Source organism: Geomonas paludis, from assembly GCF_014193585.1.
Classification (GTDB): Bacteria; Desulfobacterota; Desulfuromonadia; order Geobacterales; family Geobacteraceae; genus Geomonas; species Geomonas paludis.
Genome location: NZ_BLXY01000005.1, coordinates 57,672 through 115,342, shown reverse-complemented (window position 1 = coordinate 115,342; position 57,671 = coordinate 57,672). Strand labels below are relative to the sequence as shown.

Annotated in this window: 35 protein-coding genes (2 of these 35 cut by a window edge); 7 read left to right on the top strand and 28 right to left on the bottom strand. The window is 59.6% G+C overall.

Annotation, left to right across the window (positions count from 1 at the left end):
- From H7687_RS13705 to H7687_RS13695, 3 genes are all read left to right on the top strand, one after another.
- Positions 1-138, top strand: partial view of a cytochrome c3 family protein gene (locus H7687_RS13705; RefSeq protein ID WP_183348309.1) — the end only. Its footprint begins 1,695 nt before the window's first position; the window shows 138 of its 1,833 coding nt (coding positions 1,696-1,833); its start codon lies off the left edge, out of view; its stop codon occupies positions 136-138.
- Positions 139-680: 542 nt separating this feature from the next.
- Complete coding sequence (locus H7687_RS13700; RefSeq protein ID WP_183348307.1) at positions 681-1,559, top strand: cytochrome C; 879 nt, start codon at positions 681-683, stop codon at positions 1,557-1,559.
- 94 nt (positions 1,560-1,653) lie between these two features.
- A complete protein-coding gene (locus H7687_RS13695; protein ID WP_183348305.1) occupies positions 1,654-6,108 on the top strand; it encodes a hypothetical protein in 4,455 nt (1,484 codons plus the stop codon).
- Positions 6,109-6,500: 392 nt separating this feature from the next.
- Here the strand turns inward: H7687_RS13695 and H7687_RS13690 are convergent, their stop codons facing one another.
- The 3 genes from H7687_RS13690 to H7687_RS13680 form a co-directional block, all read right to left on the bottom strand.
- Positions 6,501-7,202 carry a hypothetical protein gene (locus H7687_RS13690; protein ID WP_183348303.1) on the bottom strand — a complete coding sequence of 234 codons (702 nt, stop codon included), beginning with the start codon at positions 7,200-7,202 and terminating at the stop codon, positions 6,501-6,503.
- Positions 7,203-7,395: 193 nt separating this feature from the next.
- Positions 7,396-9,180 carry a tetratricopeptide repeat protein gene (locus tag H7687_RS13685; RefSeq protein WP_183348301.1) on the bottom strand — a complete coding sequence of 595 codons (1,785 nt, stop codon included), beginning with the start codon at positions 9,178-9,180 and terminating at the stop codon, positions 7,396-7,398.
- Positions 9,181-9,298: 118 nt separating this feature from the next.
- Positions 9,299-10,108: a DUF3108 domain-containing protein gene (locus H7687_RS13680; protein WP_183348299.1), complete on the bottom strand. Its 810-nt coding sequence runs from the start codon at positions 10,106-10,108 to the stop codon at positions 9,299-9,301.
- 646 nt (positions 10,109-10,754) lie between these two features.
- Between H7687_RS13680 and H7687_RS13675 the strand changes: the two genes are divergently transcribed.
- Positions 10,755-13,085: a protease pro-enzyme activation domain-containing protein gene (locus H7687_RS13675; protein WP_183348297.1), complete on the top strand. Its 2,331-nt coding sequence runs from the start codon at positions 10,755-10,757 to the stop codon at positions 13,083-13,085.
- Positions 13,086-13,117: 32 nt separating this feature from the next.
- On the top strand, positions 13,118-14,227 hold the full coding sequence (locus tag H7687_RS13670) for a hypothetical protein (protein WP_183348295.1): 1,110 nt from the start codon (positions 13,118-13,120) through the stop codon (positions 14,225-14,227).
- A 124-nt stretch (positions 14,228-14,351) separates the two neighbouring features.
- Here the strand turns inward: H7687_RS13670 and H7687_RS13665 are convergent, their stop codons facing one another.
- The 24 genes from H7687_RS13665 to H7687_RS13550 form a co-directional block, all read right to left on the bottom strand.
- Positions 14,352-17,720, bottom strand: a complete 3,369-nt coding sequence (locus H7687_RS13665) for a glycosyltransferase (RefSeq protein ID WP_183348293.1) — start codon at positions 17,718-17,720, stop codon at positions 14,352-14,354.
- Between the two features lie 99 nt (positions 17,721-17,819).
- Positions 17,820-20,561, bottom strand: coding sequence for an alginate O-acetyltransferase AlgX-related protein (locus H7687_RS13660; RefSeq protein WP_183348291.1), 2,742 nt, complete (start codon positions 20,559-20,561; stop codon positions 17,820-17,822).
- A gap of 19 nt (positions 20,562-20,580) precedes the next feature.
- Positions 20,581-22,080 carry an MBOAT family O-acyltransferase gene (locus H7687_RS13655; protein ID WP_183348289.1) on the bottom strand — a complete coding sequence of 500 codons (1,500 nt, stop codon included), beginning with the start codon at positions 22,078-22,080 and terminating at the stop codon, positions 20,581-20,583.
- 8 nt (positions 22,081-22,088) lie between these two features.
- The gene (locus H7687_RS13650; RefSeq protein ID WP_183348287.1) at positions 22,089-22,331 is read right to left on the bottom strand and encodes an acyl carrier protein; all 243 of its coding nucleotides are present in this window, start codon (positions 22,329-22,331) and stop codon (positions 22,089-22,091) included.
- A gap of 2 nt (positions 22,332-22,333) precedes the next feature.
- A complete protein-coding gene (locus H7687_RS13645; RefSeq protein ID WP_183348285.1) occupies positions 22,334-23,950 on the bottom strand; it encodes an AMP-binding protein in 1,617 nt (538 codons plus the stop codon).
- 113 nt (positions 23,951-24,063) lie between these two features.
- The gene (locus H7687_RS13640; RefSeq protein WP_183348283.1) at positions 24,064-26,010 is read right to left on the bottom strand and encodes a hypothetical protein; all 1,947 of its coding nucleotides are present in this window, start codon (positions 26,008-26,010) and stop codon (positions 24,064-24,066) included.
- Complete coding sequence (locus tag H7687_RS13635; RefSeq protein WP_183348281.1) at positions 26,010-27,935, bottom strand: alginate O-acetyltransferase AlgX-related protein; 1,926 nt, start codon at positions 27,933-27,935, stop codon at positions 26,010-26,012. The genes H7687_RS13640 and H7687_RS13635 overlap by 1 nt, the downstream gene beginning before the upstream one ends.
- Positions 27,932-29,848, bottom strand: a complete 1,917-nt coding sequence (locus H7687_RS13630; protein WP_183348279.1) for an alginate O-acetyltransferase AlgX-related protein — start codon at positions 29,846-29,848, stop codon at positions 27,932-27,934. Before H7687_RS13630 ends, H7687_RS13635 begins: the two co-directional genes overlap by 4 nt.
- The gene (locus tag H7687_RS22215; RefSeq protein ID WP_183348277.1) at positions 29,845-36,636 is read right to left on the bottom strand and encodes a glycoside hydrolase family 99-like domain-containing protein; all 6,792 of its coding nucleotides are present in this window, start codon (positions 36,634-36,636) and stop codon (positions 29,845-29,847) included. The genes H7687_RS13630 and H7687_RS22215 overlap by 4 nt, the downstream gene beginning before the upstream one ends.
- Before the next feature lie 26 nt (positions 36,637-36,662).
- Positions 36,663-38,798 carry a glycoside hydrolase family 99-like domain-containing protein gene (locus tag H7687_RS13620; RefSeq protein ID WP_183348268.1) on the bottom strand — a complete coding sequence of 712 codons (2,136 nt, stop codon included), beginning with the start codon at positions 38,796-38,798 and terminating at the stop codon, positions 36,663-36,665.
- A gap of 36 nt (positions 38,799-38,834) precedes the next feature.
- The gene (locus H7687_RS13615) at positions 38,835-39,878 is read right to left on the bottom strand and encodes a radical SAM protein (RefSeq protein WP_183348259.1); all 1,044 of its coding nucleotides are present in this window, start codon (positions 39,876-39,878) and stop codon (positions 38,835-38,837) included.
- A 108-nt stretch (positions 39,879-39,986) separates the two neighbouring features.
- On the bottom strand, positions 39,987-40,598 hold the full coding sequence (locus H7687_RS13610) for a carbohydrate binding domain-containing protein (protein WP_183348250.1): 612 nt from the start codon (positions 40,596-40,598) through the stop codon (positions 39,987-39,989).
- Between the two features lie 266 nt (positions 40,599-40,864).
- Positions 40,865-43,339, bottom strand: coding sequence for a glycosyltransferase family 4 protein (locus H7687_RS13605; RefSeq protein WP_183348248.1), 2,475 nt, complete (start codon positions 43,337-43,339; stop codon positions 40,865-40,867).
- Positions 43,332-44,282: a glycosyltransferase family 2 protein gene (locus tag H7687_RS13600; protein WP_183348246.1), complete on the bottom strand. Its 951-nt coding sequence runs from the start codon at positions 44,280-44,282 to the stop codon at positions 43,332-43,334. Before H7687_RS13600 ends, H7687_RS13605 begins: the two co-directional genes overlap by 8 nt.
- 54 nt (positions 44,283-44,336) lie before the next feature.
- Entirely contained in the window at positions 44,337-46,112 is a 1,776-nt protein-coding gene (locus H7687_RS13595; RefSeq protein WP_183348245.1) for a GTP-binding protein, read from the bottom strand.
- Positions 46,112-46,909, bottom strand: a complete 798-nt coding sequence (gene cysD / locus H7687_RS13590; RefSeq protein WP_183348244.1) for a sulfate adenylyltransferase subunit CysD — start codon at positions 46,907-46,909, stop codon at positions 46,112-46,114. The genes H7687_RS13595 and cysD overlap by 1 nt, the downstream gene beginning before the upstream one ends.
- Positions 46,906-47,553: an adenylyl-sulfate kinase gene (gene cysC / locus H7687_RS13585; RefSeq protein ID WP_183348243.1), complete on the bottom strand. Its 648-nt coding sequence runs from the start codon at positions 47,551-47,553 to the stop codon at positions 46,906-46,908. Before cysC ends, cysD begins: the two co-directional genes overlap by 4 nt.
- A 47-nt stretch (positions 47,554-47,600) precedes the next feature.
- On the bottom strand, positions 47,601-48,437 hold the full coding sequence (locus tag H7687_RS13580) for a sulfotransferase domain-containing protein (protein WP_183348242.1): 837 nt from the start codon (positions 48,435-48,437) through the stop codon (positions 47,601-47,603).
- On the bottom strand, positions 48,434-49,324 hold the full coding sequence (locus H7687_RS13575; RefSeq protein WP_183348241.1) for a Stf0 family sulfotransferase: 891 nt from the start codon (positions 49,322-49,324) through the stop codon (positions 48,434-48,436). The genes H7687_RS13580 and H7687_RS13575 overlap by 4 nt, the downstream gene beginning before the upstream one ends.
- A gap of 30 nt (positions 49,325-49,354) precedes the next feature.
- Positions 49,355-50,191 (bottom strand): alpha-1,2-fucosyltransferase, encoded by an 837-nt coding sequence (locus tag H7687_RS13570; RefSeq protein ID WP_183348240.1) that lies wholly within the window; start codon positions 50,189-50,191, stop codon positions 49,355-49,357.
- Between the two features lie 4 nt (positions 50,192-50,195).
- Positions 50,196-50,870 carry an FkbM family methyltransferase gene (locus tag H7687_RS13565; RefSeq protein ID WP_183348238.1) on the bottom strand — a complete coding sequence of 225 codons (675 nt, stop codon included), beginning with the start codon at positions 50,868-50,870 and terminating at the stop codon, positions 50,196-50,198.
- A complete protein-coding gene (locus H7687_RS13560) occupies positions 50,854-52,131 on the bottom strand; it encodes an ABC transporter ATP-binding protein (protein WP_183348237.1) in 1,278 nt (425 codons plus the stop codon). Before H7687_RS13560 ends, H7687_RS13565 begins: the two co-directional genes overlap by 17 nt.
- 55 nt (positions 52,132-52,186) lie before the next feature.
- Complete coding sequence (locus H7687_RS13555) at positions 52,187-52,996, bottom strand: ABC transporter permease (protein WP_183348236.1); 810 nt, start codon at positions 52,994-52,996, stop codon at positions 52,187-52,189.
- A gap of 159 nt (positions 52,997-53,155) precedes the next feature.
- Positions 53,156-54,175, bottom strand: coding sequence for a glycosyltransferase family 2 protein (locus tag H7687_RS13550; RefSeq protein WP_183348235.1), 1,020 nt, complete (start codon positions 54,173-54,175; stop codon positions 53,156-53,158).
- A gap of 276 nt (positions 54,176-54,451) precedes the next feature.
- Between H7687_RS13550 and H7687_RS13545 the strand changes: the two genes are divergently transcribed.
- Together H7687_RS13545 and H7687_RS13540 are read left to right on the top strand one after the other, a co-directional pair.
- Complete coding sequence (locus H7687_RS13545; protein WP_183348234.1) at positions 54,452-55,153, top strand: glycosyltransferase family 2 protein; 702 nt, start codon at positions 54,452-54,454, stop codon at positions 55,151-55,153.
- Between the two features lie 3 nt (positions 55,154-55,156).
- On the top strand, positions 55,157-55,516 hold the full coding sequence (locus tag H7687_RS13540; protein ID WP_183348233.1) for a DUF2304 domain-containing protein: 360 nt from the start codon (positions 55,157-55,159) through the stop codon (positions 55,514-55,516).
- A gap of 202 nt (positions 55,517-55,718) precedes the next feature.
- Here the strand turns inward: H7687_RS13540 and H7687_RS13535 are convergent, their stop codons facing one another.
- Positions 55,719-57,671, bottom strand: the 3' end of a protein-coding gene (locus tag H7687_RS13535) for a cytochrome c3 family protein (protein WP_183348232.1). It continues 2,253 nt past the right edge of the window; the window shows 1,953 of its 4,206 coding nt (coding positions 2,254-4,206); the start codon falls outside the window, past its right edge — the gene reads right to left on this strand; it ends in the stop codon at positions 55,719-55,721.

Genomic DNA, 57,671 nt, shown 5'->3' with positions numbered 1-57,671 from the left:
CCAGTATATGTTTCCGCTGGCGTGGGCCAGGGCAACTGCACCGTGAACTGCCACACCGTGGCCGGCAACCTGCACAACTATTCCCCCAGCGGGAGTGTGACTCCCAAGCTGCTCCGCCCCAAGCTGCTCTCCCGTTAGTCTCCCCGCCGCATCTGAAACGGCCGGACCCCAGGTCCGGCCGTTTGCCGTTCGATCCCCAGCCACTTCGCGTTTTTTAACGTCATATAGCGGGCCGGTACTCCGCAATGCTGCGCAATGTCGTGAAAATCGTGAAAAATCACCAAGGTATGGCCAGCCGCGCGCGCTGCTCCCGCCGTCACCGCGGCAGATAGGCCGTTACCTCGGCGGACAGGGGGGCGTGCGCAGTGGGGACAACTAACCGCAATCGGGGGGGAGTTGCGGAGCAGCCAGCCGGGGGCGGTGCGGTTAAATGGCAACGAGTACGTCCGTGATATAGCCGGAAGACGGAGTGGCTGGCACCGGCTTCGATGCGGGAAGGCAGTTTTGGCCGTTCGAGAGGGGGAGGTAAAAGCGGTGTGATTTCGATCACTTTTTGTAGCCGGCCGAGTGGTCCGAGAAAAAAAATCGTCATATTGGCAAAGCGGGTACGCATGTTGCTCTAGTGAGATCATCGCTGTCCTAAATTTCTATGGTAGTAAAACCAAAAAAGGAGAGAAGAAATGAAAAAAGTAATCGCTAGTGTAGTTGCTGTTGGGTGTCTGGCTGCAGCAGGTGCAGCATTTGCAGGCTACCAGGCCGGTACCGGTGTCAACGGCTCCCTGCACGACATGAACGGGATCGCCTCTGCTAACCAGGACAAAGCAGGCCGCGTGTGCGTATTCTGCCATGCTCCTCACCATGCTATCAAAGACGACCTGGGCGCAACCAACTACCCGCTGTGGAACCACACCCTCGTTGACCCGACCAAGTACACCGGCTACACCTGGGCTACCCCGGCTAACGCCACCTTCGGCGTTGCTGACATCAACGTTGCTACCGTCATCACCGACCCGCTCATCGGACCTTCCCGTCTGTGCATGAGCTGCCACGACGGCGCTATCGCCATCGACCAGCACGGCGGCCTCGACGGCACCATGGCTCAGGCTGGCGGCACCACCGTTGCCAACCGCGCCAAGCTGACCAACGACCTGAGCAACACCCACCCGATCGGCTTCGACTACAACGCTGCTGCTACCGCACGTAACGCCGCGGCTGGCAACGGCTCCGCTACCGCTGGCGGCGCTGCTGAGATCGTTCCCTCCGACTACGGCTTCGCAACCGGCATCAACGTGGTGTCCACCGTCGCCAACCAGCCGATCGCCGGCCAGGGCGTCTACAACGAAGTTCTCCGCGGCCAGCCGACCGACACCGGCTTCAAGCCGATCAAAGACACCCTGTTCCAGGGTACCTACATGACCTGCGCTACCTGCCACGAGGTACACAACAAAGAGAACGCTATTCAGGACGCTTACACCGACGACGCTACCAAGGCTCCGAACTACTTCCTCTATGCTAAAGAGAACAAGTCTCTGATCTGCCTCTCCTGCCACATTAAGTAATTTTGCAAACAGGGGGGGAGGGGCGTGCGCTCCTTCCCCCCTATTTAGTTACTTACGGAAACAGTGAGTCTTTTAATCTAAAAAGGGGACCCCCATGTTCAAAAAGACAATGGCTGCTGCAGGCTGTCTGGCAGTAGTCGCCGCAGGCTGGGCTTACGCGGCGACCAACTGGCAGCTGCAGGCTAAGCTGAACACTACGGGTGGTGAGCTCACAGTACGCGACAAGGCGACCCAGACCGTCGCCGGTAAGGTCGGCTACTACAACTTCACCACCTCTGCACTTATCCCGGTACATATCACCGCCAACACCGGCTACGAAATCAGCTCCGTCAAAAAGGGTACCGTAGCCCAGACCATCACCGATACGCAGGTCTTCGACACCACCATGGATAAATCCGGTGGCCTGCTGCAGAGCGTAACGGCTAGCTTCACCATCAAGCAGAGCGTCGTAACCGGTGCAGTTTCCGGTTCGGGCACCATCACCCCGACTTCCGCCAAGGTGCCCTACGGCGGGAAGATCATCTTCTCGTCCAACCCGTCCACCGCGACCTCCGTGCTGAGCAGCGTTACCGCCGGCGCCGTGGTTACCGACGCGGCCACTGGCACCCCGGTAGACTTGCCGTATGCCAAGCCGGTCAAGATTACCCTGTCCAACGTCGTGGCTCCGCAGACCGTCACCGCCACCTACGGCTCTGTTGCCGTATCCGCTGGTGCCGACAAGGTTGTCGCGCTGGGTGCAGCTACCACCATCCGCGGCAGCATCTCCGCCGGCGATACCATCTCCTGGAGCGTGGTAAGCGCTCCGGAAGGCGCAGTCGTTGACACCAGCAGCTGGACCACCGCAATGCCGAGCTTCACCCCGACCGTTGCCGGTACCTACGTGTTCAAGGCTACTGAAGGTCTGGTTGGCCTGAGCGACACCGTCGAGGTTGTTGCCACCGCCGACACCGTTGCCTACATGAAGAATGTCTGCGACGGCTGCCACAACATGACCAACGGCGTCCTGCCGAGCACCGCGTTCACTAAATGGTCCTCCTCGAAGCATGAGACTGCAGGCATCACCTGCATCTCCTGCCACACCGACGGCGCTATGCCGACCCCGGTGAACACCACTACCGTCGAGGCTGACACCTTCAAGGTGCTCAACTCCTCCGCTGGTACCGTTGGTAAAAACTACTGCGCGAAGTGCCACTCCACCGTGAGCCACATCACCGCGGTAGCACCCAACAACACCTGCACCCGTTGCCACACCGGCGGCCAGCACAACCCGGCCACCTTCTTCGGCTACTTCGATCCGGCTATCGCCACCGCACACGTATTCGGTATTGCTACCCCGTCTGCCGGCGCTTCCGCTGACGGCCAGGCGCAGACCCAGTACGTAACCCAGGGCGCTACCTGCGACGACTGCCACGCTACCCACGGCGAGACCCCGCAGAACGTCTCCTTCGCCGAGTCCGGCCACGGCAAGACCTCCAACGCTGCTCTCAACGCCTTCGTTCACTACGACTGGTCCGGCCGCACCAACAACGGCACCCGTCAGAACGGCAACTGCGACCGCTGCCACACCGCTGGCGGCTTCGTGAAGCTGCTCGGCGACGACCCGGCTCTGGCAGCTCGTCTGACTCCGGTTACCGGCCAGGCCAACAACGTGCTCGTCTGCGTTGCTTGCCACAACGACCTCGCTACCGGCGGCCTGCGTCTCAACGCAACCCCGGCTGGCAACGGCCAGACCCTTGCACAGGGCTACTTCGCGCTGTTCAGCTCCGCTGGCTCCGCAGTACCGGTCGGCAAAACCAAGATCCAGGTTGCCTTCCCGGGCATGAAGAACTCCTCGATCTGCATCCCGTGCCACTCCGGCCGGTCCACCGACGACGTGTTCGTAGCAGTCATCGACCGTGCTAAGGCTGATCTGAAGAACTACACCACAATTCAGACCGGCTACTACCAGCACGCCGCCAACATGGGCCAGAGCTTCATCGGCAAAGGCGCATTCAACTTCAACAGCGGCGAGTATGCTGGTACTAACGGCCACGCTGCTGTGAAGAACGGCGCTTCCGACACCCAGGGCCCCTGCGTCGGCTGCCACTACAGCAAAGACGGCGCTGACCACTCCCTCGAGCCGGTTGGCTACACCGCAGTGTGCCAGTCCTGCCACGCTGCTCCGTTCGGCGCAACCGACGTGGAAGAGAAGAAGGCTGAGTACGAGGCAGGCCTTGCCGTCCTCGACGCCCTCATCCGCTCCAAGATGGACGGGCTGCGCACCACCTCCAGCCCGCTGGAGACCGAGCGCGCCAACGTCCGCTTCGGCCGCTTCAACAAGGCAGCCGGTGTTGCCGCTGACGATGCAACCGCCAAGAAAGCTTACGGCGCATGGTACAACTGGCAGCTCCTCTCCGTATGGGATCGCGCTGCATTCGCTCACAACCCGACCTTCGCCAAGACGGTCCTGAACGACACCATTGACTACCTCGATGACGGCTCCCTCAACGGTTCCGCAGCTGCTACCCTCGCTGCTTCCACCGCTGTTTCCGCCGCCGACGCAGCCAAAGCTGCCGAGTACGTCGAGACCCCGGCTTGCGCTTCCTGCCACGCTACCAAGGCTACCCTGGTACAGAGCGGCAAGCACGCCATGGAAACCTCCACCCACTCCGGCACCTGCGGTCGTTGCCACACTTCTGAAGGCTACGCTGCCTTCCTGGCAACCAACCAGAACCCGGCCGGCGTGTACAGCGCCTCTTACAACGGTTCCCAGAACGTCTCCTGCGCGGCTTGCCACGATCAGCACGGCACCGTTCGCGACGTAGCTTGGGCTCCGCAGCCGAAAGACACCGTGGCAGCTGCTTCCAAAGAGTACAAACTCTGCACCTCCTGCCACAACCTGACCAACGCTAACGGCGACATCATGGCTTCCGGCCTCACCGTTAACGGCCAGGCGACCGTTGCAATGCAGCAGCACAACAAAGACTGGTACCGCAACATCGCCTCCACCCACTATGACCTCCCGGCGACCGGCACCACCGCAGCAGGTACCACCATCGAGGGCTATAACGTCCGGTTCAACAGCCCGACCGCTTGCACCGACTGCCACGGCCACGAGTTCTACACCAACTCCGCTAATGCTCTTGAAACCCCGGATGGCGTCAGCACCACCAAAGGCGTGGGCACTGTTCAGACCGAATGGGCAGCTTCCGGCCATGCTGGCAAGATCCTTAAGGCGAAGTTCACCGCCTGGACCACTGCTAACGCAACTCGTTCCAGGACCACCACCACCAACGCAGCAGTTATGGGCGCAGGCGTCACCTCCGCAACCGGCATGGCTTGGGAGCACTACAACTGGGATGATTCCACCGGCACCGCTTCTGACCGCAAGTCCTGCCAGAAGTGCCACACCGCAACCGGTTCGGCTAACTACCTGACCAACCCGGCCACCTACAACGCGGCCAACAACGACTTCTCGCACCTGTCCGGTTGGACCTCCGCGAAAGTCTCCCCGCAGAACGAAGTACTGTACTGCTGGGGCTGCCACACCTCTGCTGAAACCGGTGCGCTCCGCAACCCGGGTGCCGTTACCACCGCAGACTACAACTTCAAGGGCGCTCCTGCCGTTTACCCGAACGTCGGCGCATCCAACGTCTGCATCACCTGCCACGGTGGCCAGAAGTCCGGTGAGTCCATCACCGCCCTCACCACCGCTGGCAACACCTTCACCAACGTCAGCTTCGTCAACTCCCATTACATGGCAGCTGCCGGCCTGATGTACGCGAAGAGCGGTTACACCAACTTCATCGATCCGAACACCGTGATCGGCACCAGCACCTACGGTAAGTCCCTGACCTCCAACGAGGACGGCGGTCTCCTTACCTCCACCCACCGCAAACTGGGTACCCCGGCGATCAACGGCGACAGCCACAACGTTGCCAAGTTCGTCCCGGGCTTCCTGGATTCCGATGGTCCGTGCGCAACCTGCCACTATGCTAAAGGCAACCACGAGCTCGAGATCGGCGCTGTCGCCTTCACCGAGGTCTGCGTGAACTGCCACAGCGCAGAAGGCACCACCACCCTCACCGTCGACAACTTCAAAGAAGTCTTCATTGAGGAGCAGGCTGTACCGTTCAAAGAGGCCATTGCCCTGGCACTGGCAAAACTGTCCGCTAACTACGGCATCACCTACAACGCTTCCGCTTACCCCTACTTCTACGACGCTCGCAATGGTAACAGCGCCGTGAAGGACTGGACCCGCGGTGGCCAGCTGAATGCTGCAGAGGCAGAGAAGCTGATGGGTGCTTGCTTCAACATCAACCTGCTGAACCGTGATCCGGCTGCTTACGTCCACGCCAGAACCTACGCTCGCAGGCTGCTGTACGACACCATCGACTTCCTCGACGACAAGACCATCAACATGTCGACCGGCGCAACCGCGATCGCATACGACTCGGTCAAGTACGTCAAGGGTGCTCTGGCTACTTCTGCAGAGACCACGGAAGACTTCAAGTACCTGGCTGGCTACAGCCGCACCACCGGTGCTTGGAACACCCTCGAGCGTCCGTAGTAACAGTTAGCAGTTCGATTGAATGAAATACCTTGCCCCGCCTCGAAAGAGGCGGGGTTTTTTTATTGTTGAATAGGGACCTACGCTGCAGGTGGTCGTACGGGTGAAAATCTGAAACAGCCCCAGCTAACACTCTTTCTGCCGATGCGTTGATTGTTTGAAATTGCCCCAGGTTCCCTCTCCCTTTGGGAGAGGGTGCCCGAAGGTCGGGTGAGGGCGTTGACGCTGAAGGCGAGCGTGCCACGACAGCCCCCTCACCCCAACCCTCTCCCGGAGGGAGAGGGGGCTAGGCAGTCAGGTTAAGCTGGGACCAAGTATGAGAAGGGAAATAAAGAAGAGGAAAAAAGAAAAGCCCCCGCCCGTGCTAGGGAGGGGGCTTTGAGTTGGAAGAACTATTTGCCTTGCTTGTCGACGCCGCCGGAGAAGATGACCTTGTCGAAGTTGCGGTTCAGCGCCGCGCTGCCGAAGTTCTTGACCAGGGAGCCGGAAAGGAACTTCACGACCTGTCCCTGCTCGACCTTGTCGCCGGCAGGGACGGCGACCCAGATATCGGTCTCGCCCTGGTCCACGCGCGCATAGCTGTAATCCCCACCATTGATGACCTCGAGGACCTTGCCTGACACGCTCACGCTGCCAGTGGTCTTGGCTGTGGGGGTGAGCGGCGAATGCCATGAAGGAAGCTTCTTGGCCGGAGTCGCCGGCTTGACCACTTCCTTGATCACCAGCTCATCACTGAAGTAAATGGTGTCGAAGGTGCGGTTCAGGCTTTTGGCGAGGTAGTTGGTCACCGGCATGCCCGGTTTCACCTCGACCTGCTGCCCGACTTTCAGGTCCGCGGTCGGGACGGCGAACCAGGTCTTGGCGCTGCCGCTATCGACGTTGACATAGCTGTATCTGCCCGCCTGGATCACCTCGGTGACGGTCCCGTTGTTGATGTTGACGGAGGGGGCGGCCGGGGCTTCCTTGACCGCGGGGGCCGGTTCGGCGGGCGTTACCGGGGCGGCTTCAGGTGCCTTGCCGGTGGTGTGGGCGCATCCTGCGGCGAGAGTGAGGGTTGCTGCACAAAGTGCCAACGGTTTCAGATGATGCCACATAGTCTTTTGCTCCTTTTCAGGTGTTGCTGCTTTCCCGGGAAGGAAGTTCCCGTCTAAAGGAAAAAATCTAAAATCGTTTAACAGGGATAAAGGGGATACAAGGGATAACGGCAAAAAGTCTTTGAGTACAACAAAAGCCTAATGCCGCTTCATTCATCCCTTTTATCCCTTTTATCCCTGTGAATCAGGTTTTTTATTTAGCCTGGGCACCTGCCTGCGCACGCATCAGGTCCAGGCGGTACTGCGGAGTCGACGGGTCCAGGCTTGCCGCACATTGAAAGAACACGGCGGCCTTGGGGAGATTCTGTTGCAGTGCGAACGTGATCCCTATCTTGTGGTAGATGCTGGCGTCGGTGGGCCGCTGCTTCATGGCGGCCTGGTACTGTTCCATCGCTTGCGGCAGCATCCTTTTCAGGCGGTAGGCATCTCCCAGGTTCACCTGCGCCTCGGCAAGGGCGGGGTCAAGCTTTACCGCCTGTGACAGCGCGGCGATGGCCCGGTCGTAGTCCCCTTTCTTCCCGAAAATGGTGCCGATCAGGTTGTACGGATTGGCCTCCTTGGGAGAAAGGCGGGTTGCGATGAGCGCCTGCTGCAGAGACTCGTCCAGGCGGCCGGCTTTTTCCAGGGCAAGCGCCAGGTTGTAGTGCGGCCGGGCCTTCTGCGGCGATTTCCGTACCGCGTCCCCCCACAGGCTCAGCTCGCTGCCCCACACCTGGTTGCGCGCAAAGGAGGTTGCCGTCAATGCGAGGACCACGATCCCTGCCGTCGCAACAGCGGTACGTGAGACTGCGCCTTTGAAGCAGATGGAGAATACCGCCGCCAGCGCGATGAAGGCTCCCACCGATGGTAGATAAACGCGGTGCTCGAAGATGACGTCGGCGATCGGAATGACACTCGATTCAACCGAAATGGTGATGAAGAACCAGAGTATGCCGAAGGCGATGAGTCTGAATTCGGGTGCGGTCCGGGTGTCGCGGGAGCGGTACCAGAGCAGCAGGGCGGCACCAAAGAGCGCCATCAGCAGCAAAAGCGAGCCGAGGACCGGCACGCTGGCCAGCGAATGGTACACCGGGAAATCGTAATCGAGGTTCTGACCTACCGGCAAAACGAGCAGGCGCAGGTAGGTGGCGATGACAGGGAACTGCGTGAAAAGGTAGTCCAGACGTGACAGTTCGCTGTCGACGCGGGTCACTGCAGTCACGTCGGAGATCAACTGGCCGATCGGCTTGTTGGTGCCTAGCAGGCTCAGCGGGACGATCAGCACGGTGAGGGCTACCGGCAGCAGGAAAAGGATCTTCTTGGCGGCCGTCATCCGGAAGAACAGAAACTCGTAGAGTACCACGACGAAGGGGAGGGTGAAGGCGATTTCCTTGGTCTTCATGGCGCAGCCTGCGGTTGCAAGTGCCAGCACATAGAAACAGATCGGTTTGACGGCGAAGGGCCTGCTGCTCTCATCCTGAAGCAGGCGGGCCTTGGCATAACTGGCAATGGAAGCGACGAAGAACAGGGTAGCCAGCGATGCCAGACGTTGGATCACGTAGGTGACCGCCTGGGTCTGCACCGGGTGCGCCACAAAGAGCAGTGCTGCAAAGAGCGGAATGAACCATGATGTACCGGTGTCGTCACCGTCCCGGCGCAGGGTCGGCGTGGAGAGGGTAAGCCGCGCCAGCAGGTAGGTGAGGACACCCGTGCCGATGTGGATGGCGAGGTTCACCACATGGTAGCCCGTTACGTCAAGGGCGCCGAAGCGGTAGTTGAGAGCCACGGTGAGGTAGCCCAGGAAGCGGCGGGGGTTGTGAAGGTAGCCATCGTCATACAAGAAACGGTGCAGATCCTTGATGACGTTGTTGCTCGTGATGGAGCCCTCATCATCGAAGATGAAAGGGACATGAAACGAATTGCTGTAGGCGATCACTCCGACGGCTGCGATAAGAAACAGGTGCAGGGGAAGGCGGGACCAGACAGATTTGTTCGACATCGGGTTACCTTTCGTGGACGGCAGAATGGCCCGTAATCTATCACAAAAAAGTAAATCCTAGAACGATAAAAAGGCGGCGCAGGCTCGGTGGCCGCGCCGCCCGGTATGCGGTGCCATTTCAGTAATTGCCGCCGACCAGCACGGCCCGGATCGTTTCCATCTTGGGGATGTTGTTTCTTACGCTTTCCGGCGTGAACTGCTGCAGGTAGCCGGGGATGCCCTCGCGGAAGAGATCGCTGATCCTTTTCTCGATGATGACCGGGACCTTCCTGGCGTCGTCGGTGAGCCAGATGGTCAAGGGACCGCGTGCGTAGAAAAGGCCTTCACTCTCGATGTCCATGTTGGGCGAGATCACTATGGTCTTGAAGGTCCCTGCCGGCGTCTGGACCGTTTCGCGCCGCAGCACGCTCACCTTGACCCGGTTCAGTTTTCCCTTGTCGAGGACGTTGACTTCGACGCTCCTGCCCACGGTGAGCGGCAGCTGGCGCAGGTAGAACAGTGAAGAGACCGGGTCCCAGGCCGGCTCCACCAGTTTTGCCGAGGACTTTTCAAACGACCTCAGGTTGACGAATTCGAACCTCTTGCTTTTCCGGTTCACGCTGGCGGCACGGTACCAGTCGTTGCGCCCCTCCCGAAGCTTCATCTTGTAGCTGTGCAGTGCAAACCCCTTCCCCACCCTCTCGAGCTTGCTCGTCTCCAGGTCGTCGACCTTGTAGAATGGCGCCGACCATGCCTCGGATTTTACCCTGGAGGTGATTTCAACGCTGCTGCCTGCGCTGGACGTAGAAAGAGTAGAGGTGCCGATTTTGACCCCGGTCCAGGTCAACTGGTAGTTCAGGGTCTCCGGGATAGACGTGGCGTGAGCACCCGGGCTGGCGGCACACAGAATGAAGAGGAGCAATAACAGTGTATAGGCTGACTTTTTCATAGCGGCTAATCTAACACATAAGGAGGAGACATTTAAAGAGTGAAAAGCATTTAGAAGCAGTTACGCAAAGCACGGAAAGTAGGCGCGAAGGGCGCCAAGAAATTCCTTGCTTGAGGTTTACCCCCTAATCTTTCTTCCCGTACTTTGCGGATACTCGGCGTTCTTTGCGCAACAGCTTTAGGAACGGTTTTTTGGAAGCAGTTACGCAAAGCACGGAAAGTAGGCGCGATGGGCGCCAAGAAATTCCCGCTTGAGGTTTAACCCCAAAATCTTTCTTCCCGTGCCTCGCGGATACTCAGCGTTCTTTGCGTAACAGCTTCTAATAACAGTTACACAAAGCAGCGAAATCAGGCGCAAAGGGAGGCAAGGAATGCCCAGCTTATGTATGACGCTCTTTAACGGGTACGGTTCTGGCAGATGAATACTCATAGATGTTCACGGTACCCAAAATCCCTGAATTTTGTGCGGTCACTGCCTTGGGATTTACGCCATATTGCGAATTTGCCGTGTTTTGATCCAGTGATTTCGCGAGGCGTTTGGTATCGATATGGCATCGAAACTGTGAGAATTGTCGACCGTCTGTTCGCAGCAATATTTTAATGCAATAAAATATGTGCCCGTGCTGTTCGCGGGCGAAGGTGACCCGATGCGCAAAAAACAATGTCTTGCCACGGCTGTGGCCGTAACACTCCTGCTGGCTGCCGTCCCTGCGTTCGCTCGTTCGCCGCGTGTCATCGACGACAACGACAGGGTCTCCCTGCGGGGCAACGTTCACCCCAACGCCCGTGCCGAATTCGACGACGGGCCGGCAGATCCGAACCTCCCCATGGAGCGGATGATCTTCACCCTGAAGCTCTCCCCGGAGAAGCACCAGGAACTGAACAAGCTGCTGGCGGAACAGCAGGATCCCAGTTCCCCGAACTACCAGCGCTGGCTGACTCCCGATGAGTTCGCCGACCGTTTCGCCCCTCCCGCGGAGGACGTCGCCGCCATCAAGGGGTGGCTCACCTCGCAGGGCTTCACCGTGGACGAGGTTTCCCGCGGCCGCACCGCCATCAACTTCTCCGGCAACGTCGACAAGGTGGAGAAGGCCTTCCGCACCAAGATCCGGAAGTACAAGGTTGACGGCAAGGTGCGCCACGCCAACTCGCGCGATCCCGAGATCCCGCGCGGCCTGGCCGATGTCGTCGCCGGTGTGGTCACGATGCACGACTTCGGCCACACGCCGATGAACAGCGGAGCGCAGCTGCTGGGCGAAATCGATCCCCTGTACACCTACAGCTCCAGCATCCACTGGATGTCCCCCGGCGACTTCGCCGCCATCTACAACGTCAACGCCCTTTACAGCGCTGGTTACGACGGCACCGGGCAGAGCATCGCCGTCGTCGGGCGCACCCATCCCACCGGGAACAACTGGAGCGATTTCCGCAGCATCATGGGTCTTCCGGCCAAGCCGGTGACGGTCATCGTCAACGGGACCGACCCGGGCTCGGTCAGCACGGCCGAGGACAACGAGGCGGACCTGGACGTGGAATGGGCCGGCGCGGCCGCCAAGAACGCCGACGTCAAGTTCGTCATCTCCAAGACGACCGCCACCACCGACGGCGTCGACCTCTCCGCGCAGTACATCGTCAACAACAACCTCGCCCCGATCATGACCACCAGCTTCGGCCTTTGCGAAGCCTCCATGGGGACGGCGCAGAACGAATTCTACAACAACCTGTGGCAGCAGGCCGCGGCCCAGGGTATCACCTCCTTCGTTGCCGCCGGTGACTCCGGTGCCGCGGGCTGCAGCGCCGCGACTGCCACCAGCGGCACCGTCCAGGCGGTCAACGGCATCGCTTCCACCCCCTACAACGTCGCGGTCGGCGGGACCACCTTCAACGACCAGGGGGGCGGGTACTGGAGGAGCACCAACAACTCGTACTACACCTCGGCCAACGGCTACATCCCGGAGAGTGCCTGGAACGAGAGTGGGACCGTCTCGGGTGGAAAGCAGATGTGGGCTACCGGCAGCGGTATTTCCGGCGTCTACGCGAAACCGAGCTGGCAGGTCGCCCCGGGCGTAACGAGCAACATGCGCGGCATCCCCGACGTCTCGCTCAACGCCGCAGGGCACGTCCCCTACCTGGTCCGGAGCAAGAACGCGCTCTACACCATGTACGGCACCTCCGCTTCCTCGCCGGCCATGGCCAGCATCATGGCGCTCGTCCTCCAGAAGACCGGGCAGCGCCAGGGTAACGCCAACGTGCGTTTCTACCAGATGGGCAACGCGCAGTACACCTCCGCCGGGCCGACCGTTTTCCACGACTCGACCAGCGGCAACAGCTCGGTCCCGGGCGTCACCGGCTACTCCTGCACCACCGCCTACGACCTCGTTACCGGTCTGGGCTCGGTTGACGCCTATGCGCTGGTGATGAACTGGCCCGTCGCCGTCACTCCGCTGGACATCTCCAGCACCAACTCCCTTGCCAACGGCACCCAGGGCGTCGCCTACAGCGCCACGCTCGCCGCGACCGGCGGCAGCGCGCCGTACACCTGGTCCGTCGTCGGCGGCAGCCTTCCGGCGGGGATCACCCTTTCCAGCGGCGGCGTGCTGAGCGGCACCCCGTCGGCTACCGGCGTCTTCAGTTTCACCGCGCAGGTCAAGGATGCCGCCAACACCACGGTGACCAAGGTGTTCTCCCAGGCGATCAGCGCCACTGCCTGCAGCAACCAGCCGGTGCGCATCGACGGCACCACCCCGGTGCTCTTCCCCGATTTCAGCAGCGCATACCTGACCGCCGCCAACGGTGCGGATCTGCAGCTGCAGGCTCTGGATTTCAGCGCCGACTTCCTCTTCGACCGCGACATCACCCTGTCGCTCTCGGGCGGAAACAACTGTGCCTACACCGATAACTCGACCAGTACCGGCCTGCTCGGAAAGATCCGGGTCAGCAGGGGGACGGTCTCCGTTGATAAATTGAAATTCAAGTAACCGTGTAATTACATGCCCAAAAGGAGTAAATCATGAAGAGCAGGAAGATGATGATGGTAGCGCTGTGCGCTGTACCCCTGAGCGTGCTCCCCGTTGTGGCTGGAGCCGAAACCGACCGGATCACCGTAGAGGATCCCGCAACCGGAACCGTGAAGTTCAAGGTAACCTCCGACGGCAACGTGACCGCCGGCCAGTACACCGGCGACGGCGCGCTGCTCACCAACGTCGCCCACTTCAAGGGTGCCTGGAACTCCGCGTTGAGCTACGCCAAAGACGACTGCGTCTCCTACGGCGGCAGCACCTATATCGCCCTCCAGGCCAGCACCAACGCCCAGCCCGACGTCTCCGCCACCAGCTGGACCGTGATGGCGCAGAAAGGCGCCGCAGGCGCCGACGGCGCGACCGGCGCCCCCGGTGCAACCGGCCCGCAGGGGCCGCAGGGTGTTCAGGGGCCGCAGGGCCCGGCCGGGTCGCCGGACACCCAGACCGACATCCTGAACAAGATCAAGACCCAGGCGGCCGGCGCCGTGCTCATCATGCAGCAGGCCGCTGGTGAGGCAACCACCACCTCGAAGTTCATCCTCAGGGACTCCGCCAACCTCGACCGGTTCACCTTCAGCCCCGGTGACGGCGCGGTCAACATCATCGGCGGCACCAACCAGAAGATGTTCTCGGAAGGCCCCAACACCCGCTCCGTCTTCGCAGCCTTCAGGGCAAGAGGGACCGCCTCGCTGCCGGCCGTGGTGCAGCTGAACGACAAGCTGGGTACCTTCCAGTTCAGCGGTTATGACGGCGCTGCTTACCAGACCCCTGCGCTTCTCGAGAGCTTTGTCGACGGAACAGTGGCTGCTGGCTCGGTTCCCGCGCGTCTGTCCATCGTTACCGGCGCCAGCCAAAGCACCAGGGCCGAGCGTCTGGTTGTTAAGTACACCGGAGAGATCGGTGTGGGAACCAACGCGCCTGCCCAGAAGCTGGAAGTAAACGGCGGCGTAAGGCTCAACACGGCCACCGCCAAACCGACCTGCAGCAGCACCATCAGGGGGACCTTCTGGGTAGCCCAGGGGGCTGCCGGCGTAGCTGATACCGTTGAAGTGTGCGTGAAGGATTCTGCCGACGCCTACTCCTGGAAGACCCTCTACTAAGCTTCAAAAGCCCTAAGGCAATAAAAAGGGGTGGCACGTCAGTGTCACCCCTTTTTTATTTGCTATTTGAATCTTCGCACGGTGCGGAACTACCGGGGATTTACCCTCGCTCCTGTTAGGTGCTTTATTGTTTGCCCGTTCTGAGCAGTTTGCCAAGCACGTCATCAACTTTGGCTTGCAAGGCACGCTGTGAGAAGTTGCTTTCGACGTAATTCCTGCCTTCGTATCGAATCAACTCCCACAGTTCTTGGTTTCTATGCAGGGCCAACACGGCTACGCTGAACGCCTGGGCGTTGTCCGCTATGGCAACGCTCTTACCATCGATCAACCCTATTCCCTCGGCACCGACCGAAGTCGTTACCACAGGCAACCCAAAATTGGCGGCCTCCAGCACTTTGCCCTTTATGCCTGCTCCAAAGCGCAGCGGGGCGACGTAGACGAGCGCCTTTTCAAAGAGCGGCCGCAGGTCGTCGACGAAACCCGTGAAGGTAACGTGACTGAGGTCGAGGCCCTTCAGTTCGTGGTGAGAGACGGCACCTGCCACGGTCAGGGTCAGGTCCGGGATCTCGACCAGCAGGAGGGGAAGTATATCCTGGATGAAGTACCGCAGTGCATCGACGTTGGGGGGATGGGTCCCGCCGACAAAGAGGAGGCCGCTTCTTTGGGAGAACGGTGCTGCCGACGGCATCGTATCCTGGATCGGAAGCGGTATCACCTCGACGTCCGCGCCGGGCAGTTCCGCGAGGATGATGTCGCGTTCCACGGGGCTGTGGATGCCGATGATGTCGCAGTTGCGGAAGAGGTAGAACTCCCGGTCCTTGATCTTTTTCAGTTCCGCTGGCGAGCCTCCCTCCTGCTCGAAGCGCCGCTGCTCGCGCAGGAACTCCAGGTCCGGGTCGTGGTAGATGACCCTGGGGATGTGCTTGCGAACCATGTCGATGAACTTGATGGAGATGTGGTTACGGGTCAGGATGGCACCGTCGAAGTAGCTGCCGAACTCGGAGAGGTAGGCGCCGAAATCGTGGTAGCCGAGAATGACCTCCACCCCCATCTGCTGCAGTACGTCCGTGTACGGCTGGTGCGCGTAGAGGTTCTCCGGCCAGAACACCACCTTGTAGTCGAGTGCGACCAGCGCCCGCAGCAGGCTGTACATGAAGTACGACCCGGCGTCCCGATCATACATGGGCACGTAATGGTCTATCACCAAAAGCGTCTTGCGATACCTGCTCCGGTCCCGGGCCTGGAAGACGTGCTGGCCGTTTGCGAAGTGGTCCCGTTGCAGCACCTCCCGCCAGCGCTCGACAAACTTCTGTTTGTTGGTTTCCTGGTAGGCCTTTACGCCCGTTGAGACGTCCTTGCCGTGGGAGACCCCTTCGAAATGGACCACCACCGACTTGGGCTGGTACACCACGCGATAGCCAAGGCTACGCGCCTGGAAGGCGAGGTCGGTGTCCTCGAAGTAGGCGGGTACGTAGCGTCCGTCGAAGCCACCTGTCTTCTCCCAAAGCTCCCGGCGTACCATGAGGCTTGCGCCCGAGACGTAATCGGCGTCCTTGACGTAATTGTAGGAGGACTTCTCGGGATCGTCGCGCCAGCCGAAGTTCCAACCTGAGGCGTCCTGCCAGATGATGCCGCCGGCTTCCTGGAGCATCCCGTCCGGGTACACGAGCTTCGAGCCCGCCATACCGACCGCGGCATCTCTTTCCATTACTTCCACCAACGGCGCCAACCAGCCCGGTTGAACGTTGGTGTCGTTGTTGAGAAAAAGGAGGTAGGCTCCCTTCGCTAGCCGGGCCGCCTCGTTGCAGTTGCGCAGGAACCCGAGGTTGGTCTGATGCCTCACCACGCGCACGTTGTGCACGATCTCTCCGATGCGGCAGGTGTCGTCGCTGGAGAGATCGTCGGCAACGATGACCTCGTAGGGGATGGTCCCGGAGTGCTCGATGATGGAGGCCAGGCACGAGTGGGTGAACGCCCACTGGTTGTGCACCGGGATGATGATGGACACCAGCGGCTGTGGGCAGGCGGGCAGCATCAAGGGTGTCGCCGGATCGATGGTCCCGTGCAGTATCTGTGGGCGGTACCCGGTCGAGGGGGAAGTCCTGCCGACGAAGTAGGAGACGCCGCCGGCGAGCCCCTTGACGTCGCCATTTTTGAGATAGCCCCAGGCAAGCTTGAGCGTGTCCCGGTTGATGGCCCCGATGACCGTCCTCGGGTGGCGCAGGATGTTCACGGCAAGCTTCAGGAAAACGACAAGAGAGCCTGCTCCCACAAGATCGTAGACGAACCGCAAGGGGCGCGTCACCCGCCAGCTCAGAGAGTTGAGGAGTGCTGCAACCTGGTCTCCCTTGGCCTGCGCCTCATTTTCTTTCTCCAGCACCAGGTCCTTCTGCCGGGCCAGTTCGGCTTGCAGTTCCCCGATCCGGCCCATGAGGACATCCTGCTCGCAACGGAGCTGGCCGATCTGGTTCATGACTGCTTGCTGCTCCGCCCGGCCCTGCTGCAGCGCGCAGCGGGCGGAACTGGCAACGACGGTCTCCAGCGAGCCAGCGAGCCATCTGAGGTGCCTGAAGCCGGAAACGGGTGCGGGTGCCGGGGATCCGGATTGCTGCTGCACGAGTTGCTGGACGTACCCTATGGCCTCGCGCTTGATACACCGCCGGTCGAAGGCGGAGAAGGATTGGCCGAGCCGGTACACCGCCAGCAGGTCGAGATAGCGCCGCAGCCCCCTGTACAGCTCGGCCGGGTTCTCTGCATTCATGACGGCGTTTGAGCGGCCCTGCCAGTAGGTCCTGTGGTAGTACCACTGCCTGGTCAGCCGCTCCGCAGGGATCTTGTGGAGGATGACTGCATCGGCAGCGAAGGCGATCTTCAATCCGGCCGCCTGGATCTTCCTGCACAGTCCCACCTCTTCGTTGGACATGAGGCAGTTGCCGACCCTGCCCAGGTCGGTGGGGAAGGTCCCGATGCGGTCGAAAATCCCCCTCCTGAAGGCGATGTTGGCCCCCCAGGGATATTCGCAGGGGCCCTGGAAGAACCCGGTTTCGGCAGCCGCCGCGAAGTCATTGATGGTGAGAAAGCCATGCCAGTCGGCGGTGAGCCATTCAGGCACCGGGCCCGGCCAGATCGGACGGATCGGCCCTCCAGCCGCAGCCACGGTGGGGTCGGTGAAGACCCTGTCGATCTCGTTCAGGTAGTTGGCAGGGGCGGCTATGTCATCGTCGGTGAAGACGACGACGTCGCCTGCGGCGTTGCGGATGCCGGTATTCCTGGCGAAGGAAAGGCCCTGCCTCGCCTCGAAAAGGTAGCGCACCGCGACTTTTGAAGATGCTGCCAGCGCCCCGGTCACCGTGCGGGTGTCGTCGGAGGAGTTGTTGTCCACCACGAGGATCTCGTACTGAGATGCGGGAAAATCCTGAGCTTGCAGGTCGGCGACGGAGTCCCGGAGCAGGGCGGAGCGGTTGTAGGTACAGATGACGACAGATATCTTCATTTGAGGACCACGTGTTGTCCCGATTATCGGGTGGTATCCGGCACTTGCCGATGGCTAACATACATGAATCGGTTCCTTCGCTGCAAGCGGTTTGCCCCGTCAGGGGCGGATCACCGGCACCTTGCGCCAGCCTGTCTGCGACTCCGTGTATTCCCGCACGGTGAAGCACCATATGGCCAGCTTTTTCCCCGCCATGTTGTCCTTTCTGCGCGCCAATTCGACGCGTGCAGGTGTCGCCCCGGAGCCGCGCACGCCGATCAGGTCGAGCCTCAACCCCAGTTCGAAGGCGAGGTTCTCGAGCAGGCCGGCATCCTTGGCGTGCATGTCGCCGCCGGAATGGAATATGAGTGTGTGGCTGTCGCCCAAAAGAATGATGGGGCTGCTGCGGTCCGGCTGCGGCGGAGGAGCGATGCGGGACACGACCACGGTCTCGGCAGCGGCGCCCGGCTCGGCGAGGTCGCCCGTCACCTGGATGTTCTCCTTGTTCCTGGTGAACTGCTGTTTCTCCAGCACCTGGTACCACGTCCGGGGGGCGATCTTCTCTTTCAAGGCACGGGCCACCGCCGCTATGCCGGCCGGGGACCAGTGGGTGTCCTTTTGCAGGAACAGACTCGAGGACCCGCTTTTGCGCGCGTCGAGGAAGAGCCTGGTGAGGTCCAGGTAATCGATTCCGGCATCGCCGAGCAGTTGCAGGAACTGCTGGTGTGCCGTGTCCAGGCGCCCCATCTGCGGCGTGACACCGGGGACGAGCTTGTCCGGGTAGACGTGGGCCTTCGCCGGCACCGGTACCACGATCAGCTCGACGCCGGCGCGGTCCAACTGCTGCTTGAAGTCGAGAATTGCGGCGAGCGGGTCACGGCTGTCCGGCTTTCCGGCGAGGCTGGTGGCCTGGGCGGCTTCACCCCAGAACTGCCCTTTGGCGATGTGGTTCAGCTCCTGGCGCGAGAAGAGCCAGCCGTCCACCCCTGCGACCGACCGCCCTTCGTCTTTCGCTGCATATATCTCCGCTACCCGTTTCTGGAACAGGGCTCTCGCCTCGGCGGGGGGCAACTGCGGGGTGGTCGCAGGTTCCTGGTAGTGCCCCTCCTTATCAGGCGCGGGCGGTGCGGGAGGCGCGGCCTGGGGCACAGCCGCTGCAGCAGGTTTCGCTGCCGTCGAGGCCGGCACCACGGCATCGTCCGGTTGGGCCAGCCAGAAGATGTCGAGCAGCATGGTGGCTTCGTTTTGCAATTCGATGCGCTGGTAGCCGCCGTACTTCTTCTCGACCTGGGCCCAGGGGCGCAGTTTCAGGCTGACCCGTTCTCCGCGGCGATAGCGGGTGGCGGGGGTGACGGTATCGTTGCGCATGCCCCACGCGAACACCACGATCTGAGAGGCAGCAAAGGGCTTTCCTTCCGAGGTCACCTGCTTCAGGTGCATGGCTATGACGGCATCCTTGTACGCGGTGCTGCCCGGGCGCGGCGGGCGCGTGATTTCTTCGATGATACCTTCGAGTTGCAGCCCGTCCGGGGCTGCCTTGGCCGCTTCGACCGCCTGCTGCACTGCCGCGGTCACGGGAGCCCGGGAACGCTTCCCCACCTCCAGGTCGATCATCCTCCAGTCGCCCAGCGCCAGCTCGCGGGCTGCGAATTCGTAGACCACCACCTTTTTCCCCGCCAGGCGGTCCTCGCCGCGCTTGAGTTCCTTGCCCAGTTGCTGCCGTGTGGAGAAGGAGCCTTTGTCGTTGATGAGGATGGCGTCGACCGGGCGCTTGAGCTGAAAGCTCAACTGTTCCACGAGCCCGCTGCCGGTGCCCCATCCCATGCCGTCGAGCGAGAAGATGTTGGCGTAGCTGTCGCCAAGGACCAGGATGTCGGCGTTGCGCGAAGGCGACCACGGCGTGCCATCGGGCTGCCGGACCTGGTGCAGCGTGACGTGCTGCTTTTCATAATCGGAGGCCGTCTTCAGCATCGCCGCCAGGTCGCCCCTGTTCTCGGCTGAACTCGGCACCCTGGTGTAGCCGACTGGCGCCACCTGCGTCAGGAGCTTGTTTTCTCGCAGGTAGGCCGCCAGCTTCTGCGCCACCAGTTCGCTGCCCGCGGGAGTCCAGTGGGTGTCCCTTTTCAGGAACAGATTTTCTTTTTCCTTCGCCTGGAGCAGTAGCGAAGCCGGATCGAAAACATGCACTCCCTGAGCTTGGAGACGGCGCACGAATTCAGCAAACGAAGGGTTCTGCAGGGGCAGGCTTCGCCTGCCATAGCGGCTGGTGAAATACTCGGGGTAGATGCTCGCCTTGGCGGGGGCGGGGAGGACCACCAGTTCAATGCCGCGGCTGGAGAGCTGCTTCTTGAGGTCGAGGATTGCCTTGACCGGGTCGGGCTGCACCTCCCTTTTCGCCTTCATGACGGCGGGATCGAGGAACGGGGCGCCGGTCAGGTACTCAAGGGTCGGACGGAAATAGAGCCAGCCCTCCCTCCCGCAATACACGTCACGGCTCCCCGCGCCGAGTGTGCCGATCAGGACCTTCTCCACTGAGGGCCCGACGGTCGAGAGGATCCAGGAGCTCTCCTCCATGCTGCTCTCGAACTTCCGCGTGTTCTCCATGGTCTTTTCGTTGATGAGCCGGCCGGCCTCGAAGGCGTAGCCCATCCCGCTTTGCCGGGCGCGCAGCCGGTCCAGATCTGAGGTCTGTTCATCGTAGGAGAAGGCTGCCAGCGACTTGGGGAACAGGGAGTCTTCCAGGGCGCACTGCACCACCGGGACGGCGGCGATGGTGCAGATAAAGGCTATCAGCAGGAACCATTTGACCGCAGCGCTTACCTCGGTGCCTTCTATGCCGGTTCCTGCGTTCTTGTTGGACATGGTAGGAGCTCCCAAAGCTTTAGAAGGCCGAGTAGATGAAGGGACTGTGGGCCTTGGTGACCAGGGTCGCGATCGACAACAGGAGCAAGCCGTAGCACCAGGCGGCTTTCTTCCAACTCAGACTGCGGGTGAAGTCCCAGACCTGAGGCGCGCTCCAGACAAGGACCGCCGCCACGGCCATGCTCAGCAGGTAGTACGGCTGATAGATCACGCCTGCGACCAGGTCGTCGCCTGCGTTTCTGCCTCCAACACCGAACATGCTGCCGAAATAGCCGAAAGCGGAGCGGAGGTCGGCGGCGCGGAAAAAGACCCACGCCAGCGATACCGGGATGAAGGTGCAGCAGACCCGGAGCGCCCTGGGCCATTTCCAGTAGGAGCTTTTCTTGGTTCTCAGTTGCTCCAGCCCAAGCAGCACGCCGTGCATCGCCCCCCAGGCAACGAAGGGCCAGCCTGCGCCATGCCAGATGCCGCAGATGGTGAACACCACGACGCTGCTTGCGATGGCGGGATAGTTGTAGCGGAATTTCTCGCGCACCATGCGCTCCCGCACCCTCTCCGTCAGCAGCATGTAGTTGAGCGGCGTGAAGAGGTAGTCGCGCAGCCAGGTGGAGAGGGAGATGTGCCAGCGGCGCCAGAAATCGGCGAAGGAATCGGCCAGATACGGGGAGTCGAAGTTCTTGGCGATGACGAACCCGAACATGAGGCAGACCCCGGTGGCCATGTCGGAATAGGCGCTGAAGTCGAAGTAGATCTGCATGGTGTAGGCGAAGAGACCGTACCAGGCGTCGAGCGCGTTGAGCGTCGCCGCGTTGAAGCAGGTATCGGCAACCTTGCCCAAGGGATCGGCAACCAGGATCTTTTTGGCCAGCCCGAGGCACATGAAGGAGGTGCCGCGCGCAAATTTTTCGGATGTGTGCATGCGGGAGGCAAGCTGGGCCGCCATCTCCCGGTAGCGCACGATGGGGCCGGCGATGAGCTGCGGGAACATGGAGACATAGCAGGCGAAGTCGATGAAGTTGCGGGTGGCGCGCACGCTCCCCTGCCAGACGTCGATGCTGTAGCTCACCATCTTGAACACGTAGAAGCTGATGCCCAGCGGGAGGGCGATGCGGAGCAGTCCCTCGAACTGCAGGTGCTCCAGGCCGAGCGTGGCAAGGAGCGAGTTCAGGTTCTCGATGCCGAAGTTGAAGTACTTGAAGAAAAAGAGCAGCGACAGGTTCGCCGCTATGGAGAGCCAGAAGGCCCCCTTCTGGCGCAGGCTCGCCGGGGCGTCCTCGTCCCGCAGTGGGATCTCTCCCGTCGCCGGAGCACCCGCCGGGCGCGCCATGGCGAGGGCGCAGTAGTAGGTAACCGTGGTGGAACCGAACAGGAGCAGCGTGCAGTACGGATTGGCCCAGCCGTAAAAGAAGTAGCTGAGCCCCGCAAGTGTGAGGTTGCGCCCGCGCGCCGGCGCCAGGTAGTAAAGCAGGAGTGCCGCAGGCAGGAACATGAACAGGAAGATGTAAGAGCTGAACAACATCCGACTGCCTAGCCTTTCTCCGCCAGTTTCCTGTCGATCAGGTCGATCAGTTCGCCTACGTCCTTGAGGGCCCTGGTGTCCTTCAGGTTGAACCTGACGTTGTACGCCATTTCCACCGCTACGATCAGGTTGGTGTGGGAGAGCGAGTCCCATCCATCGACGTCGTCGGCGGTAGTGGCCCTGGTGATCTCGATGGTGTCGTCATCGAAGACCTCGCGGAAAATGTCGTTCAAAGAGGTCATGGTATCCATTGTTATTCCTCCATCGTTGAAAGATCGCCGGCATCGGTCCCCAGGTAGCGAGCCTTGAGGACCCGGCGCATAATCTTGCCGCTCTTGTTCTTAGGGATCTTGTCTACCACGAAGATCTCCTGCGGTGTCGCTATCGTGGATGCCTTGTTGGAAACGTGCAGCCTTATTTTCAGTTCCAGTTGGGGCGAGTATTCGCAGTTGTCGTGCAGCGCGATGTAGGCCACCACCTTCTCGAACAGCAGTTCGTCCGGAGCGCCGATCACGCCCGACTCGGCGATCTCGGGGATTTCCAGCAGGGCGCTTTCCACCTCGAAGGGGCTCACCAGGTGCCCGGCCGTGTTGATCACGTCGTCGCTGCGCCCCATGAACCAGAAATAGCCTTCGGTGTCGCGGTAGGCGGTGTCCCCGGAATAGTAGTAGCCGCCGCGGAACTTCTGCCGGTACACCTCGTCGTTGTTCAGGTAGGTGACGAACATCGAGGGCCACCCTGGCCTGACGCAGAGGTTTCCCTGTTCGCCGTCCGGCACCGGGGAGCCGTCGTCGGCGATGATGGCCGCCTCGATGCCCGGGGCGGGTTTCCCCATGGAGCCGGGGCGCACTTCGATGCCGGGGCGGTTGGCGATCATGATGGCGCCGGTTTCGGTCTGGAACCAGGTGTCGTAGATGTCGCGGTTAAGGGTGCGGCGCGCCCAGTGGATCACTTCCGGGTTGAGCGGTTCGCCGACGCTGAAGATGTGCCTGAGGCTGGAGAGGTCGCACCTGGCGAAGAGTTCCGGCTCCTCCTTCAGGAGCATACGGAGCGCAGTGGGCGCCGAGTACCACACGGTAATCTTTTCCCGCTGCAGGATGTCGAACCAGTGCTCGGCGTTGTAGCCGCCGCCGAAGTGCACCTGAGTCGCGCCGATGCTCCAGGGGCCGATGATGCCGTAGGAGGTTCCGGTGACCCAGCCCTGGTCGGCCGTGCACCAGTAGACGTCGTCCTCGCTGAGCTGCAGGATCTCGCGCGCAGTCATGTTCTGGGACAGGATGCTGCCATGCACGTGCTGCACCCCCTTGGGCTTTCCGGTGGAACCCGAGGTGTAGTGCAGTACCGAGGGGGTGTCGGCGCTGGTGGACGCAACGGTAAAGTGGTCGGATGCCTCTGCCATCAGCCGGTCGTAGCTCAGGATGTCGTCCGACTGGTGCTGATCTATGTCCACCACGATCACGTAGCGAAGGTTTGGCAACTGGTCGCGGATGCGCCCGATCTTTTTCAGGAAGCTCTTCTTGGTGATGATCCCCTTGGCCTTGGAGTCGCCCAGCCGGTCCAGAAGGGCCTCCTCGCCGAAGTTGGAGAACAGGGTGCCCGCGATGGCCTGGAGCTTCAGCGTGCCGAGGAACGCGAAAAACTGCTCCGGCATCTTGGGCAGGAAGGTAAAGAAAATGTCGCCGGGAGCAAAGCCCAGGTGGGCCAGGACGTTGGCAAACCGGTTGGTCTGCCGGTCGAGCTCGGCGAAGGTGTAATCCGTCTGCTCCATGTGCTGCGAGATCCAGCGCATGGCGACCTTTTCGCTCCTGCCGAGCTCGCATTGCTTGCGTGTGCAGATGTGCCCTATGTTGAATTGACCGTTAATGATCATCTTGAGGCTCTCCATGTATCTGTAGCGACAGTCTCAGAGAAACTACATGCATATTGATCCAAAAGCTACTTCAAAATAGTGGGAGAACTGCCAGCCAGTGAGACAGCAACTTCTTACTGACCTGTCTTGTAGTACACCGGCTGTTCTACGCCATAAACTCTTACTCCTGTGATTTCGGCAGGGACCTTCTTGAATTTATCGGCGACGACGTCGAAAGATAGTGTGGCTTCAGGCGTGGTGTTGAAACCGAAGAGTTCCTCGGCAGCCAGGCCGGACCGCTTGATACTGTCCATTTGCTTGCCGTAGGTCACTTTGACCCCGGTGAAGTCCTTGCTCGCGAAGGTGATGCCCACCGCGAAATGAGAGTACTTCCTCAGAGCCTCCGGCAGCTTCAGGCGGAAGGTAACCGATGTGACGCCTTTCTCGTCATACGGCTGGACCTGAAGGCTACCCCCTTGTGAGTATGAGACCTTCGGCATCTCCTGCACAGATCCCGCATCCAGCGCCGTCTGCAGGCCCGGGCCGGTAAAGGTGGCCAGCAAGGCCTTGGCGGAGTTCTGGGTGTCGAACACGGGGAGTTGGGCCAGAGACTTGTGGGCAACCCAGGGCACGAACGGAAACACGCAGACGACCCTGTTCCGCAGAAAAGCGTCTCCTTCCTGTGCGATCAGGCGCGGCATCATGAAGTCGCCGTCGCGCCTTTGCAGCATGTCCGGCACGACTCCGGTGAGATAGGCGAGGTAGCTCGGGATGCTGGCGCCCTTTGCAATTGAAGGTGCCGTGATGAAGGACGAGCCAAGTACCACTATGGGAGAGCTGTTGCCCTTTTGGATCACCACCGGATTCCCTTTGTCATCGACCACCGTCGTGAACCTGACGTAGTCGTCGCTGTTGAATTTAGCGTTGCCGGCCGGCCATTTGAAATGGATCCAGTCTTCAGCCGTCGATGCGGTACCGGTCCGGAAGGTGGCGCGGGGGAGCGCATTGATACGGCTGTATCTTTGCAGGCGCTGGGCCAGTTCTTCTGCAATGACCCACGTGACACCCTCAGCGGGGTGGTTCTGCTCGAAGTCCTGGTACCAGTACATCAGGGGGTATTTGAGGCGATCACGCCTGGCTTTGGGGACAATGCCGGTGACGATCTCGACGTCGGCCTCCAGCAACTCCTTGTACAGTTTCAGCAGGTACGGGTTCGACACCTGGTCTTTGGGGGGAGGCGCGAAAAGGTCGTAATCGACCTCGCCTTTGTTTGGCACTCGCACCAGGATCAGATCGACGTTGCGGGCGGCGAGGTAGTTCTTGAGGCCGACGATAGATTTGACAAAGTCGTCGCTGTAAATTTTGCTGTTGTCCAGGTAGCCCGCGCTGAAAAAGCTGTCACCCACCCACTGCTGGGCCTTGGCCTCGTATTGCTTTTTATAGGCGATCCTGAAGGGTTCCAGGGAGCCGTACCATTTGTCCCAGTCGCCACCATTTTTTTCCAGCAACAGCCTGATATCTTCCAGGTCCCGCTGCATCTGAGCTCGTCTCGCCTTTTGTGCTTCAGAATCAACAACGGCAACAACTGGCGCTGACTTGGCCGGTAGGGCACTGTTAGCGAAAGGAACCGGAGTATCTCCCGGGGTGAAGCTCTTGATGACCTTTATGTCTTTGGCGAAGTAAGAAGAGAGGTCAACATCCTCCACCTCATCCGCCTGCTGCGTCTGTTGTACCGTCTCCGGCATCGAGGCAAAGGGGACCAGGCTGGCGCTTATCTTATCGCCTGCCTTCAGTTCTGCTTCCGGTGTGTACTTCCTTCCGGCAAAACCGGGCAGGACCAGGATAACCTTTTTTGAAATACTTCCCCCCAGATTTATTCGATGGACTTCAAGGGTGGCGGTGAAGTTACAATCTGGGTAAGGATTCCTGTCAGCCAGTGGGAGCTTTGAAACTTGTATCAAGGTTCCTTCAACAAAAGAACCCTCATTCCTTTCATTCACAAAAGCATGCGCAACTGAGATGACGGTGAGGCTGATTATGAAGAACCCTAAGATGCCTTTGAAGCCCAAAGTTTTTAGCATTATTTCAATCCGTAGATTTGTATCGACCTGATAGTCATAGGGGTGTCCGGTCGGATATTTCCTATGCTGAACACTGCATTGCCAGAAGCGACCTCACTCCGAAAGACAAAGAACTCCTCCAGGTTGGTCTGTGTATAGCTCTTATGTACGTGATCGTTCTGCTTGGCGTAAGTAACCTTGATTGCTGCCGCATCTTTGGTGGTAGTTTCAATGGAGATCATGAAATAAGGGAACCTTGTGATAGCTTCGGGCAACTCCACGGTGAAGTCACCGGCAGCTCTAGTGTCTTTGCTTCGAGAGTGGACCGTCAGGCTGCCGTCGGAGGTATATCTGAAAACGTTTGCCGCCGTTCCCTCCGCAAAACGGATGATTTTCCTCAAGTCGTTGCCGGAATGACTGGACAGCAGCACTTTTCCTTTTGTAGCGGGGTTAACCAGCGGGGGCAGGTCAAGCGGTAAGTGAATGGCCCACGGAACCAGAGGGAACACACACACGCTGCGGTGTTTTAGAAAGGCATCACCTTCACGTGCTATGGTCCGCGGGATGGTAGCGTTGGACCCTTCGCGGTACAGAACGTCTGGAATGACCCCCGTTTGGTAGGCCATGTAAGCGGGGATATTACCGCCGCGCTCGAATGACGGGCTCCCGATGAACGAAGAGCCGACGACCAGGACAGGGGAGTTGTTGCCCTGCTTCAACAAGGGCAACTGATCACTTGAGATGGAGTAGAAGGTCACCGGCTCGGTCGGTTTAAATTTGGAGTTGCCCGCAGGCCACTTGAAGCCGCCAGTTTGCAGTGACACTTTCTCCCGTTTCAGGGGCACCTTAGGGCTCTTCCTGATGGAGTCATACCTTTGCAGTCGCTCTGAAATCATCTCGGCTATAACCCAGGCGGCTCCCTCTGCGGGATGTTCCTCCGTAAAATCTTGATAGTAATACATCAACGGGAAGCTCATCCGTGCCTTCTTCAGTCGAGGTACTTCGTCTACGACGACTTCGACGTCTGCATCCAACAACTCCTTGTACAGGCGGAGCAAATATGGGTTGCTTATTTGATCTGTTGGAGCGTCAGTGAAAAGATCGTCGACGATTTCACCTTTCTGAGGAACCCGCACTACGATAAGGTCAACGTTTCTGTCCTTCAGGTACTTGTTGAAGGCAACCAAAGAAGACACGAAATCCCGGCTGTAGCCTTTTCCATACTCATTTTGCCCGGCGCTAAAGTAGCTGTCTCCAACCCATAGCTGTGCTTTTTCGTCGTACTTCTTTTTGTACTGCGCCCTAAAGCGATTAAGGGACTCATACCAGTAGTCCCAGTCTCCGCCGTGCTTGGTCAGTTCCTCATTGATATGCCGGAGGTCCTCACGCATCTGCCGCAGTCTTTCCGTGGCCGCCGCAGGATCCTTTATCTCGCTGACGATTTGGTCTGAGCTGTCGCGTCTATCGGTAAAGGAGAGCTTCTCTTTAACGGGCTGGAAAGCGCTGATCTTAACAATGGGCCTTGCGAAAAAGAATTCCAGATCAACGTCCTCTACCTCGTCGGCCTGCTGCGTCTGCTTGATCCTATCCGGCATCGACGCAAAGGGCACGATAGTCGCCCTTACCAGATCGCCCGTCTTAAATCCAGCTTCGGAGGTGTACTGTCTGGCAACGAAGCCCGGTAGCACCAGGATCACCTTTTTCGGAATGCTCTTGCCGGCGGTGATGCGTTGAATTTCGAGGACTGCCGTGAAGTTACAGTCGGGGTAGGGATTCCTGTCAGCCTGGGGGAGCTTTGAGACCTGGATCAATGTCCCTTCGACGACCGAAACTTCAGTCCCGTCAGGTTTTGGCGTATTAGCTGCCAGAGCGCATGTCGACACACAAATGAAGATTGCCAATACAAGCTTCATAGCCGCGGTTTTGAGGACAGGGAGTTCTTTCATTTTACAGAGGTAACCCCGTAGAATCTGATTGCCTTAATAGAAACCGCTCTCACAAAATTGCGGTTACCCTCTATGCCGATCTCTACCGGCGTCTGGCCTTCAAAGAAGAACCCGAAAAGATCATTATTCGCCAGTTGTGTATCGCTTCTTATTGTGGAATCCGTCTGTCCGGCATACTTCGCTGTTACTGTCGTAAGATCCTTACTGGAAAACTCCAATTCCATCGTGAACCTTGAGAACTTCGCAACCTCCGCGGGTATATCTACCGTAAAAGTTCCAGATGTTCCTTTACCTTTGATGACCGGGGCTATTCGCAGAGTTCCGTCAGATAAAAAGGAAAAGGTTCCTTCCGCAGCCTTCGGATCGAGCTTCACTGCCTCGCGTAGGCCAGGCCCCGTAAAAGCGGCAAGAAGAGTTTTGGGGCTGCCGTGGGGGTCGAAGACGGGCAGCGGAGCGAGAGCCTCATAGGCGGTTCCGGGAGTAAATGGGAACAGGCATACCTTCCTTTTCTCCAAAAAGCCCTTTCCTTCGCGAGCGACACTGCGGAGCATCATACGGTCGCCTCCGCTTCGGTGCAGTATGTCCGGGACAATTCCGGTGAGATAAGCGAAGTAATGGGGGATGCTTCCTCCTTTTGTGAGAGACGGAAACGCGATAAAGGAGGAGCCGAGTATGAGGACTGGTGACTCATTCCCCTGTGTCAGGCTCAGCGGCTTTCCAAGCGTGTCGGTTACTGTCGAGAAAAGTACATTTTCAGCGGGATCAAAGCCGGGGTGCCCCTCAGGCCACTTGAACTTGTCTGGTGCTTTGCCGAGGAGGAAGTTCTTCTTTTGATGAGCCGGTTCACCATACCTTTCCACACGTTCGCTAAAAGCCTCAGCTACAACCCATGCCATTCCTTCAGCAGGATGGATCTCGGCAAAGTCCTGGTAGTAGTACATGAGTGGGAATTTCATCCGGGTGCTTTTGGCGCGTGGAACCACGTCGGTGATTATTTCAACATCAGCCTCTAGAAGCTCCTTATACATTTTCAGCAGGTATGGGTTGCTTGTCTGCTTTGTTGGCAATGGTACAAAAAGATCTTCTACAATCTCCCCTTTGGCAGGAATCCTGACGACGATAAGGTCAACATTCCGTGCGGCCAAGTAATTTTTGAGGTCGATGATGGATGCAACGAATTCCTTGCTGTAGATTTTGTCCCGCCCAAGACGGCCGGCACTGAAAAAGCTCTGTCCGATCCACCGTGACGCCTTGGCGTCAAACTGCACTTTGTACTGTTCGCGGAATCCTTTATAGGAGGCGTACCACTTGTCCCAATCTCCCCCATTTGCTGCAAGCTGTTGATTGATCTCTAGCAGATCCTTTTGTATCTGCTCCTTTCGCTCATTGGTGACATTGTTCCCACGGTTCTTGCTGACGGATACTTCATGGTTGTTGTCATTTTTTTTCGCAAAGGAAGGGAGTCGGACGACCCCGGTATAGGCATTGATCAGTGAGATTTGCTGGGGGAAGAAGAAATTGAGATCCACATCCTCGATTTCATCGGCTTGCTGCGTCTGTTTTACTGTATCGGGCATGGAACTGAACGGCACCACAGTTGCCCTTATTTTGTCTCCAGTTTTATAACCCGATTCCGGAGCATACTTCCTGCCGAAGAAACCGGGCAGGACCAGTATGATCCTTTGGGGGACGCTCTTCCCTGCCACGATCTGGTGCAAATCTACAATCGCGGTGTAGTAGCAGTCGGGGTAGGGGTTGCTTGCTGCCTTAGGTAGTTTAGAGACCTGGGTGAGAACTCCTTCTATTACCGTCTGCCCGGCGTCAGCCGCCGTGGCGCTGTCCGAGGCATAGCACAGGCAGCACCACAACGTGACGACGACAAGCAGTGCGGTCGCGAGAAGGGGGCATCTCATTTTTTCCCCTGCATCTTCTGCGCGACTTCGTACGCTTTTCTGAGCGGCTCGGTCACTTTCCAGCTGGCCGAGTGCAGGAGGTCCTCGATGCGGGCTTCCCGCGCCGCGACCAACTCGTCCCTTGCCGCCAACTGTTCCTTGAGCAGGGCCGCGGCTCTCTCCAGTTCCTCTTTCTCCCTTTGCACCGCTGCCAGTTGCTGCTGCAGGGCGAGCACCTCGTGCTGGTACTGGGACAGATCCACCTCCTGTACCGCGGCCGGCTGCACGGGCACTTCATACACCCCGTCGAGCGCGCTCTTGGTGGCTTCGAGATAGGCCCTGCCGAACTTCTGATCCGGCTCCAGATGGTTGCCCTCGGCCCATTCGTTCCAGGCGTTCACGAAGGCTATTCTTTCGTCGCCGCCGAAGCGCTGCCTGGTGAACGACAAGACGTGCTCCAGCCACTGGCGGTACTTATCGGGGGTGGAACCCACGAAGATGTTGGCTCCTTCCTGGCGCCGCGCCGAGTTGTCCCACGAGGGGGTGACGCAGCGGAACCTCTTGTAGGGGACGCCGGGCTTCGCCATCATCTCGTCGGCCAGATTGTCGTAGTGGTGCACGTAGTTGTTGCGGTAGACCTCGTTCAAAAGGTCCAGACCCGGCAGCTTGGTATCCTGCTCAGGCATGATCCGCGGACCCTTCTTCTGCCAGTCGGGCGCGAACTCGAGCGCTGCATCGAAACCGATGGACGCGGGATCGCAGGTGCCGATGCTCTCCACCCGCACCAGGTACAGTTCGCCGATGCCGGCGGCGCGCGCTTCCTCGCGCCAGATGCGCGCCGTCGCTGCCGGATCGGGAATGTTCTCGGTGCGGTAGACCAGGAACATGGGCTTGCCGTTCACGCGTATGTAGCGCGGGTCCTCGAAGACGCGGAACAGGTCCCTGATGTGGTTGCGGTCGTCCTCCTCGCTGTAGACCTGCTTCATCAGGACGTTCTGCTCCTCGCCGTCCCAGCGCCGGGTCCAGTTCTCGTTTGCCCAGCAGACGCAGAACGGGAAGTCCGGCTTGCCCGACTTGAGCATCGCCTCCAGCGGCGTTTCCAGGAGCCTCCTGCCGTTGAACCAGTAATGGTAGTAGCAGAAGCCGTGCACACCGTACTGGCGGGCCAGTTCCGCCTGGGCGATGCGGGTTTCTTCCAGGCGCAGGTCGTAAAAGCTCAGGTCGGCGGGGACATGGGGCTGGTAGTGCCCCTTGAAGAGCGGCTTCGCCTTGGCGACGTTGCGCCACTCGGTGAAGCCTTTGCCCCACCACTCGTCGTTTTCCGGGATCGGGTGGTACTGGGGCAGGTACATGGCGATAAGGCGCGGCATGGCGTTCTCCGTTTCCGGTTGGTGCGGGGCTGGGCGCTCCTTGAGCGGCACCCCCACGAGGATGTCCGCCAGTGTCCTCTTGGCTGCGGATGAATGAAAGGCCACCCTGGCGAACTCGCGGTACAGCGCGCTGGTCAACTCCAGGCTTTTCTCGTCCTGGTACTGAGCCACCACAGCCTGGGCGAAATCCTCCGCACGGTCGGCAGGGCGGCTCACGGCGTCGATGCCCGGGATGCCTTCGAGGCCGATCGCCGTGGATACCATCGGCACCCCGTTTCGCAGCGCTTCCACGGTTTTCCCTTTGACCCCGGCGCCGAAGCGCAAGGGAATCACGACCATCCTGATCTGACGGTAGTATTCCTCGAGTTCCTGTTCGCTCACGTGGCCGTGGATGCGGATGTTGTCGCAGGCCAGATCCCTCACTTCCTGGGGAGGGTAGGTGCCGATGACGTGCAGCACCATGTCGGGGACCTGGGCCAGCACCTTGGGGAAGATCTCGCGCGCAAACCAGAGGATGGCGTCGAGGTTCGGCTTGTGGCCGCAGCCACCCACGAACATGATGTCCTTGCGGCCGGCAAAGCTCAGTCGCTCTGCGGGGAAGTCGTCGTAGAAGAAGAGGGGGACGGCGTGGATCCTCTCACCCGGCAACAGATCGGCCAGGACCTGCCGCTCGTACTCGCTGTAGGTCAGAGTGGCGTCGGACTTCTCGATGATCTCGAACTCGATCTCCCGGTATGTTTCCGCCTCCTGCAAGGTCTCCGGGTCGCCGTCCACCTCGTATTTGCGGGACAGCCTCAGGTAGTGCAGGTCGTGCCCCTGGAACAGGATCACCGCGTCAGTATGGGCCTTGACGAAGTCGATGTAGGAGACGGTGATGTTGGGGCGATTGAAGAGGACGTAGTCGAGCTCGCTGCGATGATCGACGACCCAGCGCTGCCAGTTTTCCCGGTACCACTCCCCCTGCAGGACGGTGATGCCTAAATCCTCAAGCGTGGTGGAGTAGGGCTCCCTCTGTTCGAAATCATCGGGGAGGAAGTACACCTTGAGGCCCAGCTCCGCCAGGAGCTTCAGGTACATGAAGGTGGTGCGCGACCCGGCATACTTGTCGAACTGCGGCACCTCGTAATCGACTACCAGGATGGACTTCCCGAGCAGGTCGGAGGCCCCCTCCGGCAGCGATGCCGCGGCCGCGGCTAGCTGCGGCACCGCCTGCAACTGATCAATGTAGCGGCTGATCGCCCTGAGGGCCGGGACGCTCCGCTCTTGCTGCCCTGCGAAGGCGAACTCGAAGAGGTAGCCGATGGCGATCTTCCTGGCGCAGCGCGCGGTGAACGAAACCGCGCCTTCCTTGGCGGCGACCTCAAGATAGCGGCGCAGGCGCTGGCAGATGCCGTCGTAGTTGCCGCTCTGGGAGTTAGCGTCCAGGATGGCGTCGGATCTCCCCTGCCAGTAGGTGCGATGGTAGAACCACTGCCTGGTGACGCGGTGCGGGTCGATCTTGTGGTGGATCACCGCTTCGGGCGCGAAGGCGATGCGCAGGCCCGCCTGAGCAATCTTCTTGCAGATGTTCACTTCCTCGTTGGAAAGCAGGGAGCTGCCGATGCGGCCCAGGTTGGTGGGGAAAAGCCCGATGCTGTCGAAGACGTTCTTTCTGAACGAGATGTTGGCGCCCCAGGGTGTGTCGGGCCAGGTGAACGAACCGGCCTTTCTGGCCGCGTCAAACTCGTTGATAGTGAGGTAGGGGACCCAGTCGTCGGTGAGCCACTCCGGGCGCTCCGACGGCCATACCGGCCGGATCGGCCCACCCGCGCAAGCGACCTTGCTGTCGGCGAAGGCCGCCACGATGGCCGCGAGCCAGCCCGGTTCGGCGTCGATGTCGTCGTCCACGAAGGCGACGACCTCGCCCGCGGCATTCTCGATGCCCGCGTTGCGCGCGAAGGAGAGGCCCTGCCTCCCTTCGAAGACGTACGTTATGGCGACCTCGGAGGAAGCTGCCGCCTGTTCGGTAACCGCACGGGTGTCGTCGGACGAGTTGTTGTCGACCACCACGATTTCATACTGCAATGCTTCAAATTGTTGCTGCTCTAGCGCTTTCAATGACTCAGACAGTAACTTCGAGCGATTGTATGTACATATAACAACGGACGCTTTGATCTTTGATGTATGGTCGGAGTCGTTAAGAGCATCTATCTGCGCTTTATACGTACCTAAAGCCATCAGATATCTGAAAAATGGCGACAGTAGTTCTGCAAGATCGATGTTGCTGCTGATAAAGCGAGCGGTGTCTTTATCAAGTCTGTTCTTAATTTCGCCGGTCCAGTAGGAGAGCTGATCCTCCCTTTCTTTCGCGGTAGGCAGCACGTAGTCAGAGTACAATTTTCCCCAAAACATCTTGCCTTCTTCATATTTTTTAAACTGCCGGAAGAGTCCTTCCAATGAGGTGCGATGCTTGTGGTAGACCAATGCTTCCGGGATGAAGGCTATTTTCAGTCCGAGCTGTTTTTGCATTCTCCACGCAATGTCCGCATCTCCGCCTGAAGTCATTTCTGGTACGAACAACCCCACCTTCTCGAAAACCGTTTTTCGGTATGCTGTATTGGCAGTCTGTGTGTAAGGCAAGTAAGGGCAGGTGAGGGTACCATTTTGCCGTAGGATCCCGGCACGGTCCGAGAAGATCTCTATCAAGTCTTGCGGTTTGTATGCTTCTATCTCCCCTGCAAAGCACCCGGCTGTCGCGTCTCCCCATTGTGAAACCAGACGGCAGATCCATTCAGGAGTCACTATGCAATCAGCATCAGTAAAAGCTATCAAGTCACCTTTAGCTATACGGATGCCGGCATTTCTTGCAGCGTAAGAGCTTTTGAACGAGGTTTCCTGGATGACTTTTACCTGGAATTTCTGCGCTATTTCAAGGCTTGAGTCCGTAGAACCGTTGTCTACGACGATTACCTCCAGTTTGTTAGGAGGGTAGGATAGCTGCGAGAGGGAAGTAAGGCACAATTCAAGTGTATCCGCACCGTTGTAAACAGGAACGATTACTGAAACAGTTGGAAGGTTGCGGGTGACGAGCTCATCGAAGAGGTTACGGAGTTTCCTCGCTTCTGTGGAAAGGTTGAAAGCCTTGGAGACAAGTTCTCTGCCCCTTAACCCCATACGTCCGCTATCCCGGTCGTTTGACATTATTTCCAGGACACATTTCGTAAGACCTTCGATGTCTTTTTCAGTTGTCAGTAATCCAGTCTCCTTGTCGATTACCAGCTCAGGAATCCCAGATGTAAATGTAGAGATGACTGGGAGCCCCATAGCTAAAGCTTCCATCAAAGAAACCGGAATACCCTCCATGTCTCCATTTGTTGCGGTAATAGAGTGGAGAACAAAAACGTCGGCTTTTTTCATCTCGTCTTGAACGACATCTGACGAGACGCTGCCAAGGAAATCAACATTATTCTCAATGCCCAGCTCCACGCTGAGTCGAGAAATCTCGTCCAGCAATGGTCCGGCTCCGATCAGTCTGAGCCTGGCTGCAGGATTGTGTTGTACAACATCGGCAAACGCACGAATTAAGAATTGATGTCCCTTTTTCTCTACAAAACGCCCTACACACAGGATGTTATAACCTTCATGACAAAGGCGTGTCGCCGGGGAAAAAGCTTCAGTGTCTATGCCACAATGTATAACTGAAATCTTCCCGCGGTTCTGTGCCCCTACCTTCTTTAGAATATGGGATTTGTTAAATTCGGAGATTGTAACAACATGCGCAGCGTGTTGAACCAGGAGCGCCAACCGGTTGCCTAGTGTCTCGCCGGGTGCTCCTGAGTTTTCAATAAAAATGTCATACGCATGAGCCGTGAACGAAAAAGGTATTCCCGTGATCTTGTGTACCATCAAAGCGACAAGTGCAGACTCCGTTGCAAAATGCGCGTGTATCAGCGCGAATTTGTTCGCCACAACGAAGTCCGCAACACACGCAGTTATCGGGGCAAGCCACTCTGAAACTTGATATTCTTTCGCAAGTGCTGATGCTTTCTCAAGAGTTTCCCTCTGGGCCGTACGCCCACAATCGACCGATGATACATCGTATGTGTTCCTTTTTATTTTCGTCATCAGCCCAGAGTGGCATGCTTCAGGCGCAAAGATGGAAACTGGATGTACATCAACTCCGCAGTTTTGCAGTTCTATGATTTCATTTATGACAAAGGTCTCTGAAGGAAGCGGAAAGTGTCGCAGAATGTAGCAAACGCTGAATGATCCCTGTTGCTCAAGAGGCGGAAGTGATTCGTAAAATTCAAGCATCTGGTGGGTAACGAGTTCGGTATCGTATAAGGCCGCCTTATGGCGCGCGTTATTACCTATAGATGCGAGGTCGCAGGTTTCGAGGGAGGAAATGATTGTCTTCGATAACGCCAACTCGTCGTTTGGCGGGCAAAGAAGGCCCTCCTTTCCTGATTCCATTATCTCGGGGAATCCACCAGCATTTGAAGCAACTATGGCTTTTCCAAGCGACATGGCTTCTAAACAGGCATAGGGAAAGTTCTCCCAAAGCGAAGGAAGGAGAACCAGCCTAGATCTTTCTATGAGCGGGTAAAGAGCATCGTGCGAAATGTTGTCAATAAAGACGATGCGGTCGCCGTAATCCTTAAGCTGCTCAGAGATATACTGCTTCATTGACTGCGAATTATAAATTGAGTCGCTGCCAACGAACAACATTGTCAAATCTTCATGTCTGTCCAGGACTTGGGGCAAAGCTTTAGCTAGTAGATGTACTCCCTTCCTGAACTCGAGCCGCCCAAAGAAAATAAGATACGCTCGTCCAGCCAATGTATCTAATACTTGGGTATCAGGACTGAAAGTTTTAAGGTTGAAAAAGTTTGGAATGACGACAATGTTTTCAACTCCCCATCGTCCCCTGATGACCTCAGCCATGGCAAGGGTGGGGGAGGTAACAGCCGAAGAAGATTTTGTCTGCAACTCTTCAAGAAGATCCCTGTTATGATGTTCTTCGGTGTCAGGCATTAGATTGAGGTGCCTGACCCAGAAAAATGGTGTGTGGCATCGAGTAACAGTTTTTACGCCTTTCAGTAGTCTGAAAGTGATTAGACCTTGTGCACACGTCTCCGGAGCCTCGATGAGGTCGAGTTCTTCAGTCTCATGTATTGCCTTGACTTCCTCATACACCCTCTGGCTAAAGTTGAGCAGTCCATGGTAGGCGCCCAACTCTTCAATGAGTGCGGGGGGCACGCTATCCTTTGGCCGGTTGGAAATACGATGAACAGTAACACCCATGTCACTCGTAATATGTTCTTCTGCTACGGCAAGGGCAATCACATGAACATTGTGGCCAAGTTTAACTAGCTGGCGTGCCAGCACCTGAGTATAGGTCGCAATCCCACCCCAGTTTGTCTCGGGGGGATACTCTTGAGAAATAAGGCAAATGTTCATCTCAACCTCATCATTGGCAAAAACTTTTAGTGTTCGTCTGAACGGAAAGCGGTCTCGTAGGCGGAATAAAGAATCTGCGATACTTTCGGCCACGCGAAATCGAGAGACCGTTCCCTTGAAGCTTTTCCCATCTGCTGCAACCGTTCCGGGGCGCGCACAAGAGTCATTACCCCTGTTGCCATTGTGTCAGCATCGCCAGGGCTGCATAGTAGTGCGCTCTCTTCGGTCACATAATCCTTAATGCCGCCGATGTCGGTGGTGACGATGGGGAGCCCGCAGGCCATTCCTTCCAGTACCGAGTTGTTGGCGGTGCAATCCTTCATCGGCACCACGAGGAGCATCGCTTCCTGGTACTTGGCCAGAAGCTCCGCCTCGGGGATGCCGCTGTGGAAGCGCACGTTGCAGCACCCGTCGAAATAGGGGCGGTTGCGCTCCAGCGTAACCACGTCGAGGACGAGTTCGGGCGCCTTCACTGCGAGGAGCTTCGACACCGCGACCAGCGTGTCGAAATCCCTCAGCCAGTTCCCCACGAACAGGATCCGGTCCTCCTTCTTGAGTCCAGGATTGGGCCTGAAGAAGTCGGTATCGACGCCATGCGGTACGAAATGGATCTTCTCCGGGGCGACGAACTGGGAGAAGAAGGGGATCTGGTTGGTCCCGACCACCACGATGCCGTCCACGTTCTTGAGCGGTTCCCTGTTGCGGACGAACTCCTGGTGGGCCGCCGGGGGCTGGTGGAAGGAGACGAAGACCTTCTTGTTCGGGTCCTGGGAGCGCTCGGTGTGGTACAGGGAGTTCTCGCCGTACAGGTAATGGCAGACGTGCCGGTGCCTGCCGGGCGCGAGCTCGTTCACCGCGCTTTCCAACTCCAGGTCGCTGGGGTTGTACCAGCTCACCTCCTGCTTTGCCTGCTGGTACAGACGCTCGCGCTCTGCGTCGCTGACGGCGTCGAAGCTCACGGCTTTGGGAAGCCTGCGATGCGGGATGTAGTCGAGAAAGCGGTCGTAGCCGGAGTGGGGCGAGTGATGCGCGGTTCTCACGTTCACGAAATGAACCCGGATCCGGTCGCCGGTCTCCCGCGTCACGGCCCTGAGCGTCGCCTCCAGGTAGGCGTTGCCCCACCTGAGGTCGGGCTCGAGGTAGTTGGTCTCCGCCCACTCGTTCCACGATTTCACGAAAATCACCCGCTCGTCTTCAGGGCGGTCCTCCACGAGATCGACCGCTTCCTCCAGGTGCCGCTCGTACAGCTGCGGGGTGGAGCCATGCAGGACGAAGCCGTTCTTGCCCGAGCGCGGGGTGTTATCCCAGTTGGGCACCACGCACGGGTGGAAATCGCGGCGCAGCGTCTTGTCCGGGAAGGCGTTCTCCACGAAGGACTGGTAGGAGTAGACCTGCGGCAGCTCGGGCTTTTCCTTGCTGAAGAAGCGCCACTTGAGGATCTCCTTTTCCAGCTCCTCGTTGAGCGGCTGCACATCCTGCCGGGTCACCATGGCGACCGGGGGATTGGAGGAGTAGGCGTCGAAACCGCCGGGGACCGGGTCCCACGGGAAGTCCACCATGGCGACGAAGTGGAAGCCGCCGAGCCCTTCCTTGGCGGCCAGCTCGCGCCAGGTATTCATGAACAGCTCGGGCTCCTTCAGGTCCTTGGGCTTATAGATCCCGAAGATGTTCTTGCCGTTCACCTTGAGGTAGCGCGGGTCGCGGAAGGCGTCCAGCATGTGATAGAAGTGCGCGGTGTAGTCCTCGACGCCGGGATAGGTCTGCTCGATAAGGATGCGGTCCGGGCAGCCGTGCCAGACCCCGGACCAGGTGTGGTTGGCCCAGGCCAGGCAGAACGGGAAGTCCGGCTTGCCCGACTGCACCACCTCGCGGAACGGGCGCTCCAGAAGCCTCTTGCCGCCGCCGAACCAGTAGTGCCAGTAACAGAACCCTTCGATGCCGTACTCGCGCGCAAGGTTCGCCTGCTCCTCCCTCGACTCGGGGAGGCGCAGGTCGTAAAATCCGAGGTCTGCCGGGAGGTTAGGCTGCTGGTGCCCGATGAACAGGGGCTTTGCCTTAACGGTGTTGGTCCATTCGGTGAACCCGGGACCCCACCATTCGTCGTTCTCGGGGATCGGGTGGAATTGGGGGAGGTAGAGCGCGATAAGACGAGCTTTCGTCATTGTTTCCTCAAGGAAGGCTTGTGTCTTCAGGTCTTTTTATTGAGCGTGCGCGCTAGCATTGCGTGCGTACTGCAAAAGGTTCCCCCAGTTAACTGCAACTGGGTACTCCTTTTGCTGTGCTCTAGCGATTACTGTTAAGAAATTTTTGAAATGATGACCGTCTTGATTGCTGAATATATTTGATTCAGCGTCCAGATCACCTGCGGTTCTGACCTCATTGAAGCGAACTGGTATGTCATACTTGATCCCAAGCTCAATGAACTGAGGGATTTCTGCATAATTTTCCTTCATTACCGTCATGTTGATGCCGACGCTGTTGAATTTTGACCTGTTGTCGCTAATGAGTCTTAAGGCTTCATTTAAGTCAGACCATCTAGCGTTGCGTCTTATCATCTCGTATGTTTCGGCGGTCCCTGCATCAACAGATACATCTATAGTTGAAAAAGAATTGTGCTTGATAGCATCCCAGTATTTCGGCAGGAGCAATCCGTTGGTGAGGAGGGTAAATTTTGTGTCGGTTGAGGGTGTTGTGTGGTCGTTGCCTGTCAGCAATTTTCTAATGGTGGCACAGGCGAGAGGGTCGCCCGATCCTGTTAGAACGATCCTGCTTGTTGTGGCGAGATGGCTATTGACGTATTCGACGCTTTTTTCGAGCAGCTCTGGTTCTGCAGGTGCCTTCTTGCAAGAGCACATTATGCAATTTATATTGCATGTGGTTGTATTTGCAAAGTTGAATACTGTAGGAAGAGTTTTTAATTCTGTTTCCTTGTTGTTGATGTGCTGGGTAATCCGATCGAGAACTTCTGTGTTACTGACAAATGACCCTAGATTTCGCACCTTTCCTTTATACAAATATTCCTGAACCACCGGGCAGGACGGCTTGCAGACAGCCTCCCACCTATGGTTAATAATCTCATGTCTCATTTTCTGAGCGACTTCGCCATTCCAGATTTCATCAATGGTTTGTTCTCGCAAGTTTCCTAGAGGACGCTGAACATGTGCCGGACAGCAACAGAATACATTGCCTCCTAACGAGAATTCCATGAAGGCAAATGGGTGGGGGCAGAAAAAACTTGTCATCGCAATCTCCCGGGTCCAACTTTAAACAGCGTCTTTCGCGTAGGCATCGTTCAGCAGAACTCATAATGAAGACGCGTCTTGTCCTCTGGCACCGACGCTCGGTAGCCTTTATTTCATCGTTTGCAGAACTACATCATCTACCCATACTTCACCCTTAATCGCGTCCTGAGTTCCCTTCTCTATCGAGATGGAACCAGCCATGGAGCCACCTGTGGGAACTGTCACTACGAGAGTAGACTTTTGCCACACATTTTTCTTTTTTAAATCATAGCTGTGGCTAAAGGCGTTGCTTATCCATTTACCATCCTTGTAGATACCTATCTTCAGAGTCGGGGGCCTAAGGGGTGTGTCCCAGCTCTTGACATACAGCCAAGCGGAGACTTGATACTGTTTCCCCTGTTGGAGGGCGATTCGGGGCGACGCTGCGAAGTTATACAGGCCACTGGAGGAAGTGCCGCTAACTTTAAGGCTAGACTTGCCGCTTTTCTTGGGATTGGTGACGGTTGCGATGCTGATGGTTTTGGCCGGGGCCGACCAGCCGGCAACCCCGGCCTCGAAATCGTATTTATTCACTACCGCACCGGTTGCCGCTGGTGCAGCAGGGGGAGCAACGGTAGACTTCTTCGCAGTTTGCTGGGCCTGCGCGGAAACAGCCGCAGTCAGAAAGACAGTCGCTGTCAGTATAGCGGCTACTGTTTGTGTGCTTGCCTTAATCCTCATTGAAGTTGCTCCTTTTGACTGAGTGTTAAAAAAGATTTTATATGCCTTTTTTCGCAAAAAAACAAGTTGCTGTTGGCCGAGGTGCCTGTCGGAATATGGGCATTATTGAATACATACATCCCCTATATCGCAAACATTCTCATACTGCCTGACAACTATGGTGATTGCTCTCCAGCTGATACAATCGGCACAGGCAGGCCAGCTAAGGCCCATTGTCGGTAGCATTCTCTGGGACGGCTGCCAGGTGCTGCGGACGCGCGAGGCCGCTACCTCCCCCGCACCAGGTCGTACGCCTTCCTGAGCGGTCCCGTGACTTTCCAACTGAGCGAGTTCAAAAGATCCTCCACCCTTTGTTCCCTTTCCTGCAGTAGCGCCTCGTAACCCGCCTTTTGTTCCTGCTGCGCTCTTCTTGCCCGTGCCAGTTCCTCCTCCGCGGCCTTGAGCCGGTGCGCAGCCTGTTCCAGCGTCTCGCCCAGGTTTTGGATGGTCTCTTCCCGGGCAGCGATATGGTCCTGGGCCATGGCACTCTGCCGGGCAAGTTCCTCCATTGCCTGGCGGTTGCGCTGCTCCTGCTCCTGAATGCGGACGCTCTGCTGCTGCAGACGTTCCTCTAGCGCCCCCCTCTGCTGCTCTGCCGCGGCAACGCTGCGCTCGTGCAGCGCCACAAATTCAGCGACCCGCTCCTGCTCCTGCAGCATCGCCTCCTCGACCTGACGCAGGCGCTGTTGCAGTCCGCCGATCTCGACATCCTTCGATCGCAGCATCCCCTCCAGTTCGATCCGGGTCCGCCGCGCCTGCTCCTCGGCCTGGAGCAGGCGCTCGCTCAGTTCGGTGATCTCAGAGCCCTTCGAGCCCAGCTCACTTTCCAGTTCGAGCTGCGTCTGCCGCGCCTCCTCCTGCCGCTTCAACCCTTCGGCTACCCGCCTGGACTCCTCGGCAAGATGTTCCTCGATCTGCCGGATGTGCTCGTCGCGCGCCACAAGCTCTGCCGTGGCCTGCTCGAGGCTGGCGGCGACGTCTGCGCGTACCGCCTCGGCTGCATCGAGGTCGGCTTTTAGCTCTGCGCTGTGCTCCGCCAACGCGGTGAGCTCAGCCTCCCGCTGCAGCAGCCCTGCCTCCAACTTGGCCTGCAGCACCGAACGGTCGGCTAGCTCCAACTCCATCTGCCGAATCCGTTCGTCCCGGCTTTCCAGCTCCGTGGAGCGATAGTCGAGGTACCTTTCCAGTTCGGCACGCAGTTCGTCCGCGAGCGTCAGTTCGTTGGCCAGGTCGTTCAGCTGCTCCTTAAGGCCCGCCTTCTCGATCTTCTTGTTCGCCAGGCGCGCCTCGAGATGCGTGTGCTTGTCCTCGGTGGCTCTGGCCAGTGACAGGAGTTGCTCCGCGTGCTCCTGCGCCAGGGCCGTCTTCTGCCGCTCGCACGCCAGCAGGGCCTCCTGCTGCCGGGAGAGCTGGACGCTTATTTCGGCAAATTGCCTTTTCTGCAGGGTGAGTTCTTGTTCGAGATTCGGGATCACCCGCATTGTTTTCAGGTGCTCGAGATAAGCCTCGATGAAGCAGTTCAAAAGCGAGGCCTGCCTGGAGTTGAGCGGCGACTTCTTCATGCCGGAGAGTTCGCTGTAGAGGCTCGCGAAGGTTTCCACGTAGCGCTCGATGGTGAAGTTGTCGCAGTAGTGTTTGCGGGCTGCCTCGCCCATGGCGGCGCCGCGTGCCGGATCGCCGCAGAGCTCCACGATCTTGTCCGCCAGCGCCTCCGGATCCTGCACGGCGACGATGAAGCCGGTCTCTCCTTCGAGCACCATCTCGCGCGTCCCGCCGCAATCCGTCGCGACCACCGGTTTGCCGTGCGACATCGCCTCGAGGACCACCAGGGGGAAGGCCTCCTTGTTCGAGGGGAGCACGAAGAGGTCGGAGCCGGCCAGTATGTCGGCGACGTCGTTGCGGAAGCCCAGGTGGAACACCTTGCCCTCGATGTTGAGATCCTTCACCTGCTGGCGCAGTTCCGCGACCGCCTCGGGAGAGCCGCTGCCCGCTATGGCGAACAGCAGCCGTTCATCCCGCGCGCAGGCCTTGGCTGCTGCGGCTACCAGGTTGTCCACTCCCTTGTATTTCTGCAGCGACGTGACGCAGACCGCTATGCGCTGCTCCGGGGAGGCACCGAGTTCGGCGCGCAGCCTGTGCGGGTCGGTGGGAGCATGGCAGGGGACGCCGTTGTAGATGAGTCGCACCTTGGCCGGATCCACGAACCCGGCCAACTCGTCGCTCACCGCCTGAGAAACCGTGACGGCCCGGTCGGTGAGAAAACTGATGGATTCGTAGAGCAGGGGGAGGGGGAGGATCGCCTGCAGGCTCGGGTGGCCGTTGAGGATCTCGTGCACGTGCCAGACGTGCGGGATCCCCTTCAAGGCGGCGGCGATGGCGCCCCAGCATACGACCGAGGTGTTGGAGTGGATGACGTCCGGCTTCTCCTCGTCGATGATGCGCAAGAGCCGGTCCAGCGCCAGCGGGATCTCCTGCTGCGCGTGCAGCAGCCGGCCCTCGTTCTTCACCCACCATTCCAGCGGCAGGATGTGGGTCTTGACGCCGAGCTCGGCGAGCCTTTGCCTGAACAGGCCGTCACCCGGCAGCACCACGGCGGACTCGAAACGTTCCTGGTCCAGTCCCTCGATCAGCGACAGGGCGCAGTTTTCGGCGCCGAACAGGTACGACGAGTGGGAGATGAAGAGGATTTTCAGCTTAGGCATGTTCCAGGAACCTCGTGAGCAGCGATGGGGTGTACATAGGCTTGGCGACCGCGAAAACCAGCCGGAACAGGAGCCGCGGGTGGTATCTGAACAGGGCGGTCATAAGCGTCGCGGCTTCCCCGCTGAGACCGTTTTTAAGGAGCAGCCGGCACCAGGGCTTGTAGTTGTTGATGATCTGGCTCCTCTCGGCGAGGGTGAGCGGCGCGGCGAGGTAGCCTGCGACGTCTGCGCAGCCGGTCCGGGCGCCCTCGGCGCGCTCCTCGGCGAAGCGGCGCGCCAGCACCGCCAGACGGTGCTGCGACACCATGCGCTGCACGGTCACCGATTCGACGGTGAAGCGGTAGGCGTAAAGGGGCTGGGGGAGGTTGGCAAGCGGGTGGCGCTCGCTGAAGCGCAGCCACATGTCGTAGTCCTGCGCGGTGACGAACCTCTCGTCGTAGCCTCCCAGCTCGGCGAAACTGTCGCGCCGGAACATGATGGAGCCGTGCCAGAAGCAGTTGTAGCTGCGCAGGGTGGTGGCGATCTCGGCCGGCTCGGTCGGGTGGCGGAAGGTGGCGAGCTCCGCCCCTTGGCTGCTGATCACCTTGACGGCGGAGCCGACCAGGGCTATGTCTGGGTGCGAGTCGAGGAAATGGGCCTGGATGGCCAGGCGCCCGGGGAGCGAGCGGTCATCGGCATCCTGACGGGCGATGTACTCGCCGCGTGCCTCCCGGATGGCCAGGTTCAGCGACCTGGTAAGCCCCTGGTTGGCGTGCCTGATGATCCTGAGCCGGGGATCGGTGCAGGAGTCGAGGATGGCCGCCGTGCCGTCGGTCGAGCCGTCGTCCACCACGATCAGTTCGAAGTCGCGATGGGACTGGTCCAAGATGCTGTCCAGCGCTTCGCGCAGGTACCGCTTCCCGTTGTAGACGCTCATCACTACGGATATCAATGGCTTGCTCAAAACGGCACCCTGTGCACCACCTGCAGTATTACCGGCTTGCAGCCCGGATTAGTATCACAAAAGGATGTTTTTTTCTTCCATTAATTCCATGATGGTCTTGGCCGCCGCCTTGAGGTCGTCGGACTCGAGGAAGTGGAGGTCCGTGTTGTCCGGCAGAGCTCCCTCGACAAAGGACATGTGCACCGTGATCACGGTGTGGGGGTGCACCAGGGCCCGGATGATCTGGTGGTCGGCCAGGGCGAACGTGTTGGTGGTAGAGACCACGATCTGCCCGGCGCGGAGCAGGATCTGCGCGACCTCGCCGAAGCGGCGCACCATCTCTTCCTTGTCCGACCCGCTCAGATCGGTCCCGAGCCCGTACTGCAGGTTCTTGCCGTCGAGGAGGTAGACCTGCTTGCCGCCGTTGAACAGGCGGCGTTCCAGGTGCCTGGCCAGCCGGGCCTTGCCGCTTCCCTTCTCGCCGGTGAACAGGACGATGCCGGGGTAGTGGCCGTTTCTCTGGACCCTCTCGTCGAGGTGGATCTCGCCGCGTCGCCATTCGAAGTCACGCCTGCGCGCCTCGGCGCGGAAGGGCTCCTGCTCGTCCTTGAACACCTCCATGACGATGCCGCCCCCCTGGATGTCGTAACCCTCGATGATGACGAAGCGCCCGGTGGTGTCGATGTCGGCGTAGCGGTCCAGGGCGATGGGGCGGCGGGTCCTGATGATCACCTCGGCGACGTCGTTTTTCTCGATCCGCTGCGGGGATTCGCCGCGCCCCAGGGTCGAGGCGTCGATGATCCCGAGGATCGCCTCCACTTCCATTTCCACCTCGGTGGTGGCGATGCGGAGCAGGTACCTGCCGCCGGTGAGCACCGGATTTTTCCCCATCCAGAAGATGTTGGCCCTGAAGCGGTCGGAAACCTCGGGCGCGGCATCCTTGTGCGACGCCACCTCGCCCCTTTCCACGAAGATCTGCTCGTCCAGGGTGAACCCTGCCGACCTGCCGGCCGGGACCGAGTGGATGACGTTGGGCACGTTGAAGGCCTCGATGCTCTTCACCACGGCGGTCTTGTTGGACGGGGAGAACACCAGGGTGTCGCCGACGCTGAAGGTGCCGGCCTCGACCCTGCCCGCGATGATGCGCCTGGGGTCGAACTTGTAGATGTCCTGCACCGGGATCCTCAGCGGGAGATCGGTGCGCGCCGGGAGCTTCACGAAATGCGCCAGGCTTTCCAGGAGGGTGTGTCCCCGGTACCACGGCATCGCGGTGCTCGTCGCCGCCACGTTGTCGCCGTTGCGGGCGCTGGCGGGTATGAAGTATTGCGGCTCCAGCCTGAGCTGGGCGAGAAAGGCGCGGTACTCCTTTTCGATGGCGCGGAAGGCCTCCTCGCTGTACCCCACCAGGTCCATCTTGTTGACCACGACCACCACCTGCCGGATCCCCAGCAGACTCAACAGGTAGCCATGCCGCTTGGACTGCTCCTGGATCCCCTCGCCGGCGTCGATGATGAGGACCGCCGCCTCGGCCCGCGCGGCGCCGGAGATCATGTTCTTGAGGAACTCCTTGTGCCCCGGCGCATCGATGATGATGTACTGCCTCTCCCCCCAACTGAAGAAGGTGCGGGCGGTATCGATGGTGATCCCCTGCTCCTGCTCCTCGAGGAAGGCGTCGAACAGGAAGGCGTATTCGAAGACCTTGCCCTGCCGCGCGCAGATGTCCCGTACCTTGTCCAGGTGTCCCACCGGGAGCGAATCGGTGTCGGCGTAGAGACGCCCGAGCAGGGTGGATTTGCCGTGGTCGACGTGCCCTACGAAAACGATCTGGAAGTGCTCCTTGGCTGTTTCCATCACATGTACCCGTCTTTGCGCAGCTTCTCCATGCCGCGGTCCGCGTCCTGGGCCCGTCCGGAGCGTTCGGCGACCTTGGTGCTGCGCAGCTCGGTGATGATTTCGTCAACGGTCTTCGCGGTGGAGCGTATCGGGGTGGTGCAGGGGGCGCAGCCGAGGCTGCGGTAGCGAAGCCCCTCGCCGCGGTCGAAGTAAAGCGGAATCACCGGGATGTCTTCCTTCTTGATGTATTCCCAGATGTTGATCTCGGTCCAGTCCAAAAGCGGGTGGATGCGGACATGGGTGCCGGGCTCGAAGCGGGTCTTGAACTGGTCCCAAAGCTCGGGTGGCTGGTCCCTGAAGTCCCAGTCGTTGTTCTTGTCCCGGGGGGAGAAGTAGCGCTCCTTGGCCCGGGTCCCTTCTTCGTCCGACCTTACCCCGACGATGACGCCGTTGTAGCGCTTCTCGTCGAGCACCTGCTGCAGCCCCCGCGTCTTCAGCGCCGTGCAGCACTCCATCCTGCCGCGCTCCGGTGCCATCCCCGCCTCCAGGGCCTCCTTGTTCTGGCCCACCACCAGGGTGAGGTCCCAGTCCCTCGCCAGGCGATCCCGGTATTCGATCATCTCCTTGATCTTGTAGGACGTGTCTATGTGCACCAGCGGAATGGGGGCGTGCCCGAAAAAGGCCTTGCGCATGAGCCAAAGCAGCACGGTGGAGTCTTTCCCGATCGACCACAGCATGCAGAGGTTGTCGAAGTTCTTGTAGGCCTCGCGCAGGATGTAGACCGACTTGTCCTCGAGCTCTTCCAAGTGTTTCATGGCGAGACTCCAGCCCCGGAGCAGGCTGCTTCGGCACCTGCCTGCTTCGGTTCCCGGTCGCGGAGGTAGTCGAGGATCAGCGCCACCGAGCGGTCTATGTCCAGCTGCGCAGTGTCCACCACCAGTTCCGGAGCGGGCGGTTCCTCGTAGGGGCTGTCAATGCCGGTGAATTCCGGCAGCTCGCCGGCGCGCGACTTCCGGTAGAGCCCTTTGGGGTCGCGCTTCTCGCAGACGTCCAGCGCGCACTTGACGTGGATCTCGATGAAGTCGCCCGGCTCGAAGAGGGCGCGGACCCGGTCCCGGTCCTCCCGGTAGGGAGAGATGAAGGCCGCCAGCACCACCACGCCGGCGTCGGTGAACAGTTTGGCCACCTCGCCGACCCGCCTGATGTTCTCGCGCCGGTCGTGCTCGGAGAAGCCGAGGTCGCTGTTCAGGCCGTGGCGCACGTTGTCCCCGTCGAGGATGTAGGTGTACCACCCCTTTTCGAAGAGCCGTTCTTCGACCCTCTGGGCCAGGGTCGATTTGCCCGCACCGGACAGGCCGGTAAACCACAGCACCATGGAGGGATGACCGTTGCGTTGCAGGTAGTCCTCGCGGCAGAGCTTTCTGTGTTCCCATCTGATGTTGCTGTTCTTTTTTGTCATGACGACTCCAGAAGCGGTTACGGGAATGACTGCCGTTGCCTGGGCGGTCACAGCTGTTCCTGGTACAACTCGATGCCGAAGGCGTTGATGATCCGCGCCACTGCCCTGCGCTCGTCTTCCGGCAGCGCGTGCCGCGGGTCGGTCAGCGCCTGCGTGGAGCGGTCGGTGGGCTTTTGGGAGCAGGTCCTGGAGAGCTCGGCGAGCGCCTGCCTCCGGCTCGGCGTGAACTCGAGCCCCAAAAGGCCGAGCAGTCGCGCCGCTTCTGCCTCGGGGTGTGCCGCCAATTCCTCGTAGCGGCAGAACAGCCACGGGTAGTGCGGCAGCTGCCGCAAGGGGACCAGGTTCTCCAGGCACCACATCACCGCGTGTTTTTGCACGCTCCCCTGTGCCGATTCGATCACGGGGAGGTACGGTGCCAGGAAGTCCTGCACCAGGCGCGGTTGGCAGAGATAGGCCTCGATGTGGGAGTCCCACTGCTGCTTCACGCGGGACGCGATCACGGCGTAAGGGTGGCGGACCAGGTAGACGATGCGGCAGGGAAAATTGTTGCTGAGCCAGGCCAGCATGCCGTTGGCGCGGATCTCCTTGATCACCACGGCACCCGAGTCCCGCTCCGGATCCAGCCGCTTTCGGTCCTGGTCGGTCCAGTCGTTGCCGATCCGGCCGCTGAAGAGAGCCTCCACCTTCGAGTGCCACCGGGGCTGCGCCTCCGCCGGGGGGAAGTAGGGGCGCATGCCGAGCTCGGCGAATTCCGCCACCCTGCGGCACTCGAAAGGCTCGAAGATGATGCGGCGGTCGTCTCCGGCGATCACGTTGCCCAGCCAGGTGGTCCCGCTGCGCCCCGAGCCGGCGACCATGATGATGTCTGCTGCTTGTGAAGTCACCCCGTCCCCCTCTCCCACAGCGACAGGCCGTAATCGAGCTGCAGCCTCCGCTTCAGTTCGTCGGTGGAGATTTCCTGGCGCTCTTTGTCCAGGGTGAGCAAAAGTCTCCCGTACCTGGCGCAGAAGCGCCCCAGCACCTCGTACTTGTTGCCGAATTCGAGCCGGAGCGTCTTGTCCTCCATCCTCTGGATGAAGCTGTTGATCTCCTCGTATCGGCAGCCGAGCTCGATCATCACCCGCATCACGGTGAGCAGCCGGTCCGCCAGCATCTGCTCGTAGTCGAGGGGGACGTAGTCGATCCCTTCCCGCTGGAACAAGGCGGCCATGCGGCGCTCCTTGGCGAGGATGTCGATGATCTCCTTCCACATCCGGGCATCGGAGAGCTCGACGTGGTCCTGTTTCTGTTCCGTGGTTTTGGCGGTGAAGTCGTGCCAGTGGCCGGTCGTCTTGGCGCGTCCGAAGGAGAAGGCCTGGCTCACCAGGTCGCGGCGGGTCATCCAGAAGCAGCGCGTGATCTCCGCCGGGAAGAGGGTGCGGAAGTCGATGAGCGGCAGCAGGTGGCTCAGGCGCCACTCGTCGATCTTGAACCCGAACCTGCCGCCGCTGGAAAACTGCGTCACCGCCCCGGTGAAGTATTCCTTGAAGTTGGCCGCCTCGATGCTTTTGTTGAACCGGGGCATCAAGGTCTCGTTGAACAGCTCGTGGGGGTGGCCGCAGATGCCGGAGTCCTCCAGGAGGTGGGTGAGCCAGGTGCTGCCGCAGCGGCCCGTGATGAAGATGATGTAGATGCAATCCACCCCGGCCGCCTGCCAGTCGTGGGACTCGACCCGGTTGGCGGAGATATCGGCGGCGTCCTGCCCGAAGAAGTTCAGTATGTTGTTGTTCACGTAGTACCTCCGTGCAGCCGCTGCTGTCACCTAGATCCTGATCCACTGGGGGGGCACGATGTCGCGGGTATCTATCTCGGGCTTGGCAAACCATCTCAGGGGGGCGATCACCCGCTTGCCGGGGTTGCCGGAGAGCCAGGCGCCCCACCAGCTGAAACTGCTGTTGGCAATGATGAAGTGCTTGCAGGTGCGCATCAGCCTCAGGTCTTCGTGCCCATTGGATGCGTCGTTGCCCTCGATGCAGACGGCGGGGCCGGGCGGGGTTATGTTCTCCCGTGCCCATTGCGGGTCATCCGAGAAGATGAAAAACACCGGGTCCGGAACCATCCCGGCCATGCGCCGCATTGCCTCCTGGTAGTACTCGAGGGGCAAGACGCCGTGGTGCAGGGTCGTCTTCGGGTTGGTCACGTAATCGGAGCGGCGTACATGCACGGCGACGGCATTGCTCGCCTCGATCCGGCCCGCCATCTTCATGGCCCCCTCTGCGGGGGGAGTGCGGAGCTGGAACTCGTCGAGAAGCAACTCCCGGATCTGGGTGAAGTACCGCTCGGTCTGCCAGAAGCCGTGCAGGTAGATCTCGCCGCGCGCCTGCAGAATCGCCGGGTCGAACAGCCTGCTTTTTTGCATCAGGCGCAGGTAGTGCTGCGGGTCTGCGGCTTCCATCTCCCGGAAATGGGCGACTTCCGCGGCGCTGGCGATGGAGCCGCGCACCTTGAACCTGTGCAGTTCGTACTCCCGGAGCGGATCGTCGGCGAAGGCGCCGGTATCGATCTTCAACTCGGTGCCGTTCAGCAAGGCGAGGTGCCGGCCCAGTGCGTACTGGAACATCTGGTTGCCCAGGCCGTTGTAAGCCCTGACGATCACCATGGGATCATCCCCTCTGCCAGACGTCTTTCTTCACGAAGATGGTGTTGATGTTGGTGTCGGCGTAGTTGATGTATCCGGCGTCGGTAACTTTCCGGATCAGGTCCTGGTTCTTCACCCCCATCCCCTTGTTGGAGAAGGAGATGGTCTCCACGCATATGGCCGTGAAGGGAAGGTTGTTGGAGATGATCGAGTCGATGATGATCTCGTCGACCCCTTCGGCGTCTATCGAGATGAAATCAGGGCACTTGCCGCCGCAGTGCTGCTCCAGCACGCTCAGAATGGTGGTGCAGGGGATGGTGACTGTCTGTTTGAGGTTGAAGCCGTGCCTGGTCACGAACTCATCGGCGACCTCGCGGGAGAAGGTGCTGAAAACCGGTGGATCGATGACGTAAAAGACGCTCTCCCCCTCGGTGTCGGAGATGCCGGCGTTCAGGTTGATGTCCGCCGGTCTTTCCTGCTCGAACAGGGCGAAAAGCTCGGGGTTGGGCTCGATGCTGATGCCGCGGGAGCCCCCCAGGTGGAACAGCGCCGTGTTGTTGATCCTGAAGGGATGGTGGGCGCCGACATCAATGTAGGAGGGGCGCTCCACCTTGAGCGAGTTGAAGATGTGGCGCAGGATCAGGTCTTCGCCGCACTGGGAGAAGCTCCGTTTGGCGTATCGGTCAGCGGATTCGGTCATACTCGATGTCGCACTCCTTGTTTACCACGGTGTAATGCCTGAACTGCAGATCCCGGTTGGCTATCTGGAAGGTGACGGCTTCGTGGACGATGTGGTTCTGCACGTGGCTGTGGTAGGTGCCGTCCGCGACAGCCGCCGTCAGGGAGTAGTTGCCGTTCTTCAGATAGGGGAGCCTGAAGGAGAATTTCACCACGTGGGCTTCGCCCGCTGCCATCTCGGGGATCTCCTTTTCCAGGAAGAAGCTGTTGACGCCGAAGATAAGGATGCCGAGGCTGTTTTTGATGTCGATGGAGAGGATGGGCTGGAGGACGGGCTCCTTTACCTGCAGCTCCATGACGAAGGCGACCGGTTCTCCCCCTTCCAGCAGCTCCGCCGGTTCTTCCGTTTCCGAATTGAAAAAGGCGACCCGGGTGATGATCGCGCTTCTGTCTCCCACGCTGGCGCACCCCGCGACGTCCTGCCACTGGTAGGAGGCCGGCGCGCCTGAAGCGGCCGCCGCATCTGCCTGGATCTGGGTCGGCACCATGTCGTAGGCCATGAAATTCGCGAAGCGCTTGCACACTTCCTTGGAGTCGCCCATTTCGACGATCTTCCCGTTCCCGATCCAGATGGCCTTGCGGCAGAAGGTCTTTATCGATGCCATGTCGTGCGAGACGAAGAGCACCGTCACCCCTTTGTCGATGAACTCGTTGATCTTGCGCAGGCACTTTTGTTTGAACCTGCTGTCTCCGACGCTCAGGGCTTCGTCGACGATGAGGATGTCGGGCTCGACGCTGGCGGCGACCGCGAAGGCAAGGCGCACCATCATCCCGCTGGAATAGGTCTTGACCGGCTGGTGGATGAAGTCGCCGATGTCGGCGAAGGAGAGTATCTCGTCCAGCTTGCGGTCCATGGCGTCGCGGGAGAAGCCCAGGATGGCCCCGTTGAAATAGACGTTCTCGAGGCCGCTGATGTCGGGGTTGAAGCCGGCCCCCAGCTCCAGCAGCGCCGAGATCTTTCCCGTTACTTCGACCGACCCCGTGGTGGGGGCGATGACACCGGTGATTGCCTTCAGCAGGGTGGACTTGCCGGCGCCGTTGGGGCCGATCAGGCCAATGGTCTCCCCGCTGGCCACGTCCAGGTCGATCCCCTGCAGCGCGTAGAACTCGCGGTGGTACTTTTTGCCGAAGGGGTGCAGAGCCTCCTTCAACCGCTCGGTCGGGGAATCGTAAAGTTTATAGACCTTGGAGAGGTTGCGTATCTTTATGATCGGGTTGTGCAAATCGCGTCCTTGTTGCCTTTTGCCCTGCCAGCCGAAAAAAAAGCTGCCGGCAAGGTCAAATTACATCCGCAAAATGGGGCCTGAGTCTCCGGAACACCAGGGCACCCAGGATGAAGGTCGCCACCGTGAAAGACCAGAAGAACAATGCAGCCCCGATGTTTTCCCAGAACCAGACTTTGTGAATGAAGCTGTCCCTGTAGCCGTTCACCAGGTAGAAGATCGGGTTGAACTTGACCACCGCCTGATATTTGGGGGGCAAAATGGTGACGCTCCAGAAGATCGGGGTAAGAAAGAAGCCGAACTGGAGCAGGATGGCGATGATCTGCCTCAGGTCACGGAAGAAGATCACCACCGAGGCCGTGAGCCAGGAAAGGCCGGTAACCAGGACCAGGGTGGCCAGGAGGTAGTAAAGCACCTGGAGCCAGTAGAGGTCCGGGGGGTAGCCGTAGCAGGCGAAGAGGATGCCGACGAAGACGAGGAAGAAGGCATGGATGGCGAGGGCCGACAGAATCTTGATGATGGGCAGTATGCCGATGCTGAAAGCCACCTTCTTCACGACGAAGGCGTTTTGCGCTACCGAGTTCATGCCGTTGTTAACTGAATCGCTGAAGAAGTTCCAAATGATCATCCCCACGATGTACCAGAGTATGTAGGGGAAGTCCTGTACCGGCTTGGAACGAAAGCCTATCTGGAAAACGAACCAGAAGATGAAGATATTGGCGATCGGAAGAAGAAACGCCCAGATCATGCCCAGATATGAACCGAGATAGTTTGCTTTGAAGTCCCGCTTGGTCAGCTCGTAAATGACATTCTTCTTCTCAGAGAGCTCTCTGATGAAGCCGGAGAACATTTTAATGTTTTGCATGCTGGCCATAGATTAGGAAAAGTACAGTAAGGGTGGACACTGAGCGAACAATACTCCAGTTCCCTTTAGAACACAAGGCCAATTTTCCGGGCGGTCTCTTCTGCGCGCTGCTCTAATCAGCTGAAATAATAGGAGTTTGAGCCGGCGGCTTGCCGTGGTTTAGCTGTTCCCCGCATCCAGAAGCTCGTGGAACGTCAAGCTGTGGCGTCTGAGCAGCCTGCGCATGTCGCGGCTGGAAATCTTCTTGTGCCGCATCACCCCGGCGCGTTTCCTGGCCAGGGTGGGGAGGGCGAGCAGGGCGTCGCGCATCCCGCGCAAGAGGGCGAGCACGCACTCGTTCCTGCTGCCGCCGGTCATGAACTCCCCCCCGGTCCCCCTGCCATGCAGCACCACCCGGGCCTGTACCAGGTAGCGCAGCAGGGTGTACAGGGGGAGCGTGAGGAGCAGGAGCAGCGGGAAGTTCTTCACCACCGCGTAGAAATGGTTGCGCTCGACCAGGTAGAGCTTCAAAGGGGAGAGCGAGCCGGCGGTCATGGAGTACTTGTGGTACACCACGGCGTCGCGGGCCAGAACGGCCTGCCACCCGGCCAGCCGTCCCCGCAGCCCCAGGTCGCTGTCCTCGCAGTAGGCGAAGAAGTCGCCGTCGAAGAAACCGATCTCGTCGATCATGGCGCGCCGGTACAGGGCGACGCAGGCGGAAGGGAAGAGGATTTCCACATCGGGCTCGATGGCCAGCTCGGCAAACCGGCGCCCCCGGTAGTTGCCGCGGGACATGCCGTCTTTGCAGATCGCCATCCCCAGCGAATCGATCCGCTCGGGTTCGGAGTAGCTGAGGATCCGGCAACCGACCATGCCCGCCTCGGGGTGACGGCCAGCGACCTCGACCAGCTTTTCCAGCCAGTCGGGTTGCGCCTTGGTGTCGTTGTTCAGGGTGACCAGGTATTCCCCCCGCGCGAAGGGGAGGGCGGCGTTGTTGCCGGCGGCGAAGCCGACGTTCTCCTGGAGCGGGACCAACCGGACATCTTTGCGCTGCTGCAGGTACGCCAGCGAGCCGTCGCTGGAGCCGTTGTCCACCACGATGGTCTCGAAATCCCCGAAGGTCTGCTCTTGCAGGCTGTCCAGGCATTCCGGCAAATGACCAAGGCCGTTCCAGTTGACGATGATGACGGATACGCGCACGACTGCTCCGGTTAGACTTGCTTTATCAAACAGCGGGAACCTGGGAACGGCATAGCGTCGAGTTCCACAGCATGACGCGTTGCCGGGGAGTTTCCCTTCTCTCTCTGTATTTTTTTTAATTGCTACCGGCCCGATATTTATATTAGTATCGGGTCGCTTGGCAAGCGTTATCTCCAGTACTGTGCCTGTTAAAGTTGGTGCGGATCTTGTATTCACTCAGAAACGATCCGTTTTCGGCTTTTTTTTACGCCATATGGCGTTGGCATAGGTGGGGATATGAGGATTCTTGCAATAATACCAGCCTATAACGAGGCTCGTAATATCACGGCAGTCATCGAGGACCTCAAGTCTTTTCGCGGCGACATCCTGGTGGTGAACGACGGCTCGACGGATGAAACCGCCGCCATTGCCAAGAGCCTCGGCGCGGAAGTGGTCAGCCATCCCTTCAACCTGGGCATCGGCGGCACCGTGCAGACCGGTCTCAGGTACGCCTACGAGCATGGCTACGACATGGCCATCCAGTTCGACGGCGACGGCCAGCACCGCGGCGACCAGGTTTTCAAGATCCTCGAACTGGTGCAAAAGGGGGAGGCGGACCTGGTGATCGGTTCGCGCACGCTGCCCGGCGGCTACAAGATGGGGATCACCCGCTTCATCGGTTCGCGCATCTTCCACTGCCTGATCCGCTGTCTGGCGGGAAAGGCTATTCACGACCCGACTTCAGGGTTTCGCTGCTACGGCAAGAAGACCATTCGTCTTTTCTCGCGCTTTTACACCGACGACTACCCCGAGGTCGAGTCGATCATCACCGCCGCACGCAACGGGCTGCGCGTGGTGGAGGTCCCGGTGCTGATGCGGGGGAGGCTTTCCGGTCACTCTTCCATCACCAGGAGAAAGTCCGCCTACTACATGCTGAAGGTCACGCTGGCGATGGTGGTGGACGCCATGCGCGGCAGGGACCTCGTCGGGGAATCATAACCTGTGGATCTAACCAAAATTGCGTCGCTGGGGCTCAGCGTCGGCATCTTCTGCTTCGTGGTCTGGCTGGTCAGGGAGCGTCGCCTGCGTGAGAAGTACGCCCTGCTCTGGCTGTGCACCTCCGTCTTCGTCATCCTCCTTACCGTGTCGCGCCGCATCCTCGAGGTCGCGGCCCTTGCCATCGGTATCTACTACCCTCCCTCCCTGCTGTTCCTGGTCGGCGTGCTGTTCCTGCTGCTGGTGGCCATCGGGCACTCCGTCACCCTTTCCAGGCTCTCCGAGAGCAACCACAACCTCGCCCAGGAAGTGGCACTTTTGAGAAAACAGGTCGAGGATCTGAAGGAAGAGAGCAAGAAAGGCTGAAAAGAGACTTTAAAAGCGGTTACGCAAAGTGCGCCAAGTATCCGCGAAGAGCGCTAAGAGATGCTTTGGGGAGTCCCCCGGGAAGGCTTTCTTGGCGTACTTCGCGGCAGCTTCGGGTGCTTTGCGTAACCGCTTTTTGGGGTAAAAAAGAAGGCTTCGAGGAATGATCCTCGAAGCCTTCTTTGCGTTTTAAGTCGCTCCTCTAACGCCGCGGGTCGATGTAGTCCAGGATCTTCTTTTCCTGGACAGTGATGACCACCGACTTGTTTAACTGTCCGTCATCCAGGTAGTCGATGGTGTCGTAGAGCAGCCGCTTGGCGTAGACGCCGTTGTGGACCCAGCCACTCCCCGAGTCCAGCAGCCGCAGGTTGAACGCCGCCCCCATCAGGTCGGCGCCCCGGAAGGTGGCGGACTTGTTCCAGTTAGTGACGCGGGCAGCCTGCGTTTGTTCCTCCGCCGCAGCGGTGTTGAAGAAGTACGGGGATTTCTCCCGGTTGTAGTGGATACCCCGGGCCGTGAGTTGCGTGGCGATGAAGGAAAGGGCGGCGTTGTACGCCTCCTTTTTCTTCTGCAACTCGTTCGGGTCGATTGCCACAGCACCAATCCCGTGGCAGTTGGCGCAGGCCTCGCTCCTGATGGCACCGATCACGCCGTTGCTGGCCGTGGACAAGGCGGTGAAGGCGTGCTTGGCGGAAGGCGAGCCCATGTGGCATCCGACGCAGGGACCTTTCTCGGGCATGCCGACATTGGCGTGGGCGGTGCTGGAGGACGCCGGGCGGAACTCGTAACCCGGGCGCAGGTTGTCGGGATAGATCATGTTGGCGGCCACTCCGCCGTGGGGATCGATGAAGTCGACGTTCCCCCAGAAGTCGTTGATGAGCCCATCTGCAACGGCGCCGTTGCCGAGGCGGCAGACGATGGAGGGGAGCGTGGAGCAACTGACTGCGCCGGTCGAGGCGTTGGTGGTGACCTGCTTGATCACGTCGCCGGCCAACCTGCCGGCGTGGCAGGTGATGCAGATGTTGGAGTCGCCCAGTTGGTAGGCGTTGCTGTCCAGGAACAGCTTCGACCTGATTATTTTGCCTGTGGCGGCAGAAGAGTAGTTGTACCAGGACCTCACGTCCGGCGTCCCGGTGATGTCGTCCACGATGCCGACACTGAGCCTGCCGTAGTTGGAACTGAACGGGGTCGGTGCGTGACAGGCGGGACAGCCGATCATCTCCCGGGTGCGGTCGCCATCGGGGGCGTCGCCCGGGACGCCGAAGGGGGCGATATCGGTGAAACCGGAGTTCACGTAGTTGTTGAAGCCGGTGGTGGTATGGCAGCGCACGCAATCCTTCTGCACGGTGGTGGCGGGAGAGGCCCCGGCGGTTCCCATGGTCTTGAAGTCAAAGCTCGTGAGTGCCGCCGAGCGGTAGTCTCCCTTGGCGCTCTTGGCCCAGTCGCGGTGTTCCTGCAGCAGCACGAAGCTGTCCACACCGGGGCTCACCGCGGTGTAATGGCACTTGTCGCACTTGACCTGCGTCGTGACGTATTGCGCGGTGCTGAAGTTGGCCAGGTGCGGCGCCGGCAGCACCGCCTTCAGGCGATGGCCGTTATGGCAGTTGGTGCAGATCCCTTCGCTGGGCCAGGGGTGCACCGGATGGCAGTTGAGGCACTTCGGGTTGATCTCCGTCGTTGCCTTCAGCATCGGCTCCCCGTTGGGATGGGCGCTGGTGGCGGTCGGTGCATGGCAGGAGACGCAGGCGGCCCCGCCGCTCTTCTTGGCGTGCTTGCTCGCGCCGTAGTCGGCAATGATGTTGCCGCCGGTCAGCGGGTCGGTGGCCGTCCCGTGGCAGACCTGGCAGGCGGAGGCGCCGCTGCCGGACTGGGAGAGGAAGGCGGCGGCCTTTTCCCTGTCACTGCTCGAGCTGAGCAGGCTCTCGATGGTGGTGCTCAAGTCGCGGCCGCGGTCGACGCTGCCAAAAATCAGGAAATCGATGGAGTCCCGCACCAGGCGCTTGACGTAGGCGGGGTTGTGGGCGAAGGCGCCCGGGTCGTGCACCAGGAGGTTGTAGTTGAAGGCGGCGCCCATGTTGCCCGGCCCGTCGCCGTGTCCGCCCCAGTTGGTCGTGCTGAAGTAGGGGTACTGCGGCTTTCCGCCGGCGTCGGTGAG

Coding starts and splice junctions, on each gene's coding strand:
- H7687_RS13650 (WP_183348287.1), bottom strand. CDS start 22,331: ATGGATACCATGACCTCTTTGAACGACATTTTCCGCGAGGTCTTCGAT.
- H7687_RS13630 (WP_183348279.1), bottom strand. CDS start 29,848: ATGAGATGCCCCCTTCTCGCGACCGCACTGCTTGTCGTCGTCACGTTG.
- H7687_RS13695 (WP_183348305.1), top strand. CDS start 1,654: ATGTTCAAAAAGACAATGGCTGCTGCAGGCTGTCTGGCAGTAGTCGCC.
- H7687_RS13670 (WP_183348295.1), top strand. CDS start 13,118: ATGAAGAGCAGGAAGATGATGATGGTAGCGCTGTGCGCTGTACCCCTG.
- H7687_RS13660 (WP_183348291.1), bottom strand. CDS start 20,561: ATGTCCAACAAGAACGCAGGAACCGGCATAGAAGGCACCGAGGTAAGC.
- H7687_RS22215 (WP_183348277.1), bottom strand. CDS start 36,636: ATGAACATTTGCCTTATTTCTCAAGAGTATCCCCCCGAGACAAACTGG.
- H7687_RS13680 (WP_183348299.1), bottom strand. CDS start 10,108: ATGAAAAAGTCAGCCTATACACTGTTATTGCTCCTCTTCATTCTGTGT.
- cysD (WP_183348244.1), bottom strand. CDS start 46,909: ATGAAACACTTGGAAGAGCTCGAGGACAAGTCGGTCTACATCCTGCGC.
- H7687_RS13610 (WP_183348250.1), bottom strand. CDS start 40,598: ATGAGGATTAAGGCAAGCACACAAACAGTAGCCGCTATACTGACAGCG.
- H7687_RS13675 (WP_183348297.1), top strand. CDS start 10,755: ATGCGCAAAAAACAATGTCTTGCCACGGCTGTGGCCGTAACACTCCTG.
- H7687_RS13655 (WP_183348289.1), bottom strand. CDS start 22,080: ATGTTGTTCAGCTCTTACATCTTCCTGTTCATGTTCCTGCCTGCGGCA.
- H7687_RS13570 (WP_183348240.1), bottom strand. CDS start 50,191: ATGGTGATCGTCAGGGCTTACAACGGCCTGGGCAACCAGATGTTCCAG.
- H7687_RS13545 (WP_183348234.1), top strand. CDS start 54,452: ATGAGGATTCTTGCAATAATACCAGCCTATAACGAGGCTCGTAATATC.
- H7687_RS13565 (WP_183348238.1), bottom strand. CDS start 50,870: ATGACCGAATCCGCTGACCGATACGCCAAACGGAGCTTCTCCCAGTGC.
- H7687_RS13615 (WP_183348259.1), bottom strand. CDS start 39,878: ATGACAAGTTTTTTCTGCCCCCACCCATTTGCCTTCATGGAATTCTCG.
- cysC (WP_183348243.1), bottom strand. CDS start 47,553: ATGACAAAAAAGAACAGCAACATCAGATGGGAACACAGAAAGCTCTGC.
- H7687_RS13620 (WP_183348268.1), bottom strand. CDS start 38,798: ATGACGAAAGCTCGTCTTATCGCGCTCTACCTCCCCCAATTCCACCCG.
- H7687_RS13635 (WP_183348281.1), bottom strand. CDS start 27,935: ATGAAAGAACTCCCTGTCCTCAAAACCGCGGCTATGAAGCTTGTATTG.
- H7687_RS13605 (WP_183348248.1), bottom strand. CDS start 43,339: ATGCCTAAGCTGAAAATCCTCTTCATCTCCCACTCGTCGTACCTGTTC.
- H7687_RS13640 (WP_183348283.1), bottom strand. CDS start 26,010: ATGCTAAAAACTTTGGGCTTCAAAGGCATCTTAGGGTTCTTCATAATC.
- H7687_RS13555 (WP_183348236.1), bottom strand. CDS start 52,996: ATGCAAAACATTAAAATGTTCTCCGGCTTCATCAGAGAGCTCTCTGAG.
- H7687_RS13645 (WP_183348285.1), bottom strand. CDS start 23,950: ATGATCATTAACGGTCAATTCAACATAGGGCACATCTGCACACGCAAG.
- H7687_RS13665 (WP_183348293.1), bottom strand. CDS start 17,720: ATGAAGATATCTGTCGTCATCTGTACCTACAACCGCTCCGCCCTGCTC.
- H7687_RS13700 (WP_183348307.1), top strand. CDS start 681: ATGAAAAAAGTAATCGCTAGTGTAGTTGCTGTTGGGTGTCTGGCTGCA.
- H7687_RS13690 (WP_183348303.1), bottom strand. CDS start 7,202: ATGTGGCATCATCTGAAACCGTTGGCACTTTGTGCAGCAACCCTCACT.
- H7687_RS13685 (WP_183348301.1), bottom strand. CDS start 9,180: ATGTCGAACAAATCTGTCTGGTCCCGCCTTCCCCTGCACCTGTTTCTT.
- H7687_RS13595 (WP_183348245.1), bottom strand. CDS start 46,112: ATGGAAACAGCCAAGGAGCACTTCCAGATCGTTTTCGTAGGGCACGTC.